Source organism: Paraplanobispora siamensis (assembly GCF_016863175.1).
GTDB lineage: Bacteria > Actinomycetota > Actinomycetes > Streptosporangiales > Streptosporangiaceae > Planobispora > Planobispora siamensis.
Genome location: NZ_BOOJ01000014.1, coordinates 167,986 through 223,417 on the forward strand (window position 1 = coordinate 167,986; position 55,432 = coordinate 223,417).

At 70.9% G+C, this 55,432-nt stretch carries 56 protein-coding genes, 1 tRNA gene and 1 pseudogene (1 of these 58 cut by a window edge); 34 read left to right on the forward strand and 24 right to left on the reverse strand.

Annotated features, from left to right (window positions below; translation table 11 throughout):
* The 3 genes in view from Psi01_RS08165 to rfbD are tightly spaced (each overlapping or abutting the next) and all read left to right on the forward strand, a layout consistent with a single transcriptional unit that may run on beyond the window.
* Window positions 1–213, forward strand: partial view of a glucose-1-phosphate thymidylyltransferase gene (locus Psi01_RS08165; RefSeq protein WP_204063321.1) — the 3' portion only. It extends 855 nt beyond the left edge of the window; 213 of the gene's 1,068 nt are visible here — the last part of the coding sequence; the start codon falls outside the window, past its left edge; its stop codon occupies window positions 211–213.
* A complete protein-coding gene (gene rfbB / locus Psi01_RS08170) occupies window positions 210–1,169 on the forward strand; it encodes a dTDP-glucose 4,6-dehydratase (RefSeq protein ID WP_204063322.1) in 960 nt (319 codons plus the stop codon). Before Psi01_RS08165 ends, rfbB begins: the two co-directional genes overlap by 4 nt.
* Window positions 1,166–2,008, forward strand: a complete 843-nt coding sequence (gene rfbD / locus Psi01_RS08175; protein ID WP_204063323.1) for a dTDP-4-dehydrorhamnose reductase — start codon at window positions 1,166–1,168, stop codon at window positions 2,006–2,008. Before rfbB ends, rfbD begins: the two co-directional genes overlap by 4 nt.
* On the opposite strand, the gene rfbC is transcribed toward rfbD, so the two are convergent.
* Window positions 1,969–2,580, reverse strand: a complete 612-nt coding sequence (gene rfbC / locus Psi01_RS08180) for a dTDP-4-dehydrorhamnose 3,5-epimerase (RefSeq protein WP_204063324.1) — start codon at window positions 2,578–2,580, stop codon at window positions 1,969–1,971. The genes rfbD and rfbC overlap by 40 nt on opposite strands.
* A 50-nt stretch (window positions 2,581–2,630) precedes the next feature.
* Between rfbC and Psi01_RS08185 the strand changes: the two genes are divergently transcribed.
* The 10 genes from Psi01_RS08185 to Psi01_RS08230 all read left to right on the forward strand — a co-directional run bounded on the left by Psi01_RS08185 (window position 2,631) and on the right by Psi01_RS08230 (window position 12,529).
* Entirely contained in the window at window positions 2,631–2,915 is a 285-nt protein-coding gene (locus Psi01_RS08185; protein WP_204063325.1) for a hypothetical protein, read from the forward strand.
* Between the two features lie 56 nt (window positions 2,916–2,971).
* On the forward strand, window positions 2,972–4,177 hold the full coding sequence (locus tag Psi01_RS08190) for a class I SAM-dependent methyltransferase (RefSeq protein ID WP_204063326.1): 1,206 nt from the start codon (window positions 2,972–2,974) through the stop codon (window positions 4,175–4,177).
* On the forward strand, window positions 4,174–4,992 hold the full coding sequence (locus Psi01_RS08195) for a glycosyltransferase family protein (RefSeq protein ID WP_204063327.1): 819 nt from the start codon (window positions 4,174–4,176) through the stop codon (window positions 4,990–4,992). Before Psi01_RS08190 ends, Psi01_RS08195 begins: the two co-directional genes overlap by 4 nt.
* A gap of 34 nt (window positions 4,993–5,026) precedes the next feature.
* Window positions 5,027–5,674, forward strand: coding sequence for a PIG-L deacetylase family protein (locus Psi01_RS08200; RefSeq protein WP_204063328.1), 648 nt, complete (start codon window positions 5,027–5,029; stop codon window positions 5,672–5,674).
* A 13-nt stretch (window positions 5,675–5,687) separates the two neighbouring features.
* On the forward strand, window positions 5,688–6,707 hold the full coding sequence (locus tag Psi01_RS08205; protein ID WP_204063329.1) for an NAD-dependent epimerase/dehydratase family protein: 1,020 nt from the start codon (window positions 5,688–5,690) through the stop codon (window positions 6,705–6,707).
* Complete coding sequence (locus Psi01_RS08210; protein WP_239127312.1) at window positions 6,704–7,999, forward strand: DUF4910 domain-containing protein; 1,296 nt, start codon at window positions 6,704–6,706, stop codon at window positions 7,997–7,999. Before Psi01_RS08205 ends, Psi01_RS08210 begins: the two co-directional genes overlap by 4 nt.
* On the forward strand, window positions 7,996–8,985 hold the full coding sequence (locus Psi01_RS08215; protein WP_204063330.1) for a hypothetical protein: 990 nt from the start codon (window positions 7,996–7,998) through the stop codon (window positions 8,983–8,985). The genes Psi01_RS08210 and Psi01_RS08215 overlap by 4 nt, the downstream gene beginning before the upstream one ends.
* A 65-nt stretch (window positions 8,986–9,050) precedes the next feature.
* Window positions 9,051–10,559, forward strand: coding sequence for a lipopolysaccharide biosynthesis protein (locus Psi01_RS08220; RefSeq protein ID WP_239127313.1), 1,509 nt, complete (start codon window positions 9,051–9,053; stop codon window positions 10,557–10,559).
* Window positions 10,552–11,433, forward strand: a complete 882-nt coding sequence (locus tag Psi01_RS08225) for a glycosyltransferase family 2 protein (protein WP_204063332.1) — start codon at window positions 10,552–10,554, stop codon at window positions 11,431–11,433. The genes Psi01_RS08220 and Psi01_RS08225 overlap by 8 nt, the downstream gene beginning before the upstream one ends.
* 145 nt (window positions 11,434–11,578) lie before the next feature.
* Entirely contained in the window at window positions 11,579–12,529 is a 951-nt protein-coding gene (locus Psi01_RS08230) for a hypothetical protein (protein ID WP_204063333.1), read from the forward strand.
* On the opposite strand, the gene Psi01_RS08235 is transcribed toward Psi01_RS08230, so the two are convergent.
* Window positions 12,530–13,396: a DUF6492 family protein gene (locus Psi01_RS08235; RefSeq protein ID WP_204063334.1), complete on the reverse strand. Its 867-nt coding sequence runs from the start codon at window positions 13,394–13,396 to the stop codon at window positions 12,530–12,532.
* Window positions 13,397–13,562: 166 nt separating this feature from the next.
* Here Psi01_RS08235 and Psi01_RS08240 point away from each other — a divergent pair, with 166 nt between their 5' ends.
* Together Psi01_RS08240 and Psi01_RS08245 are read left to right on the forward strand one after the other, a co-directional pair.
* Window positions 13,563–14,312, forward strand: a complete 750-nt coding sequence (locus Psi01_RS08240) for a YveK family protein (RefSeq protein WP_204063335.1) — start codon at window positions 13,563–13,565, stop codon at window positions 14,310–14,312.
* A gap of 167 nt (window positions 14,313–14,479) precedes the next feature.
* Window positions 14,480–15,913 carry an O-antigen ligase family protein gene (locus Psi01_RS08245; RefSeq protein WP_239127315.1) on the forward strand — a complete coding sequence of 478 codons (1,434 nt, stop codon included), beginning with the start codon at window positions 14,480–14,482 and terminating at the stop codon, window positions 15,911–15,913.
* Here Psi01_RS08245 and Psi01_RS08250 read toward each other — a convergent pair.
* From Psi01_RS08250 to Psi01_RS08275, 6 genes are all read right to left on the reverse strand, one after another.
* A complete protein-coding gene (locus tag Psi01_RS08250; RefSeq protein ID WP_204063336.1) occupies window positions 15,871–16,842 on the reverse strand; it encodes a right-handed parallel beta-helix repeat-containing protein in 972 nt (323 codons plus the stop codon). The genes Psi01_RS08245 and Psi01_RS08250 overlap by 43 nt on opposite strands.
* A 6-nt stretch (window positions 16,843–16,848) precedes the next feature.
* Complete coding sequence (locus Psi01_RS08255) at window positions 16,849–17,403, reverse strand: dTDP-4-dehydrorhamnose 3,5-epimerase family protein (protein WP_204063337.1); 555 nt, start codon at window positions 17,401–17,403, stop codon at window positions 16,849–16,851.
* On the reverse strand, window positions 17,400–18,245 hold the full coding sequence (locus tag Psi01_RS08260) for a glycosyltransferase family 2 protein (RefSeq protein WP_204063338.1): 846 nt from the start codon (window positions 18,243–18,245) through the stop codon (window positions 17,400–17,402). Before Psi01_RS08260 ends, Psi01_RS08255 begins: the two co-directional genes overlap by 4 nt.
* Complete coding sequence (locus Psi01_RS08265) at window positions 18,242–19,390, reverse strand: glycosyltransferase family 4 protein (RefSeq protein ID WP_239127318.1); 1,149 nt, start codon at window positions 19,388–19,390, stop codon at window positions 18,242–18,244. Before Psi01_RS08265 ends, Psi01_RS08260 begins: the two co-directional genes overlap by 4 nt.
* A 58-nt stretch (window positions 19,391–19,448) precedes the next feature.
* The gene (locus Psi01_RS08270) at window positions 19,449–20,768 is read right to left on the reverse strand and encodes a nucleotide sugar dehydrogenase (protein WP_204063340.1); all 1,320 of its coding nucleotides are present in this window, start codon (window positions 20,766–20,768) and stop codon (window positions 19,449–19,451) included.
* Window positions 20,769–21,028: 260 nt separating this feature from the next.
* Entirely contained in the window at window positions 21,029–21,952 is a 924-nt protein-coding gene (locus Psi01_RS08275) for a glycosyltransferase family 2 protein (RefSeq protein WP_204063341.1), read from the reverse strand.
* A 97-nt stretch (window positions 21,953–22,049) separates the two neighbouring features.
* Here Psi01_RS08275 and Psi01_RS08280 point away from each other — a divergent pair, with 97 nt between their 5' ends.
* Together Psi01_RS08280 and Psi01_RS08285 are read left to right on the forward strand one after the other, a co-directional pair.
* On the forward strand, window positions 22,050–22,856 hold the full coding sequence (locus tag Psi01_RS08280) for a 2OG-Fe(II) oxygenase (RefSeq protein WP_204063342.1): 807 nt from the start codon (window positions 22,050–22,052) through the stop codon (window positions 22,854–22,856).
* Window positions 22,857–22,863: 7 nt separating this feature from the next.
* Window positions 22,864–24,105: an acyltransferase family protein gene (locus Psi01_RS08285; protein WP_204063343.1), complete on the forward strand. Its 1,242-nt coding sequence runs from the start codon at window positions 22,864–22,866 to the stop codon at window positions 24,103–24,105.
* Window positions 24,106–24,185: 80 nt separating this feature from the next.
* Here the strand turns inward: Psi01_RS08285 and Psi01_RS08290 are convergent, their stop codons facing one another.
* The 5 genes from Psi01_RS08290 to Psi01_RS08305 form a co-directional block, all read right to left on the reverse strand.
* A complete protein-coding gene (locus Psi01_RS08290) occupies window positions 24,186–25,058 on the reverse strand; it encodes an NAD-dependent epimerase/dehydratase family protein (RefSeq protein ID WP_204063344.1) in 873 nt (290 codons plus the stop codon).
* Between the two features lie 616 nt (window positions 25,059–25,674).
* Window positions 25,675–26,721, reverse strand: coding sequence for a 2-oxoacid:ferredoxin oxidoreductase subunit beta (locus Psi01_RS08295; RefSeq protein WP_204063345.1), 1,047 nt, complete (start codon window positions 26,719–26,721; stop codon window positions 25,675–25,677).
* Window positions 26,714–28,561, reverse strand: coding sequence for a 2-oxoacid:acceptor oxidoreductase subunit alpha (locus Psi01_RS08300; RefSeq protein WP_204063346.1), 1,848 nt, complete (start codon window positions 28,559–28,561; stop codon window positions 26,714–26,716). Before Psi01_RS08300 ends, Psi01_RS08295 begins: the two co-directional genes overlap by 8 nt.
* A 207-nt stretch (window positions 28,562–28,768) precedes the next feature.
* The gene (locus tag Psi01_RS44525; protein ID WP_373872406.1) at window positions 28,769–28,858 is read right to left on the reverse strand and encodes a putative leader peptide; all 90 of its coding nucleotides are present in this window, start codon (window positions 28,856–28,858) and stop codon (window positions 28,769–28,771) included.
* Between the two features lie 83 nt (window positions 28,859–28,941).
* A complete protein-coding gene (locus tag Psi01_RS08305; RefSeq protein WP_204063347.1) occupies window positions 28,942–30,213 on the reverse strand; it encodes a polysaccharide deacetylase family protein in 1,272 nt (423 codons plus the stop codon).
* Window positions 30,214–30,596: 383 nt separating this feature from the next.
* On the opposite strand from Psi01_RS08305, the gene Psi01_RS08310 reads away from it, so the two are divergent.
* The 5 genes from Psi01_RS08310 (at window position 30,597) to nuoH (ending at window position 34,524) form a co-directional block, all read left to right on the forward strand.
* A complete protein-coding gene (locus Psi01_RS08310; RefSeq protein WP_204063348.1) occupies window positions 30,597–31,946 on the forward strand; it encodes a glutamate-1-semialdehyde 2,1-aminomutase in 1,350 nt (449 codons plus the stop codon).
* An 83-nt stretch (window positions 31,947–32,029) separates the two neighbouring features.
* Entirely contained in the window at window positions 32,030–32,401 is a 372-nt protein-coding gene (locus Psi01_RS08315) for an NADH-quinone oxidoreductase subunit A (protein WP_204063349.1), read from the forward strand.
* A gap of 22 nt (window positions 32,402–32,423) precedes the next feature.
* Window positions 32,424–32,945 carry an NADH-quinone oxidoreductase subunit B gene (locus Psi01_RS08320; protein ID WP_204063350.1) on the forward strand — a complete coding sequence of 174 codons (522 nt, stop codon included), beginning with the start codon at window positions 32,424–32,426 and terminating at the stop codon, window positions 32,943–32,945.
* Window positions 32,942–33,487 carry an NADH-quinone oxidoreductase subunit C gene (locus Psi01_RS08325; protein WP_204063351.1) on the forward strand — a complete coding sequence of 182 codons (546 nt, stop codon included), beginning with the start codon at window positions 32,942–32,944 and terminating at the stop codon, window positions 33,485–33,487. Before Psi01_RS08320 ends, Psi01_RS08325 begins: the two co-directional genes overlap by 4 nt.
* Before the next feature lie 83 nt (window positions 33,488–33,570).
* Window positions 33,571–34,524, forward strand: coding sequence for an NADH-quinone oxidoreductase subunit NuoH (gene nuoH, locus Psi01_RS08330; RefSeq protein ID WP_204063352.1), 954 nt, complete (start codon window positions 33,571–33,573; stop codon window positions 34,522–34,524).
* Window positions 34,525–34,536: 12 nt separating this feature from the next.
* Here nuoH and Psi01_RS08335 read toward each other — a convergent pair whose 3' ends face one another.
* Entirely contained in the window at window positions 34,537–35,856 is a 1,320-nt protein-coding gene (locus Psi01_RS08335; RefSeq protein ID WP_204063353.1) for a serine/threonine-protein kinase, read from the reverse strand.
* Window positions 35,857–36,059: 203 nt separating this feature from the next.
* Entirely contained in the window at window positions 36,060–36,269 is a 210-nt protein-coding gene (locus Psi01_RS43195) for a hypothetical protein (protein WP_239127330.1), read from the reverse strand.
* Here Psi01_RS43195 and Psi01_RS43200 point away from each other — a divergent pair.
* The 7 genes and pseudogenes from Psi01_RS43200 (at window position 36,235) to htpX (ending at window position 45,710) form a co-directional block, all read left to right on the forward strand.
* A complete protein-coding gene (locus tag Psi01_RS43200; RefSeq protein ID WP_239127328.1) occupies window positions 36,235–37,347 on the forward strand; it encodes a 4Fe-4S binding protein in 1,113 nt (370 codons plus the stop codon). The genes Psi01_RS43195 and Psi01_RS43200 overlap by 35 nt on opposite strands.
* Entirely contained in the window at window positions 37,344–37,883 is a 540-nt protein-coding gene (locus Psi01_RS08345; protein WP_204063354.1) for an NADH-quinone oxidoreductase subunit J family protein, read from the forward strand. Before Psi01_RS43200 ends, Psi01_RS08345 begins: the two co-directional genes overlap by 4 nt.
* A 1-nt stretch (window position 37,884) precedes the next feature.
* Window positions 37,885–38,187: pseudogene (gene nuoK, locus Psi01_RS08350) on the forward strand (NADH-quinone oxidoreductase subunit NuoK); the annotation flags it as partial.
* Window positions 38,188–38,513: 326 nt separating this feature from the next.
* Entirely contained in the window at window positions 38,514–40,424 is a 1,911-nt protein-coding gene (locus Psi01_RS08355; protein WP_204063355.1) for an NADH-quinone oxidoreductase subunit 5 family protein, read from the forward strand.
* 316 nt (window positions 40,425–40,740) lie between these two features.
* Complete coding sequence (locus Psi01_RS08360) at window positions 40,741–42,762, forward strand: NADH-quinone oxidoreductase subunit M (RefSeq protein ID WP_239127320.1); 2,022 nt, start codon at window positions 40,741–40,743, stop codon at window positions 42,760–42,762.
* Entirely contained in the window at window positions 42,759–44,630 is a 1,872-nt protein-coding gene (locus tag Psi01_RS08365) for an NADH-quinone oxidoreductase subunit N (RefSeq protein WP_204063356.1), read from the forward strand. Before Psi01_RS08360 ends, Psi01_RS08365 begins: the two co-directional genes overlap by 4 nt.
* A gap of 228 nt (window positions 44,631–44,858) precedes the next feature.
* Window positions 44,859–45,710: a zinc metalloprotease HtpX gene (gene htpX, locus Psi01_RS08370; protein WP_204063357.1), complete on the forward strand. Its 852-nt coding sequence runs from the start codon at window positions 44,859–44,861 to the stop codon at window positions 45,708–45,710.
* Window positions 45,711–45,855: 145 nt separating this feature from the next.
* Here htpX and Psi01_RS08375 read toward each other — a convergent pair whose 3' ends face one another.
* From Psi01_RS08375 to Psi01_RS08390, 4 genes are read right to left on the reverse strand one after another with little or no spacing between them, the layout of a single operon-like run.
* Complete coding sequence (locus Psi01_RS08375) at window positions 45,856–47,010, reverse strand: WD40 repeat domain-containing protein (RefSeq protein WP_204063358.1); 1,155 nt, start codon at window positions 47,008–47,010, stop codon at window positions 45,856–45,858.
* Window positions 47,007–47,525, reverse strand: a complete 519-nt coding sequence (locus tag Psi01_RS08380; protein WP_204063359.1) for a SigE family RNA polymerase sigma factor — start codon at window positions 47,523–47,525, stop codon at window positions 47,007–47,009. Before Psi01_RS08380 ends, Psi01_RS08375 begins: the two co-directional genes overlap by 4 nt.
* 58 nt (window positions 47,526–47,583) lie before the next feature.
* Window positions 47,584–48,159, reverse strand: coding sequence for a pyridoxamine 5'-phosphate oxidase family protein (locus Psi01_RS08385; RefSeq protein WP_204063360.1), 576 nt, complete (start codon window positions 48,157–48,159; stop codon window positions 47,584–47,586).
* 21 nt (window positions 48,160–48,180) lie between these two features.
* Window positions 48,181–49,191, reverse strand: coding sequence for a TolB family protein (locus tag Psi01_RS08390; RefSeq protein WP_204063361.1), 1,011 nt, complete (start codon window positions 49,189–49,191; stop codon window positions 48,181–48,183).
* 264 nt (window positions 49,192–49,455) lie between these two features.
* On the opposite strand from Psi01_RS08390, the gene Psi01_RS08395 reads away from it, so the two are divergent.
* Window positions 49,456–50,283, forward strand: a complete 828-nt coding sequence (locus tag Psi01_RS08395; RefSeq protein ID WP_204063362.1) for a neutral zinc metallopeptidase — start codon at window positions 49,456–49,458, stop codon at window positions 50,281–50,283.
* Window positions 50,284–50,510: 227 nt separating this feature from the next.
* Here Psi01_RS08395 and Psi01_RS08400 read toward each other — a convergent pair whose 3' ends face one another.
* Window positions 50,511–51,005, reverse strand: coding sequence for a YajQ family cyclic di-GMP-binding protein (locus Psi01_RS08400; protein ID WP_204063363.1), 495 nt, complete (start codon window positions 51,003–51,005; stop codon window positions 50,511–50,513).
* A 310-nt stretch (window positions 51,006–51,315) separates the two neighbouring features.
* On the opposite strand from Psi01_RS08400, the gene Psi01_RS08405 reads away from it, so the two are divergent.
* Window positions 51,316–51,397: transfer RNA gene (locus Psi01_RS08405), tRNA-Tyr, on the forward strand.
* Between the two features lie 87 nt (window positions 51,398–51,484).
* On the opposite strand, the gene Psi01_RS08410 is transcribed toward Psi01_RS08405, so the two are convergent.
* Both Psi01_RS08410 and Psi01_RS08415 read right to left on the reverse strand, forming a co-directional pair.
* On the reverse strand, window positions 51,485–52,006 hold the full coding sequence (locus tag Psi01_RS08410; RefSeq protein WP_204063364.1) for a hypothetical protein: 522 nt from the start codon (window positions 52,004–52,006) through the stop codon (window positions 51,485–51,487).
* 47 nt (window positions 52,007–52,053) lie between these two features.
* Window positions 52,054–53,295: a GAF domain-containing sensor histidine kinase gene (locus Psi01_RS08415; RefSeq protein WP_204063365.1), complete on the reverse strand. Its 1,242-nt coding sequence runs from the start codon at window positions 53,293–53,295 to the stop codon at window positions 52,054–52,056.
* Between the two features lie 397 nt (window positions 53,296–53,692).
* On the opposite strand from Psi01_RS08415, the gene Psi01_RS08420 reads away from it, so the two are divergent.
* The gene (locus Psi01_RS08420; RefSeq protein ID WP_204063366.1) at window positions 53,693–54,004 is read left to right on the forward strand and encodes a hypothetical protein; all 312 of its coding nucleotides are present in this window, start codon (window positions 53,693–53,695) and stop codon (window positions 54,002–54,004) included.
* On the opposite strand, the gene Psi01_RS08425 is transcribed toward Psi01_RS08420, so the two are convergent.
* The gene (locus Psi01_RS08425) at window positions 54,001–54,195 is read right to left on the reverse strand and encodes a hypothetical protein (RefSeq protein ID WP_204063367.1); all 195 of its coding nucleotides are present in this window, start codon (window positions 54,193–54,195) and stop codon (window positions 54,001–54,003) included. The genes Psi01_RS08420 and Psi01_RS08425 overlap by 4 nt on opposite strands.
* Entirely contained in the window at window positions 54,189–54,329 is a 141-nt protein-coding gene (locus Psi01_RS08430) for a hypothetical protein (RefSeq protein WP_204063368.1), read from the reverse strand. The genes Psi01_RS08425 and Psi01_RS08430 overlap by 7 nt, the downstream gene beginning before the upstream one ends.
* Before the next feature lie 161 nt (window positions 54,330–54,490).
* On the opposite strand from Psi01_RS08430, the gene Psi01_RS08435 reads away from it, so the two are divergent.
* Window positions 54,491–54,862 carry a hypothetical protein gene (locus Psi01_RS08435; protein WP_204063369.1) on the forward strand — a complete coding sequence of 124 codons (372 nt, stop codon included), beginning with the start codon at window positions 54,491–54,493 and terminating at the stop codon, window positions 54,860–54,862.
* A gap of 205 nt (window positions 54,863–55,067) precedes the next feature.
* Window positions 55,068–55,424, forward strand: a complete 357-nt coding sequence (locus Psi01_RS08440) for an STAS domain-containing protein (protein ID WP_204063370.1) — start codon at window positions 55,068–55,070, stop codon at window positions 55,422–55,424.
* Window positions 55,425–55,432 lie beyond the last annotated feature (8 nt).

Consider the following 55,432-nt stretch of genomic DNA (forward strand, 5'->3'; position numbering starts at 1 on the left):
GTCGGCCCCTTCACCTCGATCGCCGCCGGCTGCACGGTCAGCGGCAGCGAGATCGAGTACTCCATCGTCCTGCCCAGATCCTCGATCTCCGGGGTGTCCCGGATCGAGGCCTCCCTCATCGGCCACGACGTCGAGGTCACCCCCGCCCCCGCCACTCCCCGAGCCCACCGCCTCGTGCTGGGCGATCACAGCAAGGTCCAGATCAGTTCATGAGCGCACCTATCTGCGGGCCCGCGCGGGTCCTCGTCACCGGCGGCGCCGGATTCATCGGTTCGGCCTACGCCCGGATGCTGGCGGCGGACGGAGCCGAGGTGACCGTGCTCGACCGGCTCACCTACGCGGGCAACCCCGCCAACCTGGAAGGGGTCCCGCACACGTTCGTGCACGGTGACATCTGCGACCCCGTACTGCTGGCGCAGGTGGTCCCCGGCCACGACGTCGTGGTCAACTTCGCCGCGGAGTCCCATGTGGACCGGTCGATCGACTCGGCCGCGGAGTTCGTGCGGACCAACGTCATGGGCGTGCAGACCCTCATGCAGGCCTGCCTGGAGGCGCGGATCCCGCGCGTGGTGCAGGTCTCCACCGACGAGGTGTACGGCTCGATCGAGACCGGCTCGTGGAACGAGTTCGCGCCGCTGCGCCCGCGCTCGCCGTACTCCGCCTCCAAGGCGGGCGGGGACATGATCGCCCGGGCCTACGCGGTCACCCACGGGCTGCCGGTCTCCATCACCCGCTGCGGCAACAACTACGGGCCCCGCCAGTTCCCGGAGAAGGTGATCCCGCTGTTCGTCACCAACCTCCTGCAGGGACGCAAGGCGCCCCTGTACGGCGACGGGACCAACGTCCGCGACTGGATCCACGTCGACGACCACTGCGCGGCCATCCGGCTGGTGTCCTGCGAGGGCGAGCCCGGCGAGGTCTACCACATCGCCGGGACGGCGGAGCTGACCAACCTGGAGCTCACCGAGCGCATCCTGAAGGCCTGCGGGGCCGGGTGGGACATGGTCGAGCACGTGGAGGACCGCAAGGGTCACGACCTGCGCTACTCCCTCGACGACAGCAGGCTGCGCTCGATGGGCTACGCGCCGAGGATCGGCTTCGACGCCGGTCTGGAGGAGACGGTGCGCTGGTACGCCGACAACCCGCACTGGTGGAAGGCGCTCTCATGACGCGATGGCTGGTCACCGGCGCGCGGGGGATGCTCGGCGCCGACCTGGTGACCCTGCTGCGGGGCGAGGGCGAGCAGGTCGCGGCGCTCGGCCGCGACGAGCTCGACGTGCGGGACCCCGACGCGGTGTCGCAGGCCGTACGGCTGCACAAACCCGACGCGGTGGTCAACTGCGCCGGGTGGACGGCCGTGGACGACGCGGAGGCGCGCGAGCCGGAGGCGCTGGCGGTCAACGGCCACGCCGTGCTGGCCCTGGCGCGCGGCTGCGACGAGTTGGGCGCCCGGCTGGTCCAGGTCTCCACCGACTACGTCTTCGACGGGGCCGCGCGGCGGCCGTACCGGGAGGACGACCCGACCGGGCCGCTCGGCGCCTACGGCCGGAGCAAGCTGGCGGGGGAGCGGGCGGCGCTGGAACACGGCCACCTCGTGGTGCGCACGGCCTGGCTGTACGGCGCGCACGGGACGAACTTCGTCCGGACCATGATCAGGCTGGAGTCCGAGCGCGACACCGTCACGGTGGTCGACGACCAGACCGGGCAGCCCACGTGGACCGCCGACCTGGCGGCCGAGCTGGTCCGGCTGGTCCGCGCCGACGCCCCCGGCGGCGTCTACCACGCCACCAACGCCGGCCAGACGACGTGGTACGGCTTCGCGCGCGAGATCTTCACCCTGCTGGGCGCCGACCCGGACCGCGTCCGGCCGGTCGGCAGCTCCCGGTTCCCCCGCCCGGCCCGGCGGCCCGCCTACAGCGTGCTCGCCCGCCGCGCCGGGCCCGCCATGCGGGACTGGCGGCGGGCTCTTCAGGCGGCGTGGCCGTCGGTGGTGGGCGGTGTGCGGTGACGGGTCACGCAGACCTCGTAGTCGGGCAGCAGCCCGGCGGTCAGCGCCTCCTGCAGGGTGGGCGCCGCGGCGTCCTTGTCCGACAGCAGCGGCTCGCCCTCCAGCGGCCAGTCGATGCCGACGGCCGGGTCGAGCGGGTGGACCCCGTGCTCGCGCCCGGGCGCGTACGGCTGCGAGCACGCGTAGACCACGGTCGCGCCGTCGCTGAGCGCGAGGAAGGCGTGGCCGAGCCCCTCGGCGATGTACAGGCCCCGGCGGGTCTCCTCGTCCAGGCGCACGGCCTCCCAGCGGCCGAAGGTCGGCGACCCGGCCCGGACGTCGACGACCACGTCCAGGACGGCGCCGGAGACGCACATGACGTACTTGGCCTGACCGGGCGGGACGTCGGCGAAGTGCACGCCCCGCAGCACGCCCCGCCGGGACACCGAGCAGTTCAGCTGGGCGAGGTCCAGCCGCAGGCTGGCGGCCTCCCGCAGGTCGGCGGCGCGGAACGCCTCCAGGAAGGCGCCGCGGGAGTCGGCGTGGACGCGGGGGGTGTACAGCCAGGCTCCGTCGATGCTGAGGGGCTCCATGCGCCGAAGCATGTCACGCCGCCGGGCGCTCCAGCCCTGAAGATCGGGAATTGCCTGAAGGAGACCAGATCCTCATGATGACCGCCGTCTTCTCCGACAGCACCATGGGCGAGGCCCAGCGGCGAGAGTTGCTCTGCGGCGGGGAGGCGTTCGTCCATCCGGCCACCCCGGCCTCGCGCGAACTGGTGGCTTCCACGAGGGAGCTGATCGCCGACGCGTTCGGCGGCCGTGATCCGGAGACCGCCCAGCACGGCATGGCGGTGGAGGAGCCCGGCTGCGTGCCCGAGGAGCCGGCGCTGGAGTACGAGTCCAGAGCGCTTTCGGGGGCGAGCTGAGTGGCCGGCGGAACCCGTGACACCCACGGTGATCGAGTCGAAAGGGGAGTGCGCCGATGACGATCTGCCGGCTGTGCGGTTCGGAGAGCCTCGCGAGCGTCGTCGACCTCGGTGCGACCCCGCCGTGTGAGCTGTTCCTGACCGCCGAGCAGCTCGACCTCCCGGAGACCACCTATCCGCTGCACCTGAGGGTGTGCACCGAGTGCCTGCTGGCGCAGATACCGCCGCTGATCACTCCGGAGGACACCTTCACCGAGTACGCCTACTTCTCCTCCTACTCCACCTCCTGGGTTGAGCACGCCCGCCGGTTCGTCGCGGAGCGCGACCTGGCGCCGGACGCCTTCGTGGTGGAGGTGGCCAGCAACGACGGCTACCTGCTGCAGCACGTCGTCGGGCGGGGGATCCGGTGCCTGGGCATCGAGCCGTCGGCCAACGTCGGCCGGGCCGCCCGGGAGAAGGGGGTGCCGACCCTCACCGCGTTCCTCACCCCCGGGACCGGCGCCGCGGTGCGCGCCGAGCACGGCCCGGCCGACCTCGTCGTGGCCAACAACGTCTACGCGCACATCCCGGACGTCGTGGGGTTCACCGAGGGGCTGCGAGCCCTGGTGGCCGACGACGGCCTGGTCTCCATCGAGGTCCAGCACCTGCTGACGCTGATGGAGCTCAACCAGTACGACACGATCTACCACGAGCACTTCCAGTACTACACCGTCGCCTCCGCGCAGCGGGCCCTGGCCGGCGGCGGGCTGACGCTGGTGGACGTGGAGCTGCTGCCCACGCACGGCGGCTCGATCCGGCTGTGGGCGCGGCCGTACGGCGAGCCCGGTCCGAGGGTGGACGACGTGCTGGCCCGGGAGAAGGCCGCCGGGCTGCACGAGCTGTCGGGCTACGCCGACTTCGCCGCCCGGGTGGCCAAGGTCCGGCGGGACCTGCTGCGCTTCCTCGTCGAGGCCGCCGACGCGGGCAGGACCGTGGTCGGCTACGGCGCGCCCGGCAAGGGCAACACCCTGCTCAACCACTGCGGCGTCCGCCCCGACCTGCTGGCCTACACGGTGGACCGCAACCCCTACAAACACGGCAGGTTCACTCCCGGCGCGCGCATCCCGATCCTGGCGCCCGAGCGGATCGCCGAGGACCGGCCCGACTACGTGCTGGTCCTGCCGTGGAACCTGCGCGACGAACTCGTCGAGCAGCTGTCGTACGTCCGCGAGTGGGGAGGCCGGCTGGTCTTCCCCATCCCGAGCCTGGAGGTCGTCCCGTGAAGGTGGTCCTCTTCTGCGGCGGTTACGGCACACGCATGCGCAGCGGCGCCCCGGGGGACCCTCCCAAGCCCATGCAGCTCGTCGGACCCCGCCCGCTGATCTGGCACGTGATGCGCTACTACGCGCACTACGGGCACACCGAGTTCATCCTGTGCCTGGGCTACGGCGCCGAGCACATCAAGGACTTCTTCCTGAACTACCGGGAGACCACGTCCAACGACTTCGTCCTGCGCGGCGGCACCGTCGAGCTGCTGTCCACCGACATCGCCGAATGGTCGATCTCGTTCGTGCAGACCGGCATCGACTCGCCCATCGGGGAACGGCTGCGCCGGGTCCGCGAGCACATCGACGGCGACGAGCTGTTCCTGGCCAACTACGCCGACGTGCTCACCGACGCGCCGCTGCCCGAGATCGTCGACCGTTTCGCCGCCTCCGACGCGGGCGCGTCGATGGTGGTCGTGCCGCCGACCGACACCTTCCACTGCATCGAGGTGGACGAGGACGGGTCGGTGGGCGGGATCACGCCGGTCAGCCAGATGCCGTTGTGGATCAACGGCGGGTACTTCGTGCTCCGCCAGGAGATCTTCGAGCACATCCCGCCCGGCGGCGACCTGGTCGCCGACGGCTGCATGGAGCTGGCCAAGGCGGGCCGGCTGCTGGCCTACCCCCACCGCGGGTTCTGGAAGCCCACCGACACCATCAGGGAGCGCGTCGCGCTGAACGAGGCCTACGCGCGCGGCGAACGCCCCTGGATGGTGTGGGAGGACGGCCAGGCGCCGCGCAACCCCCGCCGCCTGGTCAGGCAGGTGTCGTGATGCCCCGGACGAGCGGCGAGAGGCGGGTGGCCCGATGATCCGGCTGCTCCCCGAACGCTGCGCCGAGATCCTGCTGCTCGGCGCGCACTGCGACGACATCGTGATCGGGGCGGGCGGGACCCTGCTGGAGCTGTGCCGGGCCAGTCCGGAGGCGCGGGTCACGGCGCTCGTGCTGTCCGGCGGGGGCACCGCCCGCGAGGACGAGGAACGGGCCGCGCTGGCCGCCTTCTGCCCCAAGGCCGAGCTCGAGGTGACCGTCCTCGACCTCCCGGACGGGCGGCTGCCCGCCAACTGGGAGCGGGCCAAGGAGGCGCTGGAGCGGGTGCGGCGCCGGTGCGACCCGGACGTGGTCTTCGCGCCGTCGCCGCACGACGCGCACCAGGACCACCGGGGACTGGCCCGGCTGGTGCCCACGGCCTTCCGCGATCACCTGGTGCTCGGCTACGAGATCCTCAAGTGGGAGTCCGACCTGGCCCAGCCGAACGTGTTCGTGCCGCTGCCGCAGGACGTCCTGGCCGAGAAGACGGCCCTGCTGCACGAGCACTACCCCTCACAGCACGGCCGTACGTGGTTCGACGAGGAGACCTTCCGCGGCCTGGCCAGGGTGCGCGGGGTGCAGTGCCAGAGCCGCTACGCCGAGGCGTTCCACGCGGCGAAGCTGACCATCGGTCACATGAGGTAATCGGGAGACAGGCGTGCGCGTTCTACTGACCGGCCATCAGGGATATCTCGGCACGGTGATGGCCCCGGTCCTCGCCCGGGCCGGCCACGAGGTGACCGGCCTCGACTCCGGCCTGTTCGCCGCGTGCGTGCTGGGACCTGAGCCGGACGATCCCCGGGGGTTCGCCGTGGACCTGCGCGACGCCGGTCCCGAGCACGTCACCGGGTTCGACGCGGTGGTCCACCTGGCCGCCCTGTCCAACGATCCGCTGGGCACGCTGGCCCCCGAGCTGACCTACGACATCAACCACCACGCCTCGGTACGGCTGGCGCGCCTGGCCCGCGACGCCGGGGTGCGCCGCTTCCTGTACGCCTCCACCTGCTCGGTCTACGGCGCCTCCGGCGGCGACGACCTGGTGGGGGAGGACGCCCCGCTCCGCCCGGTGACGCCCTACGCCGAGTCCAAGGTCAGGGTGGAGGACGACCTGGCCGCGCTGGCCGACGACGACTTCTCCCCGGTGTTCATGCGCAACGCCACCGCCTTCGGGTTCTCGCCGCGTCTGCGCGCCGACATCGTGCTGAACAACCTGGTGGGCCACGCCGTGCTCTCCGGCCAGGTGAAGGTGCTGTCCGACGGCACGCCGTGGCGGCCGCTGGTGCACGCCCTGGACATCGCGGACGCCTTCGCCGCGGCGCTCACCGCCCCGCGCGAGGCCGTGCACGCCAGGGCGTTCAACGTGGGATCGGAGCAGAACAACGTGACCGTCGCGGAGATCGCCGCCGCGGTCGCCGAGACCGTGCCCGGCTCCGAGCTGCTGATCACCGGGGAGGCCGGGGCCGACCCGCGCTCCTACCGGGTGGACTTCTCCCGGATCCGCGCCGCGCTCCCGGAGCACCAGCCCCGCTGGACGGTCAAGGCCGGGGCGGTCGAGCTGGCCGAGGCCTACGAGCGGCACGGGCTGACCCGGGAGGGCTTCGAGCACCGCTTCACCCGGTTGGCGTGGCTGTCGGAGCGGCGCGGGGCCGGGAGCATCTCCCCGGAGCTGCGGCCGTGACCGCCGCCGAGGACACGGCGGTCGGGGAGCGGATGCACGCGCTGGTGCGCCGGCTCTATCCGATCTGCCGCAGCATCACCGGCGACGGCGTGCGCCGCACGCTGGAGATCGTCGGGGAGTCGATCCCGCTGCGGGTCAGCGAGGTGCCCACCGGCACCGAGGTCCTCGACTGGACGGTGCCGCGGGAGTGGAACATCCGCGACGCCTACGTCAAGGACCCCTCCGGCCGCCGGGTCGTCGACTTCAACGCCTCCAACCTGCACGTCGTCGGCTACAGCGTGCCGGTCTCGGCCACGATGACCCTCGACGAGCTGCGCGGGCACCTGCACACGCTGCCCGGCCAGCCCGGCCTGGTCCCCTACCGGACCAGCTACTACGCCGAGACCTGGGGCTTCTGCCTGCGCCAGGAGACGCTGGACGGCATGGGGCCGGGGCCGTACGAGGTCGTGATCGACTCGACCCTGGCGGACGGGCACCTGACCTACGGCGAGTGCGTGGTGCCCGGCGAGACGGCCGACGAGGTGATCGTCTCCTGCCACACCTGCCATCCCTCGCTGGCCAACGACAACCTGGCGGGCATCGCGGTGGCGGTGGAGCTGGCCCGGCGGCTGGCCGCCGGGAGCACGCCGCGCCACACCTACCGGTTCCTGTTCATGCCGGGGACCATCGGCGCGATCACCTGGCTGGCGCGCAACCGGGAACGGGTCGGCCGGATCAGGCACGGGATCGTGCTGGCGTGCGCCGGGGACGGCGGCGCCCTGACCTACAAGCGCAGCAGGCGCGGCGACGCGGTGGTCGACCGGGCCGCGGCCCACGTGCTCAGGAACCGGCCGCACACGATCCTGGACTTCTCGCCGTACGGCTACGACGAGCGGCAGTTCGGCTCGCCCGGCTTCAACCTGCCCGTCGGCGGCCTGACCCGCACCACCTACGCCGGATATCCGGAGTACCACACCTCGGGCGACGACCCGGACTTCGTGCTGCCCGAGGCGATGGCCGACACCCTCGGGGTCCTGGAGGAGATCGTCGAGATCCTCGACGGCGACCGCCGCTACCTCAACCTCAGCCCGTATGGCGAGCCGCAGCTCGGCCGGCGGGGACTGTACGGCTCGCTGGGCGGGCGCAGCGACACCAGGCAGGCCCAGATGGCCATGTTGTGGGTGCTGAACCTCTCCGACGGAGAGCACGGCCTGCTCGACATCGCACAACGATCGGAACTCCCGTTCGCCACGGTGGCGGACGCGGCACGCGCGCTCGTGGGCGCCGGGCTTCTGAAGGAGAAGGTGACATGAGCCAGCTGGGTCTTCGGGTCGGCGAGCTGGTCGAGGTCCGCAGTGAGGCGGAGATCCTGGCCACTCTCGACGAGAGGGGCGAGCTGGACAACCTGCCCTTCATGCCGGAGATGGTGAGGTTCTGCGGACAGCGGCTCACCGTGCACAAGGTGGCGTACAAGCTGTGCGACACGATCAGCGGCACCGGCATGCGCCGCATGGAGCGGGCGGTGCACCTGACCGGGGCGCGCTGCGACGGGTCGGCGCACGGCGGCTGCCAGACGGCCTGCTCGATGTACTGGAAGGAGTCCTGGCTCAAGCGGGTGGAGCCGGGACCCGGACTCCGCCCGGTCCCCGGACCGGCCTCGGACGACCGGCTGCTGAAGCTGGTGGAGGTCAACGCCCGCAGGGAGCCGGCACCGGACGGCGAGGAGCTCTTCTCCTGCCAGGCCACCGAGCTGCTGCGGGCCGCGCCCGCCTGCCTGCCGTTCCGCAGCCTCGGGCAGTACGCCACGGACGTCAGGACCGGCAACGCGGGCGTGCTCGCGACGCTGTACACGATCTTCGTCGGGCTGTTCAACCGCTACCAGAAGCTGAGCAGGCGGATCCTGCCCGGACGGCTGTGGATCAAGAACGGCATGGAGTGGGGCTTCGTCCCCGGCGGCCCGCACACCAGGACCCCGACCGGGGCCATCGGCCTGCAGCCGGGCGAGCTGGTCAGGATCAAGTCCAAGGAGGAGATCGTCGCGACCCTCAACGCCGACCGGCTCAACCGGGGCATGGGCTTCGAGGAGGAGATGGCGCGCCACTGCGGCAAGGTCGCCCGGGTCCAGGCCCGGGTCGAGCGGGCGCTGGATGAGAAGACCGGCAGGCTGCTGAAGATGAAGAGCCCCTGCATCACGCTGGAGGGCATCTTCTGCGACGGCGCCCACAAGCAGAACTGCCCCCGGGAGTTCGTCCCGTTCTGGCGGGAGATCTGGCTGGAGCGCGTGGAGGAGCCCCGATGACCGGATCCGCCGCGGTGCCACCCTCCCCGCTCTCGCCGGAGCCTCCGGTCTCCCGGGATCCTCCAGTGTCCCGGGAGCCCCCGGAGACCGGCGCCGACCTCCGCGAGCCCGCGGAGGCCGGTGCCGAGCTGCGGGAGATCGGCGACAAGGCGGGCCGGGGCCTGCGCTGGAGCCTGGCCGGGAACCTGGTGATGAAGGCCGGCTCCTTCGTGCTGAGCCTGGTGATGGCCTGGCTGCTGGCCCCGTCCGACTTCGGCGTCTTCGCCGTCGCGCTGGCCGCCACCCAGTTCGTCATGGTCGTCAAGGACCTGGGCGTGCAGGCCGCGGTGGTGCAGTGGCGGGGCAGGTTCGAGGAGATGACGCCCACGGCGACGACGCTGAGCCTGGTCTCGGCGGTCGCGCTGTACGGGGTGATCTGGGTCGGCGCGCCCGCCTTCGCGCGGGCGGCGGGGACCGAGGAGGCGGCGGGGGTGGTCCGCCTGCTCACCGCGGTCATCCTCGTCGAGGCCGTCACCGCGGTGCGCAGCGCCACGCTGGTGCGCCGGTTCCGGCAGGACCGGCTCTCCGTGGCCATCATGGCGGGGTTCGTGGTCCAGGCGGCGGTGTCGATCACGCTGGCCGCCGGCGGCGCGGGCCCCTACAGCTTCGCCTGGGGCCAGGTCTGCTCCGCGGTGGTCACCGGGGTGCTGGTGATGGCCTTCGCGCGGCTGCCGTACCGGCTCGGCTTCGACCGGCGGGTGGCCCGCCGGCTGTGGCGCTTCGGCCTGCCCTCCGCCGCCGGCCTCGGCCTGGAGGCGGTGCTGATGAACGTGGGCTACGTCATCGTCGGCAACGTTCTCGGCGAGGAGGAGCTCGGCCTCTTCCTGCTGGCGTTCAACGTGTCGAGCTGGGTGCCCCTGCTGATCACCAGCGCGGTGCGGTACGTGTCGCTGCCGAGCTTCTCCCGGCTGGCCGAGCACGACCCGACGGCGCTGCAGGAGGGGGTACGGCGGGCGGTCCCGCTGCTGTTCTCCTTCGTCATGCCGATCGCCGTGCTGCTGTGGGTGCTGGCCCACCAGCTCATCGGCCTGCTGTACGGGGCCGAGTGGGACCGCTCCGCCGGCGTCCTGCGCTTCCTGGCCGTCCTGATGGTCGTGCGGCTGCTGACCTCGCTCGCCTTCGACATCCTGACCTCGCTGGGGGCGACCAGGAGCACCGTGTGGCTGAACCTGGGCTGGGGCGCGGCCCTGGTGCCCGCGACGTTCGCCGGGGCCCACCTCGACGGCATCCGCGGCGCGGCGGCCGGGCACGCCCTCTCCGCGGTGGCGGTGGCCCTGCCGCTGGCGGTCCTGGCGCTGAGCAGGGTGGGCGTGCGCCTGGGGCCGATCGCCCCGGCGCTGGTACGGCCGCTGCTCGGCGGCCTGGCGGCCGGAGCGCTCACCTGGGGGCTGGCCACCGTGATCGGGGACCGTCCCCTGCTGGAGCTCGGCCTGGCGGGAGGCGCCGGGCTCATCGCCTATGTCCTGATCGTCGTGCCCGGGGAGCAACTCCGGCGGTTCGGCGCGCGTCTGAAGACGAGGAAGTCAGATGAGTAGTACCGACACGCTGGTGTCCATCGGACTGCCGGTGTACAACGGCGCGGACCGGATGGAGGGCGTGGTCCGGTCGGTCCTGGAGCAGGACCACGAGAACCTGGAACTGGTGATCTCCGACAACGCCTCCACCGACCACACCGAGGAGCTCTGCCGCGAGCTGGCCAGGCGGGACAGCCGGGTCGTCTACCACCGCCAGCGCGAGAACATCGGCGCGACGAACAACTTCATCTACGTGGGCGACGTGGCCAGGGGCGCCTACCTGCGCTGGGCGGGCGACGACGACCGGCTGGAGCCCTCGTGCATCTCGCGGTCGCTGCGCCCGTTCGCCGAGGACGAGCGGCTCATCCTGGTCACCTCCCAGACGGCCTACACCGACGCCGGGGGCGTCACCCGGACGATGCCCTACACCGGCACCGGGCTGGGATCCGACGACCCGGTCACGCGCATGGCGGAGATGATGCGGCTGCACACCCAGACCTACCTCCTGCTCGACCCGCTGTACGGCGTGATCAGGCGTGCGCTGCTGACCCGCATCCCGCGCCGCAACATGCTCCGCGAGGACGAGGTCCTCGCGATCAAGCTCGCGCTGGCCGGGCCGTGGAGCCACGTGCCGGAGATCCTCTCGCACCGCAACGTCCACCACCGGCGGCTGTCCGCGCTGGTCCCGCACCTGGAGGTGCCCCGCTGGACGGCGCGTTTCGCCACCACGCTCCAGTACCGCGAGGTCCTGCAGTGGCTGCCCGAGGCCGGCCTGGGCCCGCGGGACCTGCGGCGGGCCCGTGCCGTCGTCCTGAGCATGTACGTGCGCCGCCAGCGGGGTGTCGTCGCACGTCGGGGGCGCAAGGCCCTGCGGCTGGCCACCGGCCGCCGCTGAACCGGATGTAACGGACACCCCCCCGGATTCCGATGGCCAGCATGAGAGGGGCTGCGGTTCGCCGACGCCCTGACGCGGAGGAAAAGGGACGACAGATCGAATGGATTTCTGGAAGATCGTAATCGGCCTTTTCCTACGAAGAACGGTGGGACCACCGCTGGTGCTCCTGTCGGTGCTCGTGGGCGCGCTCGCCTTCCTCCTGGTGCCGCCGACCTACAGTTCCAGCGCTTTCATGGTGCTGACCATGTCGGCGCAGGGCTCGACACTCTCCCAGGACCCGGCCAAGCCGAACGGGCTGAGCAACCCCCTGCTGGAGTTCAACGACGGACTCAAGACCACCTCCGCGATCCTCATCCAGGCCGTCGGCGCCCCGGACGTGCTCGCGCAGCTCGGGGTGCCGGAGGACGGGTCGATCGAGGTCACGATCGACGACGGCAGGACCAACCCCGACATCCTCGACATCAGCGGGCCGTACGTCTACGTGAAGGCCCAGGGCGGTTCCGCGGCCGAGGTCCGGGGGCTGGTGGCCAAGGTGCAGAAGCGGGTCGTCGACGAGCTGACGCGCAGGCAGAAGGAGCTCAGGGCGCCGCCCATCACCTACATCACGGTCGCCGACGTCGTCCCGCCGACCACGCCCGAGGAGGACACCGGCGACAAGGTGCAGTTCGCCGGCCTCGGGTTCGTCCTGACGCTGGCGGGCTCGATGTCCACCGCCTACTTCCTGATCCGCCGGCGCGCGCTCAGGGGCCCGCGGACGGCGCCGGAGGGGGCTGAGACGCCGCGGGAGGCCGCGGCGGAAGGGGCCCCGGCCGAGGACTCCGGGGAGGCCGAGTCATCCGCGTCACCCGCGCGGGAGCCGTCGGAGACGGGGCCACCGGAGAAAGGACCTCCGGAGGAGGTCCCGGAGCGGGATCCCGGGGAGGACCGGCCGGATGAGGAGACCACGCAGGAGCGGCGCCGGGAGGTCCCCGTCCCCCGGATGCTGACCGAGAACGACGACACGCAGGTGTTCATGGTGGTGAAGACCTACGGCTACCCGCGGGGCCGGGCGGGCAACGGGGACGGCACCGACGGGGGACGGGGCAGGGGGGGCTGATCAGCCCCCGGCGACCCGCAGGCAGCGCTCGATCGCGGCCCGCCGTACGTCGGGAGGGGTGTCGGAGTGGGAAGAGATCATCACGCCGATCGGGTCGGGGCCGAGCCGGTCGGCGAAGGCGGCGGCCGACTCGTGGTCGAGCGGCGTCCGCTCGTACCAGTTGTGGCAGGCCGGCGGGCTGGGGGCGGGCGGGGTCTGCAGGGCCTCGTCCGCGAAGACCCCGTAGACGATGAACTCCGAGATGTGCAGCTGGGAGGTGAAGGCGTCCAGCCAGCTGCGGCCGGTCGTCTCGCTGATCCGGGCCTGCATCGCCCGCACGACCGCCGGGTCCCAGAACACCAGCGGGCCCACGTAGTCGGGCAGCGGGGGCGGCGGGGCGGCGGGCAGGCCCAGCAGGTCCCTAGCGACCTGGTGCCACAGGACGTGCCGCTCCATCTCGGCGGTCACCGCCTCGTCCTCGCGCATCAGCGAGAGCCTGCCGTCCACCTTGAACCGCTCGGTGTCGACCGGCCGCACCAGCACCGCGTCGGAGTCGGCCAGCAGCATGACGTCGGCGTCGATCGTCCCGGCCGCGGCGATCTTGGCGGCCTGCTGCATGACCCAGCCGCGGACCGGCGGCCAGGGACGCGCGGCGTTGACCCACACTCCGCCGGGCATGCGCCAGTAACGGCGCGGGATCAGCTCGGGGTGCGTCCAGATGCGGCAGCGCCGGCCGGCGTACCGGGCGAAGGTGGACCTGTGCGCCGCCGGGACGATCACATGGTGCACGGTGTCGTCGGAGGTGTGCTCCAGAACCGAGCGGTGCAGCTGTGCGAAGAGCTCCGCGTCCGGCCTCCAGCTGGGTGTGATCACAGCCAGTTCGGTCATGCCCAGCGTCTCCACTCCTGCGGCGTCCGGTGACGGCGGGGGCCGGTCTCCGACGCGGTCGGGTCAGGGGTCGGGTCAGGGGTCGGTTCAGGGGAAATCGAGCTCCGGCGTAACACAACCACGGAGTCCGAGCGATTGCCAAGGGGAGGCTCGGGGAGGGGCGCTCATGGATTTCTGGCGGACGGCGGTGGTCGTCTTCCGGAGGTGGTACGTCACCTTCCCCGCGTTCCTGCTGGGCCTGGCCGCCGCCTACGGCGCCTACCTGACGGTGCCGACCACCTACACCTCCTACGCGGTCGTGGTCGTGACCATCCCGACCACGGGTAACGGCGTCTCCGGCGACCCGGAGCAGCCGCTGCTGTACACCAACCCGCTGGCGAACTTCGACCACGGGCTCAGCATGACCGCCGGCCTGCTGATCCAGGCGCTGAGCGCCCCGGGGGTGGCGGCCGAGCTCGGCCTGGACCCCTCGGGCCCGACGGGGTACAAGGTGAGCAACGGCGCCAGCAACCCCGAGCTGCTGATCAGCGGCCCCTTCGTGTTCATCGAGGGGGAGAGCACCTCGCCGCAGGCCGCGCAGGACGTCATCAGGAAGGTGATGGAGCGGGCGAGGGTCGAGCTGGTCGAGCGGCAGGACGTCGTGGGAGCGCCGCGGAGCACCTACCTGACCATGACCGACGTGGTGAAGCCGACGCCGCCGGAGGCCAAGCGGGGCAGCAAGCTGCGGGCCGCCGGGGCCGCGCTGGGCGTCGCCACGGTCCTCAGCCTGTGCGCCGCGTTCGCCGCCGAGAGCTTCGCGACCGCCCGCGCGGAGCGGGCCCGCCGCCGCGAGGACGGCGAGGACGGCGAGGACGGCGCCGTGCCGCACGGGTCCCCCTCCGAGCCCGCCGGACGTGAACCGGCCGGGCGGCGCTGACGACGATGGCGACCGGACGGGGGACGACGCGCGGCCCGGAACCCGCCGTGCCCGGATCGGCCCCAGGCGCGAAGGAGGCGGCCGTATCCGGATCGGCCCGGGGCACGGAGGAGGCGACCGGGCCCGGGCCGGGTGTCAGGAAGGGCCCGGAGGCGTGGAGGGCGGCCGTGGAGGCTCCGCGCGAGGGCGCGGGGTGGCGGGGCCGTCTGATGGCGCTGGGGCGGCGGGAGCCGTCCTTCCGGCCGCGTGTCGACCCGCTGGCCGAGCCGCGCCTGCGGCAGCGCGCCGACGCCGCCACGCTGGTCGCGCTGTTCGTCGTCGCGCAGCTGGTGATCCCGGCCCGGCTGGTCCTGCGCGGCCTGCCGATCTCCCTGACACCGGCCGACCTGCTGGGCCTGTTCCTGCTGCTGTGCTGGCTGTGCGCGCACTTCACCACCACCCTCGGCGCCGCGAAGGGACGGCTGCCGATCAGGACCGCGCTGTTCGTCTACGGCGTCGGGCATCTGATCATCTACGGCTACACCACGCTGTCCTACCTGCCCAAGGACGAGCTCAACCTGGCCGACCACTCCGCGGTGCTGATCGCCGCCAACCTGGGGGTGGCGCTGGCGGTCTGCGACGGGGTCCGCGGGCGCGGGCGCCTGGACCTGGTGCTCAAGACCGTGGTGGTCTCCGGGGCGGTCATCTCCGTGATCGGGGGCCTGCAGTTCGTCTTCGGCCTGGACCTGACGAGGTACATGGTCCTGCCCGGCCTGCGTCCCACCGGCGTCGAGGGCGTCGAGGCCGTGCTCGGCAGATCCGACTTCAACCGGGTGGCCTCGACGATGGGCCATCCCATCGAGTTCGGCGTGGTGTGCTCGATGCTCCTGCCCATCGCCGCGCACTACGGCTTCCACGCCCGCGACCGCGGGCAGCCCGCGGGACGCTGGTGGCTGTGCACCGGGCTGATCGCCGGCGGCCTGATGTTCTCGGTGTCGCGCTCGGCGGTGCTGGGCGTGGCGAGCGTGGCGCTGGTGCTGTTCCTCGGCTGGCCGCACCGGCGGCGCCTGCAGGCGATGGCGGCCACCGTGGTCTTCCTCGTCGGGATCAAGGTCCTGGTCCCCGGCCTGCTCGGCACGCTGTTCAACCTGTTCGCCACCATCGGCTCCGACGACAGCGTCCGCTTCCGCACCCACGACTACTCCTGGGCCCTGGCCGAGATCGGCAGGCGCCCGCTGCTGGGCCGCGGGGTCGGCACCTGGTACGCGCCCAAGCACCAGGTCTTCGACAACCAGTACCTCCTGACGCTGGTGGAGGCGGGAGCCCTCGGCCTGGCGCTGTTCGTCGGCATCGCGCTGTGCGGCATGACCGTGGCGCTCATGATCCGCGCCCGCAGCACGGACGCCCGCGACCGCAACCTCGCCCTGACGCTGACCGGCTGCCTGCTGGTCCCCCTGGTCTGCGCGGCCACGTTCGACCTGCTGTCCTATCCGGGGGTCACCGCCCTGATGTTCCTGCTCGTCGGCGCGGTGGGCGCCCTGCTGCGGGCGACCCGGGACGAGTCCCTCCCCCCGCCCGCTCAGCCGCAGGGCAGGGGTGCCACCGTCGAGGTGATGCGGTAGTCCTCGTCGATGGTGACCAGCTTGTTGCCGGAGAAGTCGACGCCGGCGCAGTCGACCACCAGCGGGCCGTACTCCCAGGACTTGTCCACCACGCTGTTGTCCCGCATGACCTTCCTCCCGCGGGCGTGCAGCAGGCGCATGCTGTAGGTGCCGCCCATCACCAGGTTCTCGGTCACCTCCACATCCACCGTGCCGGTGTCGACCAGGAAGATCGGCGAGGTGACGTCCTCGGCCTGCCGCTGGTCGAAGGTGTTGTGGTGGACCACCAGCCCCCTGCCCGCGCCGATGGTCTGGATGCCGTCGCCGTGGTCGCCGGGGTTGGAGCACAGCAGCACGTACGAGTCCTCGATGCGCACGTTGTCGCCGGAGACGCTGAAGCCGTCGCCGTGGCCGCGGACGTGCACGCGCCTGGCGGTGAAATCCGTCGTCTGGATGCCGGGCGCGGTCAGGCAGCCCTTCTCCGGGCCGACGGTGGAGTCGGTGATGGTGAAGGAGTAGCCCTCGCCGTCGTACCAGTCCTGCACGCCGCCGTCGATCCGGCTGTTCCTGATGACGACGTCGTCGGCGGTGATCAGCAGGTCGCCGGGGATGTGCACGCCGTCCAGGACTCTTCCGTCCTTGGTCACGCGGTAGGCCTCGCCGTGGAAGTTCAGCTTCAGCCTGCGCAGCTCCGTGCCGGGCGGCACCCCCGTGCACGCCGGGGTCGGATGGTCGGGGCAGCCCTCGGGGCCGGTGGTCTGCGCCGGCGGGCCCGTGGGCGAGGCGGGCGCGGACGGCGTGCCCCGCGGTCCCGTTCCCCGCGTCCCCTTTCCCGGAGCCCCGGTGGGGGACGGCGGGCCGGCCTGCTCGGAGGCGGGCGGGGTGCAGGCCGCCAGCGGCAGGACCAGGCACAGCAGGAGGGCGGCCACGAGGCGCGGCAGGTGTCGCATCGCCGGTTACCCCGTCGTCCGGAGCCGCTCGCGGAGTCGCGACCACGATCCGGCGGCCAGGTCGCGCTCGCTGATCGCGGACACCGGCAGCGGCCAGTCGATCTTTAGTTCGGGATCGTCGTAACGGACGGACAGGTCCTCGGCGGGGTCGTGCTCCCGGTCGATGCGGTAGCAGACGTCGGTCTGCCCGGTCAGGGCCTGGAACCCGTGCAGCAGCCCCGGCGGGACGTAGAGGGTCAGGAAGTCGGTGTCGTCGAGCACCACGGACATCTGCCGCCCGAAGGTGGGCGAGTGCGGCCGCGCGTCGACGAGCACGTCGTGCACCGCCCCCCGCGCGCACCTGACCAGCTTGGCCTCCCCCCGTCCCGACCGGCCGTGCATGCCGCGGACGGTGCCCTGCCGGGAGCGCGACTGGCTGTCCTGGATGAACAGGGAGGCGTCCAGACCGTGCTCCGCCGCGACCGCCGCGTCGAAGGTCCGGGTGAACAGGCCGCGGTCATCCCGGTGGGGGGTCGGCACGAACAGCAGCACCCCGTCGAGCGCGGCCCGTTCAACTCTCATCTCGCGATCCCGTCCGTTCTGCTGCTCGAATCCGTCGACCACGCCACGGGCGCCCCGCGGGAGCCGCGCGCCAGCGCCCGGTCGGCGACCTGGACGGCCAGGTAGCAGGCCGCGTCCAGGGGGCTCACCGACCGCCCGGCCAGCAGCGCGACCAGCGGCCGCAGCCCCAGCCTGCTCTGCGCGGGCCGGCCGAGCGCGTCCAGCTGCCGGTTGCCGAGCCGTACCCGGACCCGGCGGCGCAGGTGCGCGCGGACGGTCCGCGCCGGCCGGACCACCGAGCGGGCCTCGGGGACCGCCCGCCGCTCGCCGGGCGCGAAACTCCTGTGCACCCATTCGTCATCGCACACCACGTCGGGCAGAGGGAAGACCCTGGCGTGCCCGGCCTCGGTGAGCGCGTAGACGCCCACGCCGGCGAGCACCCGGTGCGGGCCCATCATGCGGTCGTGCACCCGGTGGACCCGCCGGGCGGTACGGCCGGCGCCGCGCAGGTCCCACTCCGGGACGGGGGCGCAGGCCAGCACGCCGGGCCGGTCGAGCGCCGCGACCAGCGCGCGGGCCGACTCCGCCGACAGCCCGACGTCCGCGTCGAGATAGATCCGGGGGAAGACGCGGCACCGCGCGTCGCCCAGCCGCAGGGCGTTGACCTTGCCGGGCAGCGGCGTCTCGACCACCCGCACCCCGGCCGATCTCGCCACCTGCGCGGTGCGGTCGGTGCACGCGTTGGCCACGACGACGACGTCGAACTCGCCCGGGGCCGCCCCGGCCAGCAGCCCGTCCAGGCAGCGCGGCAGCGCGGAATCCTCGTTGTGCGCGGGGATCACCACGGAGGCCAGTGGCGTCATCGGCGGCTCCGGGCGGCGTACGCCGCCTCGTACGCGGCCAGCAGGGCCTTCTTCGAGTGCTCCCACGACAGCGGGCCGGCGACCCGCTCGCGGCCGATCTCGCCCATCCTGCGGCGTTCGGCGGGGTCGTCGAGCAGCCGGGCGATCAGCTTGGCGAACTCCGAGACGTCGTCGGCCGGGGCGTACAGGGCGGCCTCCCCGGCCGAGACCCTGGCCTCGCGCAGCTCGAAGGAGACGATCGGCCTGGCCATCGCCATGTACTCCATGACCTTGTTCATCGTGGAGACGTCGTTGAGGGGGTTGAGCGGGTCCGGGGACAGGCAGACGTCGGCGGTGGACAGGTAGCGCAGCAGGTCGGCGTCCGGGATCCGGCCGGTGAACTCGACGCTGTCGGCCAGGCCCAGCTCCCGCGACAGCGCCACCATGGCCTCGAAGGTGTCGCCGCCGCCGACGAACACGGCGTGCCAGTCCGTACGGCCCAGCTCGTCGCGGAGCCGGGCCAGGGCCCGCAGCGCGTAGTCCACGCCGTCCTGCGGCCCCATCACGCCCAGATAGCACAGCAGGTGGGGCTTGCCCTTCCTGGCCGCCTCGTCGGGGGGCACCTGGTGGAAGCGTTCGACCCGGGGCGCGCTGCGCACCACGAACACCTCCTCCGGGCGCTTGCCGCCCCTGGTGACCGCGACCTCGCGGTAGCTCTCGTTGGTGGCGATGACGACGTCGGCGGCCCGGTAGGTGCGCCGCTCCAGGGAGCACACGGCGCGGTAGAGGAGGTCCTCGCCGCGGCCGAACCTGGACAGGTAGAGCTCGGGCACCAGGTCGTGCTGGTCGAAGACGAACCTGGCGCCGCGGCGCCTGAGGGCTCGGGCCACGAGGAAGAACAGGTCCGGCGGGTTGCAGGCGTGCACCACGTCGACCCGGCCCACCTTGCGGGCCAGGCGGAAGGTGTGCCAGAGCGCGGTGCCGTACTCCCGCAGATAGCCCAGCGGGCCGCCGGTGGCCGCGCGCAGCCGGTAGCGGTGGATCCTGACGCCGTCGATCACCGCCTCGGGCTCGGTGTCCTGCGTGGCGCCCCGCGGGCAGATGACGTGGACCTCCCAGCCCGCCTCGCGCAGGGCCAGGCTCTCCTGCCACACGCGCCGGTCCATGGGGACCGAGAGGTTCTCGACGAGGATGAGTGCTCTGCGAGCTGCTTCACCGACCGCTTTACCAGCCAAGGCCCACATACCCGGGGTGCGCCCGGCGCTCTTCGGCGTCGGGGAGACGGACGAGGTCGACGACGGGGCGGTCCCCGCTGGCGGCGAGCGCCGCCTGGACCGCGGGCTCCCTGCTGCCGACGACGCACACCTCGGCGTGCGCGAGGACCTCCTCGGCGGAGTCGGTCAGCAGGTCGCCGAGGTGGGGCAGCCGGTCGGCGATGTACTCCCGGTTGGCCCCCATCAGGCGGGACATCGAGACGTTCGCGTCGTAGATGCGCAGGTTGTAGCCCTTGCCGATGAGGCGTTCGGCCAGCTCGACCAGCGGGCTCTCGCGCAGGTCGTCGGTGCCCGGCTTGAAGGACAGCCCGAACAGCCCGATCTTGCGCAGCCCGCTGGCGGTGACCAGGTCGAAGGCCCGCTGCAGGTGGTCGTCGTTGGAGGGCAGGATGTGCGCCAGCAGCGGCACCGAGACGTCGGCGCGCCGGGCCGCGTAGACCAGGCCCCGCAGGTCCTTGGGCAGGCACGAGCCGCCGAACGCGAAGCCTGGGCGCAGGTAGGCCGGGCTGACGTTCAGCTTGCGGTCGGCCAGGAAGACGTCCATCACGCGGTGCGAGTCGAGCCCGAGGGCCTGGCAGATCGCGCCCAGCTCGTTGGCGAAGGCGATCTTCAGCCCGTGGAAGGAGTTGTCGGCGTACTTGGTCATCTCGGCCACCGTGATCGGCACCCGGAAGACCTCGCCGGGCAGCCCCTCGTAGAGCGCGGCCACCACGTCCTCGCTGGCCGGGTCGGAGGCGCCGATGACCGTCTTGGGTGGTTCGAAGAAGTCCCGCACGCTCGTGCCCTCGCGCAGGAACTCCGGGTTGACGGCCACGCCGAAGCCGGTCCCGGCGGTCAGCCCGGAGGAGCGCTCCAAAATCGGGATGAGCAGGTCGGCGCAGGTTCCCGGCAGCATCGTGCTGCGGAAGACGATCGTGTGCCGGCGGCCGGGACGCCCGGCGACGGCCCTGCCGATCTCCTCGGCGACCCGTTCCAGATAGACCGTGGACAGGCTGCCGTTCGGGGCCGAGGGGGTCCCGACGCAGACCAGTGAGACGTCCGTCCCGGCGACGGCCTCCGCGGCGTCGCATGTGGCGCGCAACGCGCCCGAGCGCACCACCTCCGCGGTGAGCCCGCCGATCCGTTCCTCGACGACCGGGGCCCGGCCGGAGTTGATCAGGTCGACCTTCGTCGGGTTGACGTCGACGCCGACGACCTCATGTCCCCGTACGGCCAGGCAGGCGGCGGAGACGCATCCGACATAGCCCAGCCCGAAGACACTTATCTTCATGTGCACTGCCCTTCGCCGCGTCACCCACCCGTTGATCGCGCGGAGCCGTGGAGCGATATGTCGTGGCCCGCTTCACACCGCTTGTATGTCGGTATGTGCCAGTTGAGTGTTACATCCGAGTTGAGTGTTACGCCCGCAAAATCCGGCCTTTCTATTTCGAATAGAATGTGATATCCCGTCCATCGGGAATGCGATATTCGGATCGCCGAGAATGTGAGATTCGGCTAGATGGATGACCGATTCAATACGCGGTGGGACGGTCAGCCCGGCAGGCTCCGCATCCGGCGCGACGGCCTCATCAGCGCGATCGCCGCGGCCCGCGACGTACGGCGCCCGGCGAGCGCGCGCAGCGTCTCGCCCAGCGTCACCGCGGCGTGATAGGCGAAGGCCGCCACCGGGCCCCGGCGGCGGCGGAACAGCAGGACCTTGTTCACCGCGAGCAGCGAGGCGAGCATGGGGTTGACCTTCGCGTCCCCGCCGATGTGCTCGACCACCGCCGCCGGCTCGTACCACAGCGTCCAGCCCCGGTCGGCGGCGCGCAGCGCGAACTCGGTCTCCTCGCTGTAGAGCAGGAACGACTCGTCCCACGGGCCGACCTCGCGCAGCGCCGCCGCGGAGACGAGCATGGCCGCGCCGGTCGACCAGTCCGCCGGGCCGGGACGCTCGTACCGCAGCGGATCGGTGATCACCTCTCCCAGCGTGCCGATCCGCCCGGCCAGCCGCCCGCCGATCAGCGCCTCGGCGACCGCCCCGCGCACGCTCGGCGCCCGGCGCAGGGACGGGTGCACGTGGCCGCCGGGATCGACGATGCGGGGCGCCGCGATGCCGCGCCCCGGCTCCCTGAGGGCGTCGGAGAGCGGGGCGAGCATGCCCGGCCGCAGCCGGCAGTCGGGGTTGAGGATCAGCACCGCGTCGAGCGCCTCCAGGTCCAGCGTCCGGGTCCCCGCGTTGATCGCGGCGGCGTAGCCGCCGTTCCTGCCGGTCCGCACGACCCTGATCGGCAGCTCGGCCCGCTCGGCGATGGCGGCCGAGTCGTCCCGCGAGGCGTTGTCCGCCACCACTACCTCTGCCAAATGCGTTCCGCGCGCTCCTTCGGCGAGAGAGGCCAGGCAACCGGGGAGCACTTTGGCGCTGTTGTACGTCACGATCACGACCGCGATCCGTGCGGGTTGGGATATCGCCATGACGCGGAGTATTCACCCGAATAGGGGTGTAACGAAAGAGTTTCGATACGACGATGAGAAAACGGAGAAACCCGGACAGGACGGATGGAGAATCGCCGTGCAGGACGTCAAGGAATTCACTTTCCGCCGAGAAGACCTGCTCCCCCTCGCGGACAGTCTGCGTCCGCAGTTCCAGCAGGCCTCGCCGTTCCGGCACGTCGTCATCGACGACTTCCTGCCCCCGGGCGTTCTCGACCCGGTGCTCGCGGAGTTCCCCGAGCCCCGGGACGTCGAGTGGCAGCAGTTCGACAGCGCCAAGGAGGTGAAGCTGGCGCTGTCCGACACCGAGCGGATGGGCCCGGCCACCCGGCACCTGCTGGCCGAGTTCAACGGGCAGGTCTTCATCGACTTCTTGGAACGTTTGACCGGCATCGAGCAGCTCGTCTCCGACCCGCACTACGAGGGCGGCGGGCTGCACCAGATCCGCCCGGGCGGCTTCCTGAAGGTGCACGTGGACTTCAACCGGCACCGCCGGCTCAACCTCGACCGCCGCCTCAACGGGCTGCTCTACCTCAACAAGGACTGGGAGGAGAGCTACGGCGGCCACCTGCAGCTGTGGAACAGGGACATGAGCGAGTGCGAGCACGCCATCCTGCCGGTCTTCAACAGGTTCGTGCTGTTCGCCACCACCGACGACGCCAACCACGGCCACCCCGACCCGCTGACCTGCCCCGAGGACCGCGCCCGCCGTTCCATGGCGCTGTACTACTACTCCAACGGCCGCCCGGCCGAGGAGATCACCGACGACCACACCACCGTCTTCAAGCAGCGGCCCGGGGAGTCCTGGAAGAGCAACCTCCGGCAGGTCGCCAAGCGCTGGACGCCGCCCGCCCTGGTGGACCTGGCCTCCCGGCGCAAGGACTAGGCAGCCGGTGGTGGGGGAGCCCCGGCTGAGACTGACCTACCTCGACGGCATCCGGGCGGTCGCCGCGATGTTCGTCGCGCTCCACCACATCTGGCTCGGCGTCTGGGACGACTTCCCGGCCAACGCCGGCCCGTGGTGGACCGGCTGGCTGCTGTACGGCCACATCGCCGTGGCGGTCTTCATCGTGCTGTCGGGCTTCTCCCTGGCGATCGAGCCGGTCAGGAACGAGGGCAGGCTGCGCGGCGGGAACCGGAGGTTCTTCCGGCGCCGGGCCTGGCGCATCCTGCCCGCCTACTGGGCGGCCCTGGCCGTCTCGATCATCCTGATCGCGGTCAGGCAGCACGAGCTGCTGGGCCCGGACGGGACGGTGGTCGGCTACCAGCCCGTCACCGTCAAGTCCGTCGTCGTGCACGGGCTGCTGCTGCAGGACGTCATCGGCAGCCCGTCGCCCAACGGGGCCTTCTGGTCGATCGCCATCGAGTGGCAGATCTACTTCCTGTTCCCCCTGCTGCTGTGGTGGCATCGCCGGTTCTCGGCGCGGACGCTGATCTTCTCTGTCCTCGCCGTCGTGATCGTCAGCCAGTACCTGTCGCTGGCCTTCGACGTGCTGTCCCCGATCCAGGGCCTGACCCCGCAGTTCCTGGCGCTGTTCGTGTTCGGCATGGTCGCGGCCGACGTGCTGTCCGGCCCGCCCCGGCCCCGGCGGTGGGCGCTGGCCGGGGCGGCGGCGGGAACCGTGGTCCTGGTCGCCTGGGCCTGGATCGCCGGCTCCCCGGCCATGGTGGCGAACTTCTTCTGGGTGGACCTGGCGGCCGGGGTGTGCACGGCGCTGCTGCTGGCCGGGCTGGTGCACGCCCGCTCCAGCCGCCTGCGGTCGTTGTTCGAGACCCGGTTCCTGCGCTGGACCGGCCGCTTCTCCTACAGCATCTACCTGGTGCACTCGCCGATCCTGCTGACCCTGTGGTACTTCGCGGTGGTGCCGATGCGGCTGGAGCCGGTGCCCCGCTTCCTGGTCATGCTCGCCCTGGGCATGCCCGCCGTGATCTTCGGATCCTGGCTGTTCTCGCGCCTGTTCGAGGAGCCCTTCCTGCGTCACCGCAGCTGGGCGAGCCTGCGCGAGGCGTTCGCGGCCAGGTGGGCGGCTCTGCGGTCCCGGCTCGCGAGGACGCGGCCCGCCGGGGCGGGGGCCCGGGCGCCCGATACGGGGACGCCCGGACCCGAGGTGTCGCTGGTCCCGGAGGAGCGTTAGCGGCCGGTGTACCGGGCGACGGCCTCAGCGGCCGGCGTGCCGGACGGCGGCCTCAGCGGCCGGCGTGCCGGACGGCGGCCTCAGCGGTCGGCGTACCAGGCGACGGTCCGCTTCAGCCCCTCCTCCAGGCCGACCTCCGGCCGCCAGCCGAGGACCTCGGCGGCGGGGCCGAGGTCCGCGGTCTGCCGGACGTCCATGGGACGGTCGGAGACGGTGCCGAACCGGGGACGTCCCGGCCCGCCGATGATGCTGAACAGGAGCTCGACGGTTTTCCTGACGGAGGTGCCGACGCCGGTGCCGACGTCGAAGCACCGCCCGACGGCCTGATCGGTCTCGTAGGCCGCGACGAAGGCGTTGACCACGTCCTCGACGTAGACCCAGTCGGCGAGCTTGGCGCCGCTGGTGAGCGCCGGCTCCTCACCGCGCAGCAGCGAAAGCGTCACGTACGGCACCAGCTTGGTGGTGTCTCGCTGGTCGGGGCCGTACACCATCGTGGGACGCAGTATGGTGTATGGCACGTTCCACAGGCGGTGGAAGAGTTCGGCGTATCCGCTCGCCGCCCACTTCGCCATGGCGTACGGCGAGGGCGGCGGCGTGTGGTCGTTCCCCGGCCGGGGCTCCTCCGACGATCCGGTGAGCAGCATCCTGACGTCCGGCCTCCCGCTGGCGGCGCTCAGCAGGTTGACCGTGCTCACCAGGTTGTTCTCCATCGTGAGCCGGACGGTCTCGACGTTCCGGGCGCCGTTCACCTCGCTGGCCAGGTGGACCACCACGTCGGGACGGGCGGAGTCGAAGAGCTCGGCGGTCGTCCGCGGGTCGCGCAGGTCGGCGGTGTGCCAGACCTCGCCGTACTCGGCGTCCCTGGGATGACGGCTGACCGCGTGCACCTCGGCGCCCATCCCGGCCAGCCGTCTGACCAGGTGGGATCCGATGAATCCGGTGGCGCCCGTCACCAGGGCCCGGCTTCCCCTCCATCGCGACGGAGGTCGTTCACCGGAGGCCGGGCCGTCCGGTGTCTTGCCTTCCATGGGGACCATAGGGATTTCCTTCCACTCGTAACGGGGAGACGCGCGGAGAAGGAAATCGCGGGGGAGGGCCCCGCAGGGGGCGGAAGAGATGGTGGTCGTCCTCGGAGCGACTTCGTCGGCGGGCGCGGCGGGACGCCGCAGACCGCCCTGCCGGCACCCGGCGGGCGCGGCCGCCCCGCCGCGGGAGGGGGTCGCGGCGGGGCCGCACTCCCCGGAACGTCCGGGACGGTCTCGCCTGGAGCCGCGCCGGGCCCCGGGAGGGCGTGGCGCGGCGCGCCAGATTGGCGCTCCGGCGCTGGTGGCCGTTGCAGACGGCCGTGTCACCCGGTTCGGCGGGAGCCTGCTCGCCTCCGGCGTACCCGGCCGCGGAGACGGCGGGGACGGGAGGGGGGAGCAGCGCCGACGGCAGCCCCATGGCCGCCGTGACGGCCAGGGTCATCAGGGCGAGGCAGTGGAGCAGTGCGCGGGGGGACATGGCGATGTCTCCGCATCAGGTCGACTGCTGCCGGCTGCTGCGGAGACGAAGTGCGGAGTCCCGGACTCAGCCGATTCGCCAAGTGTCTCCGGCGAGGAGCAGATTGTCCAGATCACCGGGACCGCGCTGGGCGACGGCCTCCTCCAGCTGCGCCGCCATCTGCTCGTCGTAGGACGGGCGGTCGACGCTGCGGAAGATCCCGATCGGGACGTGCTCGAAGGCGGGCTCGTCCAGCCGGGACAGCGCGAAGGCCAGCGACGGGTCGGCGCGGTGCGCGTCGTGGACGAGGATCTCCTCCTCGGCCACCGACGCCCGGTCGACGACCTCGATGCCGCCGTCGGCCGCCCGCCGTACCGCCTTGGAGGCCGAGACGATCGGCTGGCCGTGCTCCAGGCGCAGCGTGATGTCGTCGCGCTGCTCGGGGTCCTTGAGCTGGTCGAAGGCGCCGTCGTTGAAGATGTTGCAGTTCTGGTAGATCTCCACCAACGAGGTGCCGTTGTGCTCGGCGGCCTCGCGCAGCACCGACTGCAGGTGCTTGCGGTCGGAGTCGATGGTCCGGGCCACGAAGGAGGCCTCGGCGCCGATCGCCAGCGAGATCGGGTTGAACGGCTTGTCCAGCGAGCCCATCGGGGTGGACTTCGTGATCTTGCCGACCTCGGAGGTGGGGGAGTACTGGCCCTTGGTCAGACCGTAGATCCTGTTGTTGAACAGCAGGATGTTCAGGTTGACGTTGCGGCGCAGCGCGTGGATCAGGTGGTTGCCGCCGATGGACAGCGAGTCGCCGTCACCGGTGATCACCCACACGCTCAGGTCGGGGCGCGAGGCGGCCAGGCCGGTGGCGATCGCCGGGGCGCGGCCGTGGATCGAGTGGAACCCGTAGGTGTTCATGTAGTACGGGAACCGGGAGGAGCAGCCGATGCCCGAGACGAACACCATGTTCTCGCGCTTGAGGCCGAGCTCCGGCACGAAGGACTGCACGGCGGCCAGGATCGCGTAGTCACCGCAGCCCGGGCACCAGCGCACCTCCTGGTCGGACTTGTAGTCCTTCATGCCCTGCTTGGCGTCGGACTTGGGGACCAGGGACAGGCCCCGGCCGTTCAAGAGCTCACTCACTGTCGATCACGTCCTGGATCACGCCGGCCAGCTCCTCGGCCTTGAAGGGAAGCCCGCGCACGCGGTTGTAGCTGATGATGTCGACCAGGAAGCGGGCGCGCAGCAGCAGCGCGAGCTGGCCGAGGTTGATCTCCGGGAGCAGCACCTTGTCGTAGGACTTCAGCACCTCGCCGGTGTTGGCGGGCAGCGGGTTGAGGTGCCGCAGGTGCGCCTGGGCGACCTTCCCGCCGGCCTTGCGGATGCGCCGTACGGCCGCCGCGATCGGGCCGTAGGTCGAACCCCAGCCCAGCACGAGCACCCGGGCGCCGCCGTCGGGGTCGTCGACCTCCAGTGCCGGGATGTCCTTGGCGATCCCGTCGATCTTGGCCTGGCGGAGCCGGACCATGCGGTCGTGGTTGTCGGGGTCGTAGGAGATGTTGCCGGTGCCGTCGGCCTTCTCGATGCCGCCGATGCGGTGCTCCAGCCCCGCGGTGCCCGGGATCGCCCACGGGCGGGCCAGGGTCTCGGGGTCGCGCTTGAACGGCAGGAACTTCTCGCCGTCGTTCGGCTCGGTGGCGAACGCGGTGGAGATGTCCGGCAGCTCGGCGGCGCTGGGCACCCGCCACGGCTCGGAGCCGTTGGCGAGATAGCCGTCCGACAGGAGCATGACCGGCGTGCGGTACTTCACCGCCAGGCGGGCGGCCTCGACGGCCGCGTCGAAGCAGTCGCTGGGCGACATCGCGGCGACGATGGGCAGCGGCGACTCGCCGTTGCGGCCGTACATCGCCATCAGCAGGTCGGTCTGCTCGGTCTTGGTCGGCATGCCCGTCGAGGGACCCGCGCGCTGCACGTCCACCACGATCAGCGGCAGCTCGGTGGTGACGGCCAGGCCGATCGTCTCGGCCTTCAGCGCCACGCCGGGGCCGGAGGTCGTGGTGACGCCCAGCGCCCCGCCGAAGGAGGCGCCGAGCGCCGCGCCGACGCCGGCGATCTCGTCCTCGGCCTGGAAGGTGCGGATGCCGAAGCGCTTGTGCTTGGACAGCTCGTGCAGGATGTCGCTGGCCGGGGTGATCGGGTAGGACCCGAGGAACAGCGGCAGCTTCGACTGCACGGAGGCGGCGATCAGGCCGTAGGCGAGGGCCTGGTTGCCGGAGATGTTGCGGTAGACGCCCGCGGGCAGCGGGGCCGGCTTGATCTCGTAGGAGACCGAGAAGGACTCGGTGGTCTCGCCGTAGTTCCAGCCCGCGGTGAAGGCCGCGATGTTCGCCTTGGCGATGTCGGGCTTCTTGGCGAACTTGGTCTCCAGGAAGGAGATCGTCGCCTCGGTGGGCCGGTGGTAGAGCCAGCTCAGCAGCCCGAGGGCGAACATGTTCTTGGAGCGCTCGGCGTCCTTCTTGGACAGGTCGAAGCCCTCCAGGGCCTTGACCGTCAGCGAGGTCAGCGGCACCGGGTGGACCCGCCACTCCGCCAGGGAGTCGTCCTCCAGCGGGTTGGCCTCGTAGCCCACCTTCTGCAGGTTGCGCTTGGTGAACTCGTCGGTGTTGGCGATGATGTCGGCCCCGCGCGGCAGGTCGCCCAGGTTGGCCTTCAGCGCGGCGGGGTTCATCGCGACCAGGACGTTGGGGGCGTCGCCGGGGGTGAGGATGTCGTGGTCGGCGAAGTGCAGCTGGAAACTCGACACGCCCGGCAGGGTGCCTGCGGGGGCGCGGATCTCGGCCGGGAAGTTGGGGAGCGTGGACAGGTCGTTGCCGAACTCCGCCGTTCCCGCCGTGAAGCGATCACCCGTCAGCTGCATGCCGTCACCGGAGTCGCCGGCGAAACGAATGATCACGCGGTCGAGTTGCTGAACCTGCTTGGTCACAGCTCAGTCCTCCTCGACGCGCCAGGGCGCCGTTATCGGTGGCACGTTCTTCATTTCCATGCTAGATCCCTCGGGGTCACGCGTTGGTGTTCGCGTTCCACTCGGCGGAGGAGTGTGACGTAAGTCGCATATCCTCAACTGGCCGCAGCGGTGGGTCGTGGGGCGCGGGCGTCGTGATCGTGGCGCCGGGGAGGCGTCCACGGGGGGTCACGATCGCGGACGGTTGGCCCGACACAGTCCGGCGGCGAGCCGGCACAGATCCACGTGCAGACGGCCGAAGAGGACAGTTGGAGTCACGTTGCCCAACTATATGTCCCGATAGCCGGTGAATCTCATTTCCGATTGCTATGGGGTCATAGTCACCGGCTATGACTGCCTCCCTACCGGGCGGGGGCGGGGGTGGAGGCGTAGACGTGTCCCGGGCGCGTCCCGGCCGGGCCGTACAGCTCGGGCACCGTGACGAAGACGTAGTCCTGCTCCGCCAGGGCGCGCAGGATCGCGGGGGTCGCCTCGACGCCCGCGGGGCTCGTGTCGTGCATGCGGATGATCGCTCCCGGCCGCGCCTGGGACACGACCCGGCGGGCGACCTCCTCGGCGTCCCCGGCGCCCAGGTCGCCGGCGTCGACGTCCCAGCCGACCAGCGACAGGCCGAGCCCGCGCGCGGTCTCGACGACCTCGGAGTCGGTCGCGCCGTACGGCGGGCGCACCAGGGCGGGGTCCTGCCCGATCGCCTGGCCGACCGCGTCGCGTCCCCGGGTGAACTGGTGCGCGATCTTGCTGGTGGACAGCGAGGTGAGGCTCCGGTGGGACCAGGTGTGGCCGGCCACCAGGTGCCCCTCCGCGCTCATGCGCCGCAGCAGGCCGGGCTGGGCGACCGCGCTCATGCCGACGGTGAAGAAGGTGGCCCTGGCGTCGTGCTCGGCCAGCACGTCCAGCAGCGCGCCGGTCCCGGGCGCCGGTCCGTCCTCGTAGGTGAGCGCCACGCACTTGGCCGTCGCGCAGTCCACGGTGCCGGCCTCGACGCTCACGGCCGGGGGCCTGCCCGAGGCCGCCGCCTTGAGGACCGCCTCGGACGTCGGCAGGGGCGGCACGGTCTTGACCGCGGTGGCCGCCCGCTGGGCCCGGAGCCCGGTGGGCGACAGCAGGTCCGTCACCTTCCGCGCCGGTACGGCGACCGCCACGCGGCCCAGCGCCCCGGCGGCGACCTGGTAGTCGTCGAACTCCACGACCAGCTCGCCCCGGGAGTTGAAGGCGAGGGAGTCGAAGAAGCGCTCGTCCGCCGTGACGGCGCCGGCGTCCACACCGCTCTTGCCGGTCAGGCTCTGCCGGGTCAGCGCGGCCAGGGAGGCCAGCGCGTCGCCGTCCTTGAGCAGACCGGTGGAGTCCACGGCCCGCCCCTCGGCCCGGTCGTACCAGACCGTGGTCCTGGAGTTGACCCAGCCGGCCTGCGAGAGCTCCCCGATGCTCAGCCGTACGCCGACGACCTGGCCGGAGGCGGCGCTCAGCTGCCAGTCGGCGTTGAACTCCGGGACCACGGCGGAGGAGGGTGCGACGGCGTTCCGCTCGAAGAGTTCGAGCCGCCCGGTCACCACCTCGCGGAGCCTGTCGCCGAGTTCGGGGGCGTCCTCGACCACGGGATAGGAGGCGTGCACGCGGCGGCCGGTTTCGTCACTCTCCGTAATGATCCGAGTACTCAATCCCGGGATCCCGGAGGGGTCCGCGTAGTCGACCAGAGTGGGCTCCGCGGGAACGCGTTCCTCCGCTGCCAGGGAGGTTGTCGCCGCACCACAGCTGATCACTGTCGCAGTGAGGAGGGCAATTCCTCCGGCGAATCTGAGATTGAGCATGGATGTCACGTTAGACGGAGAGTAACCCGATTTACTCTCCCTTGACTTTTCCCGGGAAGAGGCTTTGATGAATTGAGGTTTATCGATTTCGAAGAGTGAATGATCCTGTGTGGAGCGTTATCGGAAGGCCGATGAATTTGTCAGGTTGAGCCGTATCCCCGGGAGAGGAAGATCCATATTCTTTGTGGATGGACGTTCCGGGATCGCTGACCGGATTCACACGGTCCGAACAGCTGCAACGGCGCCTTCACGAACTCGTCCCGGGTGGGGCGCACACCTACGCGCGGGGCTCCGACCAGTATCCCGAGGGCATGGCCCCGGTGCTGGTCCGCGGCCGGGGGGCCAGGGTGTGGGACGCCGACGGGAACTGTTTCATCGAGTACGGCATGGGCCTGCGCGCCGTCACCCTCGGGCACGCCTACCGGCCGATCCTGGACGCCGTCCGCGCGGTCCTCGACGACGGGATGAGTTTCACCCGGCCCACCGAGCTGGAACTGGCCGCGGCCGAGGAATTCCTGGCCCTGGTGCCCGCGGCGGACATGGTGAAGTTCGGCAAAAACGGCTCCGACGCCACCTCGGCCGCCGTCAGGCTGTCCCGCGCGGCGACGGGCCGGGATCTGGTCGCCGTCTGCGATCAGCCTTTCTTCTCGGCCGACGACTGGTTCGTGGGCACGCTGGAGATGAACGCGGGGATCCCCGCCGCCGTGCGGGAGCAGACCCTGCGCTTCCGGTTCAACGACCTGGACTCCCTGCGCGGGCTGTTCGACGCCCACGAGGGGCGGATCGCCTGCGTGGTCATGGAGCAGGCGACCGCGCTCGCCGAACCGGATCCGGGGTTCCTGCAGGGGGTGCGCGAGCTGTGCGACCGGCACGGCACGGTGCTCGTCTTCGACGAGATGATCACCGGGTTCCGCTGGGCCGCGGGTGGGGGGCAGGCGGTCTACGGGGTGCGGCCCGACCTGTCGTGCTGGGGCAAGGCGATCGGCAACGGGTTCCCGATATCCGCGCTGGCCGGGCGCAGGGAGCTCATGGAACTGGGCGGCCTGCGGACGGACGCGCCCCGGGTGTTCCTGATGTCCACCACGAACGGGCCGGAGACGGTGTCCCTGACGGCGCTGCGCGCGGTCATCCGCGCCTACGCGGAGACCGATCCGGTCGGCGAGATGGAGCGGCGCGGGCGCGAGCTGGCCGAGGGGGTCAACGGCGCGGCCAGGGAGGTGGGGGTGGACGGGCACGTGGCGGCCGTCGGCAGGCCGTCCTGCCTGCTGTTCACCACCAAGGACGCCGAGGGAAGGCCCTGCCAGGCCTACCGGACGCTGTTCCTGCAGGAGCTCCTGCGGCGCGGGGTGCTCGGCCAGTCCTTCGTCGTCTCCGCCGCGCACACCCCGCAGGAGGTCGAGTTCACCGTCGGGGCGGCGCGCGAGGCGATGCTGGTCTACCGCAAGGCGCTGGAGAGGAAGGGCGTGGACGGGCTGCTGAGGGGCCGGCCGGTCGCCCCGGCCCTGCGGGGCCGAGCGGCCCCGCGCCGCCTGCCCTGAATGTTCGCCTCGCGGGATCGCCCGGCCCCACGCCGCGCGCCCTGACCCTGGGTCGGAAGGGCGCCGGCGGTTACGATCGGTCCGTGGACGAGTATTTCGGTTCGTACGCCGTGGTGGCCGCGCTCTTCGCGGTCGGACTCGCCGTGGTCGGGGGCGCGCTGTTCGCCAACCGGATGCTCCGGCCGAGCCGGCCGACCGCCGAGAAGCTGACCACCTACGAGTGCGGCGTCGACCCGGTCGGCGACGGCTGGGCCCAGTCCCAGGTGCGCTACTACGTCTTCACCTATCTCTATGTCGTGTTCGCGGTCGACGCGGTCTTCCTGTTCCCCTGGGCGACGATCTTCGCCGACCCCGGGTTCGGGATGACCACCCTGGTCGAGATGTTCGTCTTCCTGGGGTTCATCGCGCTGGGAATCCTCTACGCCTGGCGCAAGCGCGTACTCGCCTGGACCTGACCCGAGAGGAAGAATGCGGGATATGGCGGATCTCCCGATGCCCACCGTGGGACCCATCTCGCGACTGGCGCCCAAACCCATGCGCTTCATCCTCAACTGGGGGCGGCGCTACTCGCTCTGGGCGTTCAACTTCGGCCTGGCCTGCTGCGCGATCGAGTTCATCGCGACCTCGGCGAGCAAGCACGACTTCATCAGGTTCGGAGTGATCCCGTTCGCGAACGGCCCCCGGCAGGCCGATCTGATGATCGTCTCGGGTACGGTGACCGACAAGATGGCCCCGGCCGTGAAGCGGCTCTACGAGCAGATGCCCGACCCGAAGTACGTGATCTCCTTCGGCGCCTGCTCCAACACCGGCGGGCCGTACTGGGACTCCTACTGCGTGACCAAGGGCGTCGACCAGATCATCCCGGTGGACGTCTACGTCCCCGGCTGCCCGCCCCGGCCCGAGGCGCTGCTCTACGGGATCATGAAGATCCAGGAGAAGATCGCCGCCGAGTCCCTGGGCGAGCGGTACGCCCCGTCCGGGAAGGAGCCCGGCGCGTGACCCTCCCTGAGGCCCTCACGGAGCGGTACGGCTCCCGCATCCGGACGTCGGAGACGTTCGGCGGCGTCACCGCGGACGTGGAGGCCGATGACTGGGTCGGGGCGCTGGAGACCGCCAGAAACGCGGGCTACGCCTTCCTCGACTGGCTGACCGGCGTCGACGACGCTCCGGAGGGCTTCCAGATCGTGGCCCACCTCTACGATCCGGCGGCGCGGGCCCGGCTGCTGGTGCGCACCCGCGTGCCGCGCGAGGATCCCCGCCTGCCCACCGCGACCGGCGTGTTCCGCGGGGCGAACTGGCACGAGCGCGAGACCTTCGAGATGTTCGGCGTGGTCTTCGAGGGCCATCCGAACCTGGTCCCGCTGCTGCTGCCCGAGGGCTTCGAGGGTTTCCCGCTGCGCAAGGACTTCGTGCTGGCCGCCCGGGTCGCCAAGGCCTGGCCGGGGGCCAAGGAGCCCGGCGAGTCCGACCGCGGGGGCGCGCCGAGCCGCCGCAAGACGCTCCCGCCCGGGGTGCCGGCCGACTGGGGGCGCGATGAGTGAGCCCGGCCGTGTCGTGCCCGGTTATGTCGTGCCCGGTCATGTCGTGCCCGGTCATGTCGTGACGGCGTGTGGATGGAGGCGCGATGCCTGAGGTGCTCGACGCCGCCGTCCGGCTGCTCGCGATCCTCGCGGTCTTCCTGGTGCTGCCGCTGGTCGCCGGGCAGATGGAGCACAAGGCGATGGCCCACATGCAGGCCCGCCTCGGCCCGATGTACGCCGGGGGCTTCCACGGCTGGGCCCAGCTCATCGCCGACGGGGTCAAGTTCATGCAGAAGGAGGACGTGATCCCGGCCGCCGCCGACCGCCGGGTCTTCGGCCTCGCCCCCGCCGTCGCGCTGGTGCCGTACCTCGTGGTGATGGTGGTCATCCCGGTCGGCCCCGGCCTGGTCGGGGCCGACCTGGACGCCGGACTGTTCTTCGTGCTCGCCGTGATGGGCATCGGAGTGCTCGGCTCGATCATGGCCGGCTGGTCCTCCGGCAACAAGTACTCCCTGATGGGCGGGATGCGCTCGGCCGCCCAGCTCATGTCCTACGAGCTGCCGCTGGTGCTGGCGGCCTCCAGCGTCGCGATGGCGGCCGGGACGCTCTCCCTGCCGGGCATCGTGGAGGCCTGGCAGTGGTGGTGGCTGCCCTGGCAGGCGATCGGCGGCGTGGTGTTCTTCATGGCGGGCCTGGCCGAGCTGCGCCGCCCGCCGTTCGACATGCCGATCGCCGAGTCCGAGATCATCATGGGCCCGATGACGGAGTACACCGGGATCAGGTTCGCCCTGTTCATGCTTTCCGAGTACGCCGGGATCATCGTGCTGTCCGCGCTCACCAGCGTGCTCTTCCTCGGCGGCTGGCACGGGCCCCTGCTGCCCGGACCCGTGTGGATGCTCATCAAGGTGTTCGCCCTGGTGTTCGTGGTCATCTGGGTCCGGGTCAGCTATCCCCGCCTGCGCGAGGACCAGCTGCAGAAGCTCGCCTGGGCCGGCCTGGTCCCGCTTGCGCTGGTCCAGCTCGCGCTCACGGGGGTCGTCAAGGTCCTGGCCGGGTGACCCTCTCCACGGTCACTGCACGATCCGCAGCATGATGTCGGCCGCCGTGGGCCGCTTGGCGGGGTCCTTCTCCAGGCAGGCGGCGGCCAGCGGGCGCAGCGACGACGGCAGCGGCGACAGGTCGGGCTGGTGGTTGAGCACCCGGTTGAGGATGGCGGGGATGGTGTCCGAGCCGAAGGCGGCGCGGCCCGAGGCGGCGAAGATCATGGTGGACGCCCAGCTGAACACGTCGGACTCCGGGCCGATGTGCCCTCCGCCGAGCTGTTCGGGGGACATGTAGGCCGGGGTCCCCATGACGCTGGAGGTCGCGGTGACCTGGTCGAGGGCGCGGGCGATGCCGAAGTCGATCACCCGGGGGCCGTCGGCGCCGATCAGCACGTTGGCCGGCTTGAAGTCGCGGTGCACGACCCCCGCCCGGTGGATCGCGGCCAGGGCGCCCGCCGTGGCCAGCGCCAGCCGGGTCAGCCCGTCCTCGTCGCGGGGTCCGCGGTCGCGCACGAGCTGCTCCAGCGAGACGCCGTCCACGTACTCGCTGACGACGTATGCCTGGTCGTCGTTGATGTTCACATCCAGCACCCGGGCGGTGGAGAACGTCGCCACCCTGCGGGTCGCCTCCACCTCGCGCAGGAAGCGCTCCCTGGCGGCCTGGTTCCCGGTGAAGTGCTCGTGCAGGACCTTGATCGCCACCTTCTGTCCCTGCGGGGTGAGGGCCAGGTGGACCGTCCCCTGGCCGCCCCGGCCGATGGTGTCGATCACCCGGTACGGCCCGATCCACTCCTGGGGCCGGTCGGACTGCCCGAACTGCATGTGCGTGAGGGGAGGCTGGTCGCTGTACAGCGTGTTCTTCAGGTAAGGAGGCTGGCTGGGGTGCGGGATGGGGGTGTACTGCCCGGAGACCGGTCCCGGCGGCGGATAGGTGGACTGGGGCGGGGACGGCTGGGCGTAGGGCTGCGGGCCGAACACGGGCTTCGAGCCGAATGCGGCCGGCGTCGCGAACACCGTGCCCCGCAGGATCAGAGCGTGGCCGAGCCCGCCGATCCAGTTGCCGAAGAAGCCGAGTATGACCAGGACGTTCAGCCATCCCGGGATCAGGTCGGAGTCCCCGTACGTGCCCGCGCCGATGACGAACACGCCCAGCCCCAGGGCGTACATGGCGGTCGCGAAGACGAGGGGCACACTGCGGAGCCGCCGCGCGGCGTGCCCGATGATGAACGGCGTCCCCAGGCCGCAGGTGAACAGGGGGACCAGGGTCCACACCACGCTCCAGCCCACGTTGGACGACGAGGGCTGCGGCTGCTGCGGGTACCAGGAGGGGCCGGGCTGCTGGGACATGGCGCGAACAATACGTACATCCGCGAACTCTCGCAGTCCCCTTCCGGATTGATTTTCGCGACTGAGACGCGGGCAGGCACGATAGTCGAACACACAGACTGTGGATAACGGTTGTGGATAACTTGGCGGTCCCGGGGATGACTTCTTCCTCAGGTTCCTTCGGTTCCTTCGGACCGCCGCATTCCCGAGCGCCGTGCCGTACGTCATGATGTTGAAGTGGCGCGGATACCAGGAGTGGGGCTGGCGAAGGGACTGTCCGTCACCCTTCGCCACATGTTGAACAGGTCGGTGACCCAGCAGTACCCGGAGGTGCGGCCTGACCTGCCCGCCCGGAGCCGGGGGGTGATCGCCCTGGTCGAGGAGAACTGCACGGTGTGCATGCTCTGCGCCCGCGAGTGCCCCGACTGGTGCATCTACATCGACTCCCACAAGGAGACCCTCCCCGCCCCCGAGGGCGGCCGCCCTCGTGCCCGCAACGTGCTCGACCGCTTCGCGATCGACTTCTCCCTGTGCATGTACTGCGGGATCTGCATCGAGGTCTGCCCCTTCGACGCCCTGTTCTGGTCCCCGGAGTTCGAGTACGCAGAGGGCGACATCCGCAACCTCGTCCACGAGAAGGACCGCCTGGCCGCCTGGGTCCAGACGGTCCCCCCGCCCCCGGCCCACGAACCCAACGCCGACCCCCCCAAAGAACTGACCGCAGCCACCCGCCCCACCCCCACCCGCCCCACCGGTCCTGCCGCCGACCCCGCCCGTCCCACCCCCGGTTCCGGCCGCCCCGCCGCGGGCTCCGCCCGCACTCCCGGCCGAGCCTCTGGCGCCGGCCCCTCCGGTGCTCCCGCCCAGCCGGAATCCGGCACCGCTCCCGGTCGAGCCTCCGCCAGCGAGGGGACCCGAGCCGGAGGCGAGGAAGGGCAGCCCGGCGGCGGCGCCACCCCACCGGCCCAGGCCCCCGGCACCGGCTCCCCTGAGGCGTCCGCCCAACCTGAGCCCGGCCCAGGCGCTCCGGCCTCCGGCCGGACTTCTGGCGCCGGCCTCTCCGGCACTCCGGCCCGGCCCGAGCCCGGCCCCGCTCCCAGTCGAGCCTCCGCCAGCGAGCGGGCCCGAGCCGGAGGCGAGGAAGAGCAGCCCGGCGGCGGTGCCACCCCGTCGGGGACCGCGTCAGAGGCCGGGCCCGGACACGGGGGCGCCGACGTCGCCGGGACGGACCCGGCAGAAGGATCCGCCCGCCCGCCCGCGGGCCGGACCCCGGCATCCCGTCCCGAGCGGCCGGTACGGCGGGCGTCGGCCAGTCACGCCAGCGTCCGGGCGATCAGGCCGCCGGGGTCGCTTCCGAAGCCGGGGTCACCCTCGGACAAGAACGACTTGTCCACAGGTCGGTCAGATCCCAAGAAGTTATCCACAGATGAGAGCGGCGTGCCCCCGGCCGGCGGCACACCGGAGCAGACTTCTGCCACGGACCCCGACGGAGAGCCCGAGGAGGAATCGTGACAGAAGTGGTGCCGTCCTACGCGTCGCCGACCGGGCAGGAGATCGTCTTCCTCCTCCTGGGCGTGATGGCCGTCGGGTCGGCGCTGCTGGTCGTGACCACCCGGCAACTGGTCCACGCCGCGCTGTGGCTGGTCGTCTGTCTCGGCGCCCTGGCCGGGTGCTATCTGGTGCTGACCGCCGAGTTCGTCGCGTGGGTCCAGGTGCTGATCTACGTCGGGGCCGTCGTCGTCCTGCTCCTGTTCGGCATCATGCTCACCCGGGCCCCGATCGGCCGGGCGGCCGACCTCGACAGCGGCAACCGGGTCGTCGCCGCGGTGGTGGCGATCGCGACCGCGGCCGTGCTGGTCACCGTGGTCATCGACGGCTTCCGCACCGCCTACGCCCCGCTCGATCCCGGTGCCGGCTCGGCCAAGGAGATCGGCGCCACGATCTTCCGCAACTGGGTGCTCCCCTTCGAGGCGCTCTCGGTCCTTCTGCTGGCCGCCCTGATCGGCGCCATCGTCATCTCCCGCACCGATATCCGGGGGAGGAGCTGACGTGCACGTCGTCTACCCGGCGATCGTCTCCGCGCTGCTGTTCTCCATAGGCGTGTACGGCGTGCTCGCCCGCCGCAACACCATCCTCGTCCTGATGTCCGTGGAGCTCATGCTCAACGCGGTCAACCTCAACCTGGTGGCCTTCGACGTGTGGCTGCGCGACCGGCTCCACGGAGGCCAGGTCCTCACACTCTTCGTCATCGTGATCGCCGCCGCCGAGGTCGGTCTCGGCCTGGCCATCGTCCTCGCCCTCTACCGCAACCGTCAGACCGTGGACCTCGACCGTCTGCGCGCCCTGGCCGAACCCCCCTCCGGCGCCGGCCCCGAAACCGGTGTGCCCGCCGACCCCGGCGCGTCCACCGACCCCGGCACGACTCCGGAAACCGGCGCGGAAACGCCTGTCCCGGTCCCCGGCGCCTCCCGGTCCGGCGCGGAATCCTCCGGCTCCGCCCCCCGGTCCGGCGCGGAACCCGGTTCCGGTGTCACCGGGGCGAGCGCAGAGCGAGGCTCCGGTCCAGGCAACGCCGACAACGGCGGACGTGACCGAGCCGGAGGAGGGGGCGGACGGTCCGGCAGGGGCGGAGCCTCGCCGGATGAGCCGGAGCACACGGTCCGAGTGGAAGAGGCGCCGTGATCACTGTCGTCGCACTCGTCATCCTGCTGCCGTTCCTCGCCTCCGTCGCGGGCCTGCTCGGCTCCCGTTGGCCCGGGCACGCCAGGGGAGGGCAGGCCGACACCGCCGCGAACCGCAGGGCCGCCTGGATCGCCATCGTGCCCACCGCGATCTCCACGGTCCTCGCGATCTGGCTGGCCTTCGGCCGGGCGGGGTTCGGCGGAGACCCGCCGGGACCGGCCGGGTCTCCGGACGACAGCGTGACGGGCACGCTCACGGTCATCGACACGGGCGGGATCCCCATCTCCGTCGGGCTCCTCGTCGACGGGCTCGCCGCGACGATCGGCGTCCTGGTCACGGTCGTCGCCCTGGCCGTGCAGATCTACTCCGTCGGCTACCTGCACGATGACCGCCGCTACCCCTCCTACAGCGCGTTCATCAGCCTGTTCACCAGCGCCATGCTCCTGGTCGTCTACGCGGCCGACCTCCTCGTCCTCTACGTGGGATGGGAGATCATGGGCCTGTGCTCCTACCTGCTGATCGGGCACTGGTGGGAGGACCGCGACAACTCCCGTGCCGCGGTCAAGGCCTTCCTGGTCACCCGGCTCGGTGACGTCGGCTTCCTGTTCGGCATCTTCGTCCTCGGCACGGCGGCCGGCAGCTTCGAGATCTCCGATGTCCTCGCCCGGCTCCCGGAGATGTCCTCCGGGACGGTCATCGCGGCGACGATGCTCCTGCTCGCCGGGGTGGCGGGCAAGAGCGCCCAGGTCCCCCTGCACACCTGGCTGCCGGACGCGATGGCCGGCCCCACCCCGATCAGCGCGCTCATCCACGCCGCCACCATGGTCGCCGCCGGCATCTTCATCGTGGCCCGCCTCTACCCCGTCTTCCTCGGCGCCGGCCCCACCATGGACGTGCTCGCCGTCCTGGCCGCGTTCGGCATGCTCGGCGCCGCGCTGGCCGCCCTGGCCCAGGACGACCTCAAACGCGTCCTCGCCTACTCCACGATCAGCCAGCTCGCCTACATGGCGGCGGCGCTGGCGGCGGGCTCCGACGAGGCGGCGATCTTCCATCTGGTCACGCACGGCGCGTTCAAGGCCCTGCTCTTCCTGTGTGCCGGAGTGGTCATCCACACGATCGGCTCCAACCTGATGAGCGCGATGGGCGGCCTCCGCCGGGAACTGCCCGTCACCTTCGTCACGATGACGATCGGCTTCGCGGCTCTGATGGGCATCCCACCGACCAGCGGTTTCTTCAGCAAGGACGAGGTGCTCGTCGCGGTCGAGGGAGCTCTCTCGCAGGGACCGCTCACCGACGCGGCCGCCCTGCTGCTGTATGCCAGCGCCCTGACCACGATCGCCGTCACCGGCGCCTACGCCACCCGGGCCTGGCTGCGCACCTTCTTCGGAGCCCGCCCGATCGTCGCGCTCCCAGAGCCCGCTCCCGGCACGGCCCACGTGATCGACGTCCGCGAGGCACCGGCCGCCATGCGCTGGCCGGTCATGGTTCTCGCCGTGCCCGCCCTGCTGCTCGGATTCGCCAGGGTCGGCGGAGTCCACTGGGGCACGGCCGCGCTGAGCGTCGCGGTGGCGCTCCTGGGAGCCGGAGTGGTCTACGCCGTGTGGCGGAGCGACCCCGTCTCCGACCCGGCCCGCATGCTCGGCCCCCTCCGCGTCCCCTGCGAGCGCGCCTTCTACGTCGACTCGGTCTACCGGACGCTGTTCGCCCGTCCGGTCCTCGCCCTCGCCCGACTGGTCGTCCGCACTGACGATCGGGTGGTGGACGGCGCCGTGCGCGGCTCCGGCCGTACCGCCCAAAGCCTGTCCGGCCTGGTCCGCCTCGCCCAGAACGGCAACGCCCAGCTCTACGTGACCGGCCTGCTCGCGGGCGTTCTCCTCATCGCGGTGGGGGCGGTGATGTTCGGATGATCCCCTTCCCGCGATGGAAGCCGACGGCTCACCGGACCCGTGCAACGAGTCGCCGAAGCCGGGCGGTGGTTTCCCGGGGCCGGGTGCCGAGCTTCCGGAAATGCACAGCGGGTCCTCGGGGCCGCGCGATGAACCCCCGGGGCCGCGCGATGAACCCCCGGGAATGTGCGGCGGACCCTCAGGGGCATGAGGTGATCCTTCAGGAGCCTGCGGCAGGTCCCCGCAAGTGCGGAGCGAGTCCTCATGAACGTGCGGTGAGTCTCCGGGAGCAGGCGACGAGGACCGGGTGGCCGGCGGCGGGTGAGGTGATCGTTTCATGAGCTGGTTGCCGATCATGCTGCTCGGGGTGCCGATGGCCGGTGCCGCCGCGCTGCTCGTGCCGTCGCGAATGGACGGCCCGGCCAGGGGGCGGCTGCTCCGCGTGCACGGCCTGGCCGTCTCGGGGGTGACGTTCGTCCTGGCCCTGGTGCTCGCGGCCACCTTCGACTACGGCGACCCGGCCCGGGTGCAGTTCGAGACCAACCTGGCGTGGATCTCCGGCCTCGACCTCAGGTTCCACCTCGGCGTCGACGGGATCTCGCTGCCGCTGGTCGTGCTGACCGCGCTGCTGACCTTCCTGTGCTTCGTCTATCTGTGCTGGGGCGGCGCCGACCGCCCCGGACAGCTGCTCAGGCCCCGGGCGGGCGGTAACCGGCCGCGTGCCCTCGTCTTCACGCTGCTGGTCCTCGAGATCGGCATGATCGGCACGTTCCTCGCCCTCGACCTGCTGCTGTTCTTCGTGTTCTTCGAGGTCGTCCTCATCCCGATGTACTTCGTGATCGCCATCTGGGGCGGTCGCGCCCGGCGGGCCGCGGCGATCAAATTCATCCTCTACACGTTGCTCGGTTCGGTCGTGCTGCTGCTCGGACTGCTCCTCATCTGGGCGCAGACCGGCACCCTGGACATGGTCGCCCTCGCTCAGGCCCACGGCACCGGCATGTCCCGCTCGGTGCAGCTCATCGCCTTCGTGGCCGTCGGCATCGGCCTGGCGGTCAAGACCCCGATGTGGCCGCTGCACACCTGGCTGCCCGACGCTCACACCGAGGCGCCCACCGTCGGTTCGGTGCTCCTGGCGGGCGTGCTGCTGAAGATGGGCACCTACGGCTTCGCCCGCATCGCGATCCCCGTCCTGCCCGACGGCGCCGTCGTCGTCGCCCCGTGGCTCGGGGCCTTCGCGGTGATCGGAATCATCTACGGCTCCCTCGCCTGCCTGGCCCAGCGCGACCTCAAACGGATGATCGCCTACTCCTCGATCGGGCACATGGGCTTCGTGCTCCTCGGCTTCGCCACGCTCAACTCGACCGGGGTCAACGCGGCCCTGTTCGGCAACGTCGCGCACGGCCTGATCACCGGCCTGCTGTTCTTCCTCGCGGGAGCGGTCAAGGAGCGTCACGGCACCGCCGACATGTCCGCCCTCGGCGGCGGGATGTTGTCCCGCCTGCCGCATCTGGGGTCGCTGCTGACCTTCGCCTGCATCGCCTCCCTGGGCCTGCCCGGCCTGGCGGGCTTCTGGGGGGAGATGCTCACCCTCCTCGGCGCCTTCGAACCGGCCCCCGGACTGTCCCGGCCACTCTTCCTGACCTTCATGGCCATCGGCGGCCTCGGCGCTGTGCTGACCGCCGCCTACTTCCTGACCATGCTCTCCCGCGTCACCCACGGCCGCTCCGTCGAGACCGTCGTCGCCCCCGTGCTCGCCGGAGCCGGAGGAGACCACGTGTTCACGACGGCGGAGGACGGCCCCACCCTCTCCAGAGCCGATGATGTTGGCGTCCTCACCGAAGGCAGGGGCGAAACCCGCGTTGCGGCCGAGCGCGGAAACTCCGGCGAGATCCGAGCCGAGAGCAGGCTGCCCCGCGGAACCCACCCCGAGGACGCAAGCGGCCTCCCCGGCGAGACTCCCGGCGAAGGCAGAGACGATCTTCCAGGCGGCACCCATCCGGAGGACGGGCACGGCCTTCCCGGTGGAGCCCGTGCCGTGGGCGAGCGCGGAAACTCCGGCGTGATCCGAGCCGAAAGCAAGCTGCCCGGCGGGACCCGCACCGGGGGCGCGCGTGACCTCCCCGGCGAGGCCTCTGCCGAGGGTGCGCATGACTTCCCCGGTGAGGCCCATGCCGAGGGCCGGGGTGGGCTTCCCGGTGGGGCCCGTGCCGTGGGGGCGGGTGGACTGCATGACGTCGCGGGCTACGAGCTGGCCGCCTGGGTGCCGTTGGTCGTGCTGATCGTGTTGTTCGGCCTCTGGCCGAAGGCGCTTCTCCTCATCACCGATCCGGTGGTCCGGACCTTCGTGGGGGCACCGTGATCCAGTCGATCGACTACTACGCGGTCGCGGCGCCGCTGATCCTCGCGCTGACCGGCGGGCTCGTCCTGATCCTGGACGCCTTCCTGCCCCGCAGGGCCTACGCGCGTCCCCTGCTGGGCGTGATCACGCTGGCCGGCGTGCTCGTGGCGCTGGGGGTCGTCGTGACGCAGGCGCTGCGTGACGGGGCCGCGCTGCGGACGTTCTGCGTCCCCGAAGGACTCGCCGGTCCCACGAGGGCCGGTCTCGGGGCGCTGCCCGCCGGCGGCGGGCCGGAGGCGGGCGCCGCCGGTGCGGTGGCCGGTCCCTCGTGCTCGTTCGTGGTCGACGACTTCACGACGGTCTTCGCGGGGCTCGCCCTCCTGGCCGGCGTGGTCGTGGTCCTGTTGTCGATGGCGGAGCTCTCCCACACGGACATCCCCGTGGGGGAGTGGTACTTCCTGCTGCTGTGCACCCTCGCCGGCGCGGTGGCCCTGCCGGCCGCCAGGGACCTGGTCATGCTGGTGGTCGCGCTGGAGCTGGTCTCCCTGCCGGTCTTCGCGCTCACCGCGCTCAGGCGATACGACGGACGCGCCTCCGAGGCCGCCGTCAAGCTCTTCCTGGTCTCGGTGGTCTCGACGGCGGTGATGCTCTTCGGCGTCTCCCTGCTGTACGGCATGACCGGGACCGTCTATCTCGACCGGCTGGCCCACACCCTGGCCGAGGCCGTCCCGGCGATCGACACCGCAGCAGGCCGGGTGAGCGTCGGCTCCCGCGGTGCCGAACAGGTCACCGCCCAGATGGGCGACCAGGGGATCTCCTCGGCCTACACCTCCTCCCTCCAGATCACCCACGACCTGCCACCGGTGGTCACCGTGGCCGTGGTCCTGGTCCTCGCCGGGTTCGCCTTCAAGGTCGCGGCCGTGCCGTTCCACGCCTGGGCGGCCGACGTCTACCAGGGGGCCCCGGTCCCGGTCGCCGCGCTGCTGTCGGTGATCTCCAAGGCGGCGGGGTTCGCGGGGCTGATCCTGGTCCTGGTCGCCGCCCTGGGCAGCCAGGCACCCGTCTGGGCGCCGATCGTCGCGATCATCGCCGCGCTGACCATGACGGTGGGCAATCTCCTGGCGCTCCGGCAGCGCAATGCCGTACGCCTCCTCGCCTGGTCGTCGGTCGCGCAGTCCGGTTACATCCTGGCCCCGCTCGGCGTTCTGAGCGGTGAGGCGATGCGCGCGTCGATCGCCTACCTGATCTTCTACGCCGTGATGAACCTCGGGGCGTTCACCGTGGTCATGCTGGTCGCACGGCGCAACGGCGGCACCGAGATCGACGACTACCGGGGGCTGGTGTTCCGCAACCCGCTCGCCGGGCTGGCGCTGGCGTTCTTCCTGATCTGCCTGGCGGGACTCCCGCCGGGGCTGGCGGGCCTGTTCGCCAAGATCGTGGTCTTCAGAGAGATCGTCGACGGCGGCGGCGCATGGCTGGCCGTCGTGATGGCGGTCAACACCGTCATCGGTCTCTACTACTACGTCGCCTGGACCATGCGGATCTTCACTCCCGTCCAGGTGACGTCGCCCGTCCAGGTGACATCACCCGCCGGGGTGCCGTCGGGCGCCGATGTGACTTCCGGGGCGGGCACCGGTGTGACTTCCGGGGCGGGCACCGGTGTGGTTCCCGGGGCGGGCACCGGTGTGACTTCCGCGGACGGCGGGGACGAGCCCGCCCGTGCGGGCGACGAGGGCCCGGACGCCGCCTCCCGGAGAGGCCGTGTGCGCGGCGAATGGCTACCCGTGGGCGTGGCGATCGCCCTGGCGGGCGTCGTCGCGGTGGCGTTCTCCGTAGCCCCCCAACTGGCACTCGACCTCGTGCCCACCGCCTTCCCTCCTCCCGGCTAGGGACGCCCTCGGGATCTTCGCGGCGTCGAGGATCCAGAGAACACCTCAGGGGTCGGATCCGTCCCATCCGGCGGGGGCCGCCGCTCCGGGACGGGTCCCCTGGGCCATAAGGGCACGGCTGGTGCTCCGATGGGCGTACCAATGGACTGTCGTGATCGTTCAGGGGAACGTGCGGCCAGGTCGGAGACGTTGGACAGGTGGAACGGCACCGATCGAGAGGAGGGCATAGTGCACCGCAACGGTCTGCGGACCGCAGTCCTCCTGGGCGCCCTGTCCGCGTTGATCATCGTGGTGGGCGCGTGGCTGGGGGGTGGCATCGGTGTGCAGATCGCGCTTCTGGTCGCTCTTTCGGCCAACGGAGCCGCATACTTCTTCTCCGACCGGATCGCCCTGTCCTCGATGCGCGCCAGGCCGGTCGGCGAGGTCGAGCAGCCGGTCCTCTACCGGATCGTGCGAGAGCTCTCCACCGGGGCCCGCCAGCCCATGCCCCGGCTCTACGTCTCTCCGACCATGCAGCCCAACGCCTTCGCGACCGGTCGCAACCCGCGCAACGCCGCGGTCTGCGTGACCTACGGCCTCACCCAGGTCCTCGACGAGCGCGAGCTGCGCGGGGTGATCGGGCATGAGCTGTCCCACGTCTACAACCGGGACATCCTGATCTCCTCGGTGGCCGGCGCGCTCGCCACCATGATCACCTATCTCGGCTACGTCGGCCTGTTCTTCGGAGGGGGCGACGACGACGAGGGGCCCGGTCTGCTGGGCGCCCTCCTGCTGGTGGTGCTGGGCCCGGTCGCCGCGGGGATGATCCAGATGACGATCTCCCGGTCCCGGGAGTTCCAGGCCGACGAGTCGGGCGCCAGGCTGACCGGTGACCCGCTGGCCCTCGCCTCCGCCCTGCGGAAGATCGAGATGGGCGCGCGGCAGCTCCCGCTCCCGGAGAACGGGCGGCTCGCCTCCTCCGCCCACCTCATGATCGCCAACCCCTTCCGGGGCGCCGGCATCGGCCGGATGTTCTCCACCCACCCGTCCACCGCGGAACGCGTCGCCCGCCTGGAGCGGATGGCCGGCTACCGGCGCTGACCACGGCCCACGCAGGTGGGGAGAGCGGCCTGCTCAAAAGCCGCGACCTGGCTGCAAGATGCGGCTCGTCCGGAAGGTGCGGCCTGTCCGGAAGGTGCGGCCCGCAGGCTGCGGGCCGTACCTCCCGGGAGGAGGCCGGGAGTCGTCACTGGACCATTCCGGGGACCACCACGTCGGGGAAGGGATAGGTGCGCAGCAGGCGGGCCTGACCGGTGGTGATGTCCACCGCGTGGACGGTCGTCGTGTCGTCGTCCTGCCGGTGGCCGTCCGCGGACACGACGGTCCAGGCCGTGACCGTGGTGCCGTCGAGCCAGTGTCCCAGGCGCAGGGCGACGGTGTCGTCGGGCAGGCCCCGGATCTCGACCTTGCTCCAGCTCTTCTCGACGGTGTCGTAGACGCCGAGGGTGCCGTCCTCGTCGAGGGGTCCGTCACCGTTCCGTGTCATACCGATCTTGACGATGGTCCGTCCGTCGGGTGAGAGCGCGCTGAACCGCTGGCCGTACTCCGGAATGACGTACGCGGGACCATCACCGCGCGGGGAGATCAACCGGACCGTGGACGAGGTGTCCGTCCAGTCGACCACTGTGATCGGATCACCGTCGTTCGCGACGCTCACGGGCATCCAGCCGGAGGGGAGGCCCGTGGTCCGGCCGTTGCGCATGTCGATCGAGACCGCGAGCCTCTTGCTCGAACCGAAGACGGTGACCGCCAGATGGCGCCCGTCGTCGGACAGCCGCAGGAAGACCTCCCCGTTCAGCTGTTCCTTCTCCACCTTCGACGGGGCGGTGAGCTCCTTGCCGCTCTCCAGGTCGCGGACCTTGAAGGTCCCGTCCCGGCGGCTGTAGTAGGCCATGAACCGGCCGTCCGGAGTGATCGTCAACGGGCCGCGGATCTCGCCGCCGGAGTCGAGGCCCAGGGCCTGGGGGACGTCGTAGGTCTCGCCGTCCCGGGTCACCACCCGCCAGGCGCCGGACTCGCAGTCCGGCGGTGCGTCCCTGTCGGGGCACGAGGTCGGGTACGCGTAGGCGAGCGGGCCGACCCCGCTGTCCGGCAGGGGCGACGACTCGATCTCCCAGCTCCGCGGGTTCACCGGCGAGGCGACCGTGTCGTGCGCCGGGCGGAACGGCAGCAGGCCCGTGCCCCCGCCCACCGCCAGACCGCCGGCGATGACCGCTGCGACGGCCGCCAGCGCCGTCCTCCTGCGCCGCCTGCGCCGGCTCCCGCGGACCGCCCGGTCGGCGAGGTCCACGGCCGGTGCCTCGTCCGCGATCCGGTGCAGCGTGTCGTGCAGGCGGGTCATCGGTTCACCTCCTGAGCGTCGGCCTCGGTGAGCAGGTGCGCCAGTTCGGGTGCGAGCACGCGCAGACGTCCCAGCGCGTGGTGGGTCTGGCTCTTGACGGTGCCGAGCGAGCAGTTCAGCAGCTCGGCCGTCTCACGTTCGGTGCGGTCCTCGTAGAAGCGCAGGACGATCACGGCGCGCTGCCGGGGGGTCAGCCGCAGGAGGGCCTGGCGCAGGACGATCCGGTCGATCGTGGAGTCGTCGTGGGAGCGGCCGTACTCCGGCGGGTCGGCGCTGGGCAGTTCCCTGCGGATCCGCCGTCGCCAGGAGATGTGCTGGTTGATCAGCGCCTTGCGGGTGTACGCCTCCGGGTTGCCGTTCCGCAGCAGCTTGGGCCACTGCCCGGCGACCTTGACGAGAACGCTCTGCAGCAGATCCTCGGCAAGGTGGGCGTCTCCCGTGAGCAGGTACGCGGTCCGGATCAGCGACTGCTGGCGGGCCCGTACGAACTCACGGAAGCCGTCATAACGGTCCATGCGGTCTCCTCTCCCCCGTTACCAACGCGGGAGAGGGCCGCCGGGGTTGGAACCCTCCTTAGGAGTGCTGGCCCACCGGGTCGGTCTCGTCGGCGGAGAGGCCGGGGATGCCGTCGATGCTCTCGCGGTTCTTCTTGGCCCGGTAGGCGCGCCGGGCCTGGGTGTCCTTGCGCCCGGCCCACTCGTCCAGCAGGGTGCGCTCCTGGTCGAAGGACATGAAGGGTACGGCGTAGCCGCACGAGTCGGCGATGCGCTCGCAGTCGACCACGATGATCGACCGCACTCCGGGATGCGAGCCGAACAGCTTGATCAGGTCCTGGAACCCGGGGTCGTCCGGGACGACGACGCGGCCGGTGCCGTACAGACGCAGGATCTTGGGCGGACCGGAGAAGGCGCAGAACATGACCGTGATGCGGCCGTTCTGGCGGATGTGGGAGATGGTCTCCACACCGCTGCCGTCGAGGTCGAGGTAGGCGACCGTGGTGTCGTCGACGACGGCGAAGGTGTCGGGGTACCCCTTGGGAGAGAGGTTGACGTGGCCGCCCCGCTCGGGCGCGGTCGCCACGAAGTAGACCGGCTGCGCCTGAATGAACGTGCGCAGCCGGTCGTCGATCCTGTCATAGATTTTCCCCATAGAAGGGAAGATAGTTGGTGGTCATTCGCCGGGCAGCCACCAGCTCCACGTATTGCCCTTGATCTTGAAGGAGTCCAGCTTGCGGGTGGCGCCGCTGTCGGCGTCGACGGTCCGCTTGACGGCGGCGGTGACGTCGCCTTCCGTGTCGGTCAAAGCGGTCCAGAGCGTGAGGGCGCCCGAGGGGTTCCAGAAGAGCCGCTGCGAGCTCTCCTTCTTGGGAATGCCGAGCGGGACCGCCTCGGAGACGGTGTCGGCGGCCAGGTCGTAGGCGCGCAGGCTGGTCTTGCCCGACCCGCCGGTGATGACCACCGCGACCGTGTTGCCGTCGTCGGCCAGCGCGATCGGGGCGTTGTTCGACACGATCTGCGGGACGACCTGGCTGTCCGTCTTCTCGCCCGCGGCGTCGAAGACCACGAACTCGGTGGTGTTGTCATCGGTGTACCGGCTGGTGAGCAGGTGCTCCCCGTCGGGACTGAAGCTCAGCACGGCGTACTTGGCGGACAGCTTGATGACCTTGCCGGTCTTCACGTTGGCGACCAGACTCGGCAGCTTGTCCTTGTCGTCGAAATAGTCGATCACGACGATCGAGCCGTCGGGGGAGAGCGTCGTGTCGATGTTGTCCATGCCCAGCCCCTTGGGGAGGATGGCCGCCGCGCCCGGCAGGGGCCGGACCTTGCCGGTGTTCACGTCGCGGACGACCAGCTTGTCGCCCTTGAAGTAGTTCACGACGCGCCCGTCGCCGCTGATCGCGAAAATGGTGGCGCTCCCCTTGTCCACTTTTCCCTTCTTGTCCACAGGGTGGGTGCGCGCGTCGGTCAGCTTGATGGTCTTGCCGCTGCGCATGGTCAGCGTCCAGTGGCCGCAGGGGACCGTGTAGTCCTTCTTCTGACAGCTCTTGGTCCAGGCGTACCGGACGGTGTCGGCGGAGGCGGCTCCCGTATTCGCCTGCGCCGGACCGGCGGCAACGGTGGCGGCTGCGGCGGCGGTGAGGGTGAGGGCGCCCAGCCCGCGCGCGAAAGTGCTCGGGTTCATCGCGGAATCCTTTCGTCACCTGGGTAGATGCGGGGCGGGTGTGAAAGGTTGCGTCACGAATCGGCCACGGAGCCCGCCGTACGGGGAGGTCGCGGGTCGGTTGGGCCAGTCGGCGGTGGTGATCGCCTGCGGGGGTACCCGGGGATTGGGGATGGCGTGCCCGTGAATCCGGAGGTCCGGAGGCGGAGTGTCCGGAGAATGCCGGGTTCATCCGCCTTTCTCGGTCCCGTGCTCGTAAGGTGCGGTTCCATGTGGAGGCCCCTGGTGGTTCTGTCGTCGGCCGGGCTGACATGCCTGCTCGCCGCGGGGACGGCCGACGCGGGTGTCGTACGGCGGGCCGATGCGGGTGTCGTGCGACGGGCCGATGCGGGTGTCGTGCGGCGGGCTGCCGGGCCCGTGCCCACCGGAGTCGAAGCCCTCACCCGGAACCCGCTCTACGGTCCCGGCACGCTGGCCGTCCCCTGCCCGGAACGGCCCACCGGCCGTGGCGCCGAGGCGGCCGAGCGGTACCTGCTGGCGGTTACGCGCTGCCTCGACGCCTCCTGGTCGGCGTACATGGGGCGGGCCGGGCTGCCGTTCGGCAGGCCGGGCATCGGGATCATGACGAAGCGGTGCCCGATCTGCGGGAAGGAGTGGAAGGCGCCCTCCACCGGCCGTTACTGCAACCAGTACCAGTGGATCTACGTCCTCGCCGGCGAGAGCGCCCAGCAGGACCCCGCCAACCTCGTGACCCTGCATCTGCTCGCCCACGAGTACGCGCACCACGTCCAGAACCGCGCCGGAATGTGGGCGGTCTACTCGACCATGCGCGCCGGGGGGACGCAGGGGAGCCGGGAGCGGAACCGCCGCTACGAGCTCCAGGCCGACTGCCTGGCCGGCGTCTTCCTGGGCAGCGTCTGGCGCTCCCAGAAGCGCACCGGCACGCAGTGGAAGCGGCTCCTGGGCGTCGTCGGGGACAGTGGCGACGACACGTTGGGGTCACGGAGTCACGGAAGCGGCAGGAACAGGGTCGCCTGGCTGAAACGGGGCTTCGTGAGCGTGTCACCGGGGGCGTGCAACACCTGGACGGCTCCGGCGGCGCAGGTCTCCTGACAGCGTTCCGCACCGTGTCTGCGGCGGGAGAGGCCGCGATCCGTCAAAGGCGACGCCGCGGTTCGTCGGAAGGGAGGCCCGGCAGAAGGGAGGCCAGGCGGAAGGGAGGCCAGGCGGGCGAGTGGCCGGGACGTGGCAAGCCCTGCCCCGGCCGCGTGCCCGGGATGTGCCCTCACGGAGCCGCGGCGTCACGTGACCGCGGCTCGGAGTGCCGGCCATCCGCCTGCCTACCGGTAGTTCGTGAACTGCAGGGCGACGTCCAGGTCCTTGCCCTTGAGCAGGGCGATGACGTCCTGGAGCTCGTCCTTCTTCTTGGAACTCACCCGCAGCTCGTCGCCCTGGATCTGGGCCTTGACGCCCTTCGGCCCCTCATCCCGGATGATCTTCGAGATCTTCTTGGCGTTCTCCTGGTCGATGCCCTCCTTGAGGGTGATCAGGAGGCGGTACTCCTTGCCGGAGAGCTTGGGCTCGTCCGCGTCAAGGATCTTGAGCGAGAGACCCCGCTTGATCAGCTTCTCCTTGAACACGTCAAGGACGGCGTTGGCGCGCTCTTCGCTGTTGGCCCTGATCTCGACGGCCTTCTGGCCACCGGACCAGGCGATGCTCGCGCCGGTGCCCTTGAAGTCGAACCGGTGCCCGATCTCCTTGACCGTCTGGTTCAGCGCGTTGTCGGCCTCCTGATGGTCGATCTTGCTGACGATGTCGAAACTGCTGTCGGCCATGCGTCGACTATCCTCTCTGGACTCTCCCACCGACCATAGCGCCTCGTGCATCGGCTCATGGTGAGGTGATCGTCGACGCCGGAACTCCCACGGCGAAAGGCCCGGAAAGGCCCTGCCGAAGCGGCCTCGCCCTGCCCGTCCCACCCGCCCGGCGCCCACACCGCCACCCGCACACCCCCGCCGGCCCTCGCCCGCGACGCCGCAGCTGAGCCCGAGTACGGCGGGCCGCACCGACCCATCACCGCCGATGTCACGTCACGTCCGGAAGTCCGCTATTCTTCTTCCTGTCGCCGCTTCGAGCGGATGACGCGGCAGGTTGCCCGAGTGGTCAAAGGGAGCGGTCTGTAAAACCGTCGGCTCAGCCTACGCAGGTTCAAGTCCTGCACCTGCCACACCGGCAGAGAGAGCCCCTGATCAGCAGAGATGCGATCAGGGGCTCTTTCGTTGATGTCCGGCCTTCCCCGGTTGGCGGCGAGCCGCTACGGCTCGTCACGGTGAATGCGCGGTGAAGTTTTCCGCGTCGACTTGCTTTCCTTGAGCGAGCACACATGGTGGGCGGGTATGGCATTGGGATGGTCGAGCATGTGTCTGATCGCAATGAGGAGTCGCGGGAACGGGTCCAGCGTGCTCGGGAGCGTGCGCAACGGGCCGATGAGCGGGCCGCGCAGGTGCGACAGCGGATCGAAGAGCTGGTGGAGACGCGGGAGCGGTTCCCGCGCGAGGTGACGCCCGGTTCCACTCGGCGGCAGGCGCAGCAGGCGGCCGAGCAGGCCGAGCAAGCCGCCCAGGAGGCGGCGCAGGCGGACGTTGAGGCTCGTGCGGGTTACCGGTGGGCCGCTCGGGCGCATCGCGAGAATGCCGCACAACATGAGCGCACGGCTCAGGAAGGACTCGGGGATGAGTCCTGGCATCGGGAGCGGGCGGCGCAGGAGCGCCAGGAAGCACGTCAAGACGATCTGGACGCTCGCGGAGATGCTTCTTCGTGAATGCTGACCGGTCATGCAGCCTGTCGCCAGGGTGACGGCGGCCAGATGAGGTGCGCTTCAATTCACTGAGGGAAGTCCGGTGCGGCCTGTGCCAGGGGGGCCGGCAGTCGCACATACACACAGGTGCCCTCATCAGGGGTGTAAGTCAGACTCACGGTGCCGCCGTGCAAGTCGATGATCTTTTTGACGATGGACAGGCCTACCCCGATGCCGCCGATCGCCTGAGTCTCGGCCTGCGGTGTGCGGTAGAAGTCATCGAAGACACGCTCGGCCTGGTCATCGGGAATGCCGATGCCGGTGTCGTGGATGGCCACGCTGGGGACCGGGTCGGCGCTGACGGTCACGGTGATGCGGCCGCCGTCGGGGGTGAACTTGATCGCGTTGTCGAGCAGGTGCACCAGGGCATGGTGGAGCCGGGTCGCATCGATCCAGGCGGGCACGGGATCGGGCGCGCACACGGTCAGGCTGTGGTGTTTGTGCCAGGCCTTGGTCTGAGCTTCGTTGACGGCGCTCTCCGCCACGGTGACCAGATCGGCCGATTGGGGGGCAAAGGCCACGCTCTGGGCGCTGAGACTGGCCAACAGCAGCAGCTCGTCGAGTTTCTCCAGCAGCCGGTCGCTGTTGCGCTCGATCACTTCCAGAAAGCGGTGCTGGGTAGCCGGGTCCAGGCCGTCCTCATCGTGGATCAGGTGCAGGTAGGAGCGGATCGAGGTCAATGGAGTGCGCAGCTCGTGGTTGACGTTGCGTAGGAACAGTTGTTTGAGGTCGTCCATCTGTTGCAGCCGACGGGTGACCTGCTCGGCCTGCCGGCTGTAGTGCCGCTGTTCGATCAGGGCGCTCACGCAGGTGCTCAACGCGCTGAGGGCTGCTTGCTGGGGCGGGGACAGTCGGCGTGGACGTCGGTCCATCACGGCCACCGTGCCCAGGGCGTGGCCGCGGCTGCTGATGATCGGAACGCCCGCGTAGAACCGGATTCCGAGATCTCCGGCGACCAGGGGGTCGGTGTGAAAGCGCGGGTCGGTTCGGGTGTCGGGCACCTGCATCAGTTCGCGTCCGCAGATGACATAGGGGCAGAACGCGATATCGCGATCCATGACCACCATGTCCAGTCCGATCTGCCCCTTCAGGTGCTGCAGGTGCTCGCCGATCAAGTTGACCAGCGCGATCGGCGTACGGCAGATGGAGGCGGCCAACTGGGCAACAGCCGTCAAGGTCGGCTCCAGCGGCGCCTGCAGGGCCTGCAGGTCGGTCAGCTCGGCCAGGCGCCCGGCTTCACCGGTGGGCAACGGTGCCGGGCTCATCATGGTCGGACCGCTGTGCACTGGTGGCCGGCCCGGAGGCGCCGGCTGGCGGCGGATCCGTCAGTCTCGGGCCGGCCTTGGGACGTTGAGCTGCTGAGCATGGTGATGCTTTCTGCAGATGCCGATACTGGTGGCCGGGATCTTCCGGACAGGGCGGATCTACCCCGGCCACCGGAGGAGAGTGCCAAGGACGACGTCAAAAAATCTTGGTTTGCTGCTGAGGTTCTGCACTCTGCATTCCCACGAAGTGGACAGGCCGCAGAAGACGGGTGCGGGGGTGGCGGCGCCGCATCGGTATGGACATCCCAGGCGCTATCAGCGCCTTGATTGGCGAAAGGTGTCGATAAGACGTATGTCCGCGCATGGCTATGTATCGCCCCAATGGGGCAGGGGCGCCGGCATGGATCAGTCTTCGGGGAGCTTTCCGGCCGATGATTTCCCTCTGCCGCCTGTAGAGCATCACCGCTATCAGGCCTTGGGTGAAGTGGCTCTGGGTACGGCCATGGCCGAAGCGCTGGCCCGGCACAATCATCATGAGCTGGCCGCGGTCCACAACCGCGCCGCCGATGCCTATCGCAGACTGGCCGAGGCAGAGACGGACAACGCGGCCGAAGCCGAGTATCGCCGGCTGGAGCAGTGGCATCGATCATGTGCGGTGGTGGAGGAGCAGCTCGCGGCCGAAGCCGACCGCCGCCTGCCCGGACCTGACTAGTCGTCGACCGCTGCGGGCGGCTCGGCGGGCACCTGGACGACGACCTCTCCATGGGACGGGCCGCAGATGACCCGGTAGCCGGCCCGGGTCAACACCTCTCCCAGGGCCAGCCGGATCGCCGCGCAGATGGAGCTGTGATGGACCAGCTCTTCGGCCAGCACCCGGGTGGCCGATATCCGGCTGATCACCACGCCCCGGTCCGGGTCATAGCGCAGCTGCAGGCCGCCTTCAGTGCGCAGCGCGGGGCCGCATCCGCGACAAACCCGGCCTGAATCAACTCCCTGCGGATCTGCGTGATCAGTATGGCGATCTGGCGCTCGTCCATGACCCCCACCGGTCTTTCCCTCGCCTTGCGTGACGATGCTGTCACGCTCAGGCCGGACGGAAGAGGCATTTGCGCAAATGGCGCCGGCCGAGACGGGGCGTGAGGCCGGCCGGCGAACGAGGTGACGAGTCATCTGCTCAGGATGAGCTGGCTGCCGGAGGATGGGTGACGATCACTTCGCCGCTGGGCGGCACCCGGGGCTGGTGCGGGTAAGCAGTGACGACGAGAAGGAGCGGCTCCCGGCTGTCGCTTATCCGCCAGTCGTCGCCCGGATGCGATCTTCTGACGGTGTTGGGATGTTGGCCGCTTGTTGCGGTCGCTGTGCCGCCTGGTTTGCGGTGCGCCGTTCGTCGGCGCTTGGGTCTACCGCGGTGTTCGGCGTGGCGCCCTTCGGGGGTGCGTCCCTCGGGCAGGTCGTGCTGGGTGAAGATGTCGATGAGCAGTCGCACCGGCAGATCGGCCTCGGTCGGATGACGAAAGCCGCGCTCGACATTGAGGGTGTAGTGGTTGCGCCGGCCGACGATCGGAGGTAACCGTCTTGATGCCGGCGGCCGGCTCCGCCCGGCTGATGTGCAGCTGTGAAGAGGGCCAAACCAATGCCACCAGGTGATACAGCCGATGGCCCATAGTTCCGGGCGTTAGAGGAAGCTGCGCGGGTAGGCGGGCAGGCAACGGCCTTGCCTCACATGCACTGGGGTCTGTATGCGACCTTCCTCTCCAGGCGATCCACCGATCGGCGTGCGGCTGCACGAGCATGTCGGCGGAATCGTCATCGCTCAGGTGCATGGGGAGCTCACGATCGGCGTGGAGCCGCTATTGGGCCGGCAGTTGAACGACCTGTGGGGACGGCCGGGCCTGCGCGCCCTGGTGGTGGATGTGGCCGAGGTGAGCTTTTGTGACTCCATCGGGCTGGGTGAGCTGATCGGCGTCTACAACCGCTGCCAGGTTCACCAGATATCCTTCGCGCTGGCCGGAGCGGCCGGAATGCTGGCACGGCTGCTGGACATCACCGGCCTGCATGCCGTGTTCGCGACCTTCCCCGATGCGGCGGTGGCCGCAGAGCGCCTGGCCGCCGACTCCGAGGCCGAGCGGTGACAGCCATG

Excerpts from the sequence above, each read along its gene's own strand:
- rfbB (WP_204063322.1), top strand. The coding sequence starts at position 210 with ATGAGCGCACCTATCTGCGGGCCCGCGCGGGTCCTCGTCACCGGCGGC.
- rfbD (WP_204063323.1), top strand. The coding sequence starts at position 1,166 with ATGACGCGATGGCTGGTCACCGGCGCGCGGGGGATGCTCGGCGCCGAC.
- rfbC (WP_204063324.1), bottom strand. The coding sequence starts at position 2,580 with ATGGAGCCCCTCAGCATCGACGGAGCCTGGCTGTACACCCCCCGCGTC.
- Psi01_RS08190 (WP_204063326.1), top strand. The coding sequence starts at position 2,972 with ATGACGATCTGCCGGCTGTGCGGTTCGGAGAGCCTCGCGAGCGTCGTC.
- Psi01_RS08200 (WP_204063328.1), top strand. The coding sequence starts at position 5,027 with ATGATCCGGCTGCTCCCCGAACGCTGCGCCGAGATCCTGCTGCTCGGC.
- Psi01_RS08215 (WP_204063330.1), top strand. The coding sequence starts at position 7,996 with ATGAGCCAGCTGGGTCTTCGGGTCGGCGAGCTGGTCGAGGTCCGCAGT.
- Psi01_RS08225 (WP_204063332.1), top strand. The coding sequence starts at position 10,552 with ATGAGTAGTACCGACACGCTGGTGTCCATCGGACTGCCGGTGTACAAC.
- Psi01_RS08235 (WP_204063334.1), bottom strand. The coding sequence starts at position 13,396 with ATGACCGAACTGGCTGTGATCACACCCAGCTGGAGGCCGGACGCGGAG.
- Psi01_RS08240 (WP_204063335.1), top strand. The coding sequence starts at position 13,563 with ATGGATTTCTGGCGGACGGCGGTGGTCGTCTTCCGGAGGTGGTACGTC.
- Psi01_RS08250 (WP_204063336.1), bottom strand. The coding sequence starts at position 16,842 with ATGCGACACCTGCCGCGCCTCGTGGCCGCCCTCCTGCTGTGCCTGGTC.
- Psi01_RS08255 (WP_204063337.1), bottom strand. The coding sequence starts at position 17,403 with ATGAGAGTTGAACGGGCCGCGCTCGACGGGGTGCTGCTGTTCGTGCCG.
- Psi01_RS08260 (WP_204063338.1), bottom strand. The coding sequence starts at position 18,245 with ATGACGCCACTGGCCTCCGTGGTGATCCCCGCGCACAACGAGGATTCC.
- Psi01_RS08265 (WP_239127318.1), bottom strand. The coding sequence starts at position 19,390 with ATGGACCGGCGCGTGTGGCAGGAGAGCCTGGCCCTGCGCGAGGCGGGC.
- Psi01_RS08270 (WP_204063340.1), bottom strand. The coding sequence starts at position 20,768 with ATGAAGATAAGTGTCTTCGGGCTGGGCTATGTCGGATGCGTCTCCGCC.
- Psi01_RS08275 (WP_204063341.1), bottom strand. The coding sequence starts at position 21,952 with ATGGCGATATCCCAACCCGCACGGATCGCGGTCGTGATCGTGACGTAC.
- Psi01_RS08310 (WP_204063348.1), top strand. The coding sequence starts at position 30,597 with ATGGACGTTCCGGGATCGCTGACCGGATTCACACGGTCCGAACAGCTG.
- Psi01_RS08320 (WP_204063350.1), top strand. The coding sequence starts at position 32,424 with ATGGCGGATCTCCCGATGCCCACCGTGGGACCCATCTCGCGACTGGCG.
- nuoH (WP_204063352.1), top strand. The coding sequence starts at position 33,571 with ATGCCTGAGGTGCTCGACGCCGCCGTCCGGCTGCTCGCGATCCTCGCG.
- Psi01_RS08335 (WP_204063353.1), bottom strand. The coding sequence starts at position 35,856 with ATGTCCCAGCAGCCCGGCCCCTCCTGGTACCCGCAGCAGCCGCAGCCC.
- Psi01_RS43200 (WP_239127328.1), top strand. The coding sequence starts at position 36,235 with ATGCTCTGCGCCCGCGAGTGCCCCGACTGGTGCATCTACATCGACTCC.
- Psi01_RS43195 (WP_239127330.1), bottom strand. The coding sequence starts at position 36,269 with ATGCACCAGTCGGGGCACTCGCGGGCGCAGAGCATGCACACCGTGCAG.
- Psi01_RS08360 (WP_239127320.1), top strand. The coding sequence starts at position 40,741 with ATGAGCTGGTTGCCGATCATGCTGCTCGGGGTGCCGATGGCCGGTGCC.
- Psi01_RS08375 (WP_204063358.1), bottom strand. The coding sequence starts at position 47,010 with ATGACCCGCCTGCACGACACGCTGCACCGGATCGCGGACGAGGCACCG.
- Psi01_RS08380 (WP_204063359.1), bottom strand. The coding sequence starts at position 47,525 with ATGGACCGTTATGACGGCTTCCGTGAGTTCGTACGGGCCCGCCAGCAG.
- Psi01_RS08385 (WP_204063360.1), bottom strand. The coding sequence starts at position 48,159 with ATGGGGAAAATCTATGACAGGATCGACGACCGGCTGCGCACGTTCATT.
- Psi01_RS08390 (WP_204063361.1), bottom strand. The coding sequence starts at position 49,191 with ATGAACCCGAGCACTTTCGCGCGCGGGCTGGGCGCCCTCACCCTCACC.
- Psi01_RS08400 (WP_204063363.1), bottom strand. The coding sequence starts at position 51,005 with ATGGCCGACAGCAGTTTCGACATCGTCAGCAAGATCGACCATCAGGAG.
- Psi01_RS08410 (WP_204063364.1), bottom strand. The coding sequence starts at position 52,006 with ATGACCGGTCAGCATTCACGAAGAAGCATCTCCGCGAGCGTCCAGATC.
- Psi01_RS08415 (WP_204063365.1), bottom strand. The coding sequence starts at position 53,295 with ATGATGAGCCCGGCACCGTTGCCCACCGGTGAAGCCGGGCGCCTGGCC.
- Psi01_RS08420 (WP_204063366.1), top strand. The coding sequence starts at position 53,693 with ATGGATCAGTCTTCGGGGAGCTTTCCGGCCGATGATTTCCCTCTGCCG.
- Psi01_RS08430 (WP_204063368.1), bottom strand. The coding sequence starts at position 54,329 with ATGGACGAGCGCCAGATCGCCATACTGATCACGCAGATCCGCAGGGAG.
- Psi01_RS08435 (WP_204063369.1), top strand. The coding sequence starts at position 54,491 with ATGGGTGACGATCACTTCGCCGCTGGGCGGCACCCGGGGCTGGTGCGG.